This is a genomic window from Mycolicibacterium sp. P4_G11, from assembly GCF_056555145.1.
Genome location: NZ_JBFUJW010000002.1, coordinates 1 through 57671, shown reverse-complemented (window position 1 = coordinate 57671; position 57671 = coordinate 1). Strand labels below are relative to the sequence as shown.

Here is a 57671-nt window from a genome sequence, read left to right as displayed (position 1 = left end):
CCTGGGGTGCTCAGGCCGGGGGTCAGGCCCGGAGAGCTCAGTCCCGGGGTCAGGCTGGTCTGCGGCGACAGTCCGGTCAGGGGGCTGGTGGAGCCGCCGGCGCCGCCCATGAGGTTCGGCAGGTTGACGCCGAACTGGGACAGGCCCTGCGATAGCGCGGACATGACCTCGTTGGGGAGGTCGGTGACCAGCGCGGCCTGGACGAATTCGCGGTGCTGCGGAGTCGGGTTTGCCGGGGTCATCTGGGCGACCGCCACGAGTGCGATCGGACTTGCGACGGCCACGGCGGCGACTGCGCTCATGGCTGTCGAGAGCTTGCGTCGACGTCGGTTAGGCACGGAAGTCTCCTCGGGTCGTGTGGGGCACGGCTCGAGCTGGCTTGCCGAGTCGTCGGTACTGACGGATTCGATGTTAAAGCTGTGATTGGTGGGATTAGAGTGACGATGCGGAATCGTGAGCGAATTGCGACCGGCCCGCGCACTGGCTGGGCCGACAGGGTGTTTTCGGGCCGAACGGCCTCTGTCGGATACCCTGAACGCCGATGACCTCCGCTGATTCCCGGGGCGCTGTGACCCAGTCCTCCGGCCCATATGACCTCATCGTCGTCGGCTCCGGATTCTTCGGCCTGACGATTGCCGAGCGCGCGGCAACCCAACTCGACAAGCGGGTGCTGGTCGTCGAGCGCCGGCACCACCTCGGCGGCAACGCCTACTCCGAAGCCGAGCCGGAAACCGGCATCGAGGTGCACAAGTACGGTGCCCACCTGTTCCACAACTCCAATCAGCGGGTGTGGGACTACGTGCGGCAGTTCACCGACTTCACCGGCTACCAGCATCGCGTCTTTGCCATGTACGACGGCCAGGCCTACCAGTTCCCGATGGGACTGGGTCTGGTGTCGCAGTTCTTCGGGCGCTATTTCAGCCCGGAGCAGGCCCGCGCCCTGATTGCCGAGCAGTCCGCCGAGATCAACACCGACGATGCGCAGAACCTCGAAGAGAAGGCCATCTCGCTCATCGGCCGGCCGCTCTACGAGGCCTTCGTCAAGGGCTACACCGCCAAGCAGTGGCAGACCGATCCGAAGGACCTGCCCGCGTCGATCATCAGCCGCCTGCCGGTGCGCTACAACTTCGACAACCGCTACTTCAACGACACCTACGAGGGTCTGCCGGTCGACGGCTACACCGCCTGGCTGCAGAACATGGCCGCCGACGAGCGCATCGACGTGGTGCTGAACACCGACTGGTTCGACGTGCGGGACTCGCTGCGCGCCGAGAGCCCGGACGCCCCGGTGCTGTACACCGGTCCGCTCGACCGCTACTTCGACTACTCCGAGGGCCGGCTGGGCTGGCGCACCTTGGACTTCGAGATGGAAGTCCTGCCCATCGGTGACTTCCAGGGCACCCCGGTGATGAACTACAACGACCCCGACGTGCCGTTCACCCGGATCCACGAGTTCCGGCACTTCCACCCCGAGCGGGAGTACCCGACCGACAAGACCGTCATCATGCGGGAGTTCTCGCGCTTCGCGGGCGACGACGACGAGCCGTACTACCCGATCAACACCGATTCGGATCGCGCGATCCTGGCCGCCTACCGCGCCAGGGCCAAGGCCGAGACCGATGAGAACCGCGTGCTGTTCGGCGGCCGCCTCGGCACCTACCAGTACCTCGACATGCACATGGCCATCGCCAGTGCGCTGAACATGTACGACAACGTCCTGATGCCGCACCTGCGTGACGGCGCGGCCCTCGGCGACGCCGTTGCAGAAAGTAGCTGAAAAACCATGAGCGACATTCCGTCCGGCGCGCTGGCGTCGGGACAGTCCCGCGCCGTGAGCCTGCTGTCTCGGGTCATCCTGCCTCGGCCGGGTGAGCCCCTCGACGTTCGCAAGCTGTACATCGAGGAGTCGTCCACCAACGCCCGGCGCGCGCACGCCCCGACCCGCACCACACTGGAAATCGGTGGGGAGTCCGAGGTTTCGTTCGCCACCTACTTCAACGCGTTCCCGGCTAGCTACTGGCGCCGCTGGTCGATCCTGACCTCGGTGGTGCTGCGCGTCGAGCTGACCGGCAGCGCCCGTGTCGACGTCTACCGGTCGAAGGCGACCGGCGCGCGAATCACCGTGGGCGGCAGCGAAATTGCCAGCGGCGAGGACGGCCTCCCGGCAGTGGTCGAGTTCGAGATCGGCTTGGAGCCGTTCGAGGACGGCGGCTGGATCTGGTTCGACATCACCACCGACAGCGCGGTGACGGTGCACAACGCCGGGTGGTACGCACCGGTGGAAGCGCCCGGCCGGGCGAACATCACGATCGGCATCCCGACCTTCAACCGCCCGGCGGACGCCGTCAACGCGCTCGCGGCGCTGACCTCGGATCCGTTGGTGGACCAGGTGATCGGTGCGGTCATCGTGTCCGATCAGGGCGCCAACAAGGTCAAGGACCACCCCGACTTCGCGGCCGCGGCAGCCCCGCTGGCCGACCGGTTGTCCATCCACAACCAGCCGAACCTCGGTGGCTCCGGCGGCTACAGCCGGGTGATGTACGAGGCGCTGAAACACACTGACTGCGAACAGATCCTGTTCATGGACGACGACATCCGCGTCGAGCCCGACTCGATCCTGCGGGCGCTGGCGTTCAACCGGTTCGCCAAGACGCCGACCCTGGTCGGCGGCCAGATGCTCAACCTGCAGGAGCCCTCGCACCTGCACGTCATGGGTGAGATGGTCGATGCGGCGAACTTCATGTGGACGCACGCCGTCAATGCCGAGTACGACCACAACTTCGCGAAGTACCCTCTCGCCGACGAGGAGGAGTACCGCAGCAAGATCCTGCACCGCCGCATCGACGTCGACTACAACGGCTGGTGGATGTGCATGATCCCGCGCGCGGTGGCCGAGGAACTCGGTCAGCCGCTGCCGCTCTTCATCAAGTGGGACGACGCGGACTACGGGCTGCGCGCGGGCGAGCACGGCTACCCGACGGTGACGCTGCCCGGCGCGGCGATCTGGCACATGGCGTGGAGCGACAAGGACGACGCCATCGACTGGCAGGCGTACTTCCACCTGCGTAACCGCCTCGTGGTGGCGGCGCTGCACTGGGACGGCAATATCCGTGGCCTGGTGGCGAGCCACTTCAAGGCGACTGTCAAACACCTTCTGTGCCTTGAGTATTCGACGGTGGCGATCCAGAACCGGGCCATGGACGACTTCCTCGCCGGGCCGGACAACCTGTTCACCATCCTCGAGTCCGCGCTGCCCGAGGTGCGCGCCATGCGTGCCGAGTACCCGGACGCGGTGGTGCTGGAAAGCGCGACCACGCTGCCCGCGCCGTCGGACAAGAAGTGGCGCCGGAAGGTCAAGATTCCCACCAGCTTGCCCGCCATCGCGGTCCGGCTGACCCGCGGTGTGGTGAACCAGCTCAAGCCGCACGATCCGGAACACCATGTGCGGCCGCAGATCAACGTTGCGACGCAGGATGCGCGCTGGTTCTCGCTGTGCATGGTCGACGGTGTCACCGTCACCACCGCCGACGGCCGCGGCGTGGTCTACCGGCAGCGCGACCGCGAGAAGATGTTCGAGTTGCTGCGTGAGTCGCTCAAGCGTCAGGCGCTGTTGGCCCGCAAGTTCAACCGCATGCGTCGGGTGTACCGCAACGCACTGCCGGAGCTGACGAGCAAGGAGCGGTGGGAAGCCGTGCTGCTGGCCTCCCAAACCGAATCGGCCGGTGCCAGATGAGCCTCGAAGGTATCGAGGGTGATGATGCCGCCCCTGGTGCTCCGCACGGTGAGGACGCCATCCTGGTCGGCGTGCAGTCCGCGCTGACCGGACGTCCCGGGGTGCTCGCCGGCGCCCGCGTGCTGTCGTACTTCGGTGAGCACAGCCTCGGCTGGTTCGCCGTTTGTGGCCTGGGTGCGGTGCTGCAGCCGCAGCGCCGCCGGGCCTGGGTGACGGCCGGTGTCGGCACCTTCCTGGCCCATGCGGCCGCCGTGCTGATCAAGCGCGTGGTCAAGCGGGAGCGCCCGCAGCACCCGGCCATCGCCGTCAACGTCGGCACCCCGAGCCGGCTGAGCTTCCCGTCGGCGCATGCGACGTCGACCGCTGCGGCCGCGATCCTCATCGGCCGGGCCACGGGCCTGCCGCTGCCGTGGTTCCTGGTGCCGCCGATGGCGTTGTCGCGGCTGGTTCTGGGCGTGCACTATCCCACTGACGTGCTGACCGGTGTCGTGGTGGGAACCGCGGTCGCCGAATCAGTTGGCGCGATTTCCGAGCGAACTGCAAAGCGCGAACCAAAGGCTGGGGCATGACCGAAGTGACGCAGGAGCTGGGGCCGCCGAAGAACCTGGCCGCCGGCCTGGTCAAGGCGCTGCGGCCGCGCCAGTGGGTGAAGAACGTCCTGGTGTTGGTCGCACCGCTGGCGGCCCTTGGTGGCGGGGCGCACTACAGCTACGCCGATGTGCTCAAGCACGTCGGCGTGGCGTTCGTGGTGTTCTGCATGGCCGCGTCGTGCATCTACCTGATCAACGATGCCCGCGATGTGGAAGCGGACCGCCTGCACCCGACCAAGCAGTATCGGCCGATCGCGGCCGGCGTGGTTCCGGTGACCATGGCCTATGGACTGGCTGCGGCACTGGGTGTCGGCTCGCTGGCCATCTCGTGGTGGCTCACGCCCAGCCTGGCGATCGTCATGGCCGTTTATATCGCGTCCCAGCTGGCCTACTGCTTCGGCCTGAAACATCAAGCGGTGCTGGACATCTGCATCAACGCCTCCGGGTTCCCGCTCCGTGGCATCGCCGGTGGTGTCGCCGCCGGGATCCCGCTGTCCAAGTGGTTCCTGCTGGTGTTCGCGTTCGGCTCGCTGTTCATGTCGGCCGGAAAGCGTTACGCCGAACTGCAACTCGCTGAACGCACCGGGGCCAAGATCCGCAAGGCGCTGGAGTCGTACACCAGCAGCTACCTGCGGTTCGTCTGGACGTTGTCCGCGACCGCCGTGGTGCTCTGCTACGGCCTGTGGGCCTTCGAGGGCAACAAGGGCCCGTGGTTCGCGGTGTCGATGGTGCCGTTCACCATCGCGATCCTGCGCTACGCCGTCGACGTCGACAGCGGCGCGGCGGGTGAACCCGAGGAGATCGTGCTGAACGACCGGGTGTTGCAGCTGCTGGGCGTGGCCCTGGTCGCAACGCTCGTCGCCGCGATTCTGCCCGGACTGATCCGGTGAGTGACTCGCCCGCCCAGCAATTGCTGCGCGGGCCGGTCTTTCCGTATGGCCGGGCCGCGCGGATCAGCCTGTGGCTGAGCGTCGCGGTGTCTGCCGCCCTGTTCGGTTGGGGCGCCTGGCAGCGCCGGTGGATCGCGGACGACGGCCTGATCGTGCTGCGCACGGTGCGAAACCTGTTGGTCGGCAACGGCCCCGTCTTCAACGCCGGTGAGCGCGTCGAGTCCAACACCTCGACGCTGTGGACCTATCTGGTCACCCTCGGCGCCTGGATCGGCGGCTCGGTGCAGCTCGAGTACGTCGCTCTGGCCCTGGCCCTGACGTTGAGTGTGGCGGGCCTGGTCTTCGCGATGCTCGGCACCGGCCGGCTGTACGCCCCCGGGCTGCGGGGCCGTCGTGCACTGCTGGTCCCGGCCGGCGCCCTGGTCTACATGGCGGTGCCGCCGGCGCGTGACTTCGCCACGTCGGGCCTGGAAAACGGCCTGATCATGGCCTACCTCGGACTGCTCTGGTGGATGCTGGTGTGCTGGGGTCAGGGCCCGATTGCTCCTCGCGTCCGCGGTGCCGTGCGCGCGCCCGGTGCCGAAGACCGCGAAGCCGACGCCAACGTCACCAGCGCCCGGTTCGACGGCGCGCTGGCCTGCCTGGCCGGGCTGTCGGTCCTGGTACGCCCCGAGTTGGCGCTGATCGGCGGGGTGGCGCTGGTCATGCAGTTGGTCGCCGCCCGCGGCCGGCGCCGGCGGCTCATCATCGTGGTGGCCGGTGGTCTGCTGCCGATCGGCTACGAGATCTTCCGCATGGGCTATTACGGCCTGCTGGTGCCGATCACCGCCCTGGCCAAGGACGCCACCGGATCCAAGTGGCAGCAGGGTTTCGTCTACCTCAGCAACTTCAACGGGCCGTACTTGTTGTGGGTCCCGGCTGTGCTGACCGCGGCGCTCGCGATTGTGTTGTTCGTCACTCACAGCCGGCCGTGGTGGGGCCAGGCGGCGCCGCGCGGCTACAGCACCTTGGCCCGTCGGGTCCAAAGTCCCACTGCGGTAGTGATTTTCATGGTGGGCAGTGGTCTGGTGCAGGGGCTGTACTGGATCCGCCAGGGCGGCGACTTCATGCATGGCCGGGTGCTGTTGGTACCGCTGTTCTGCCTGGTCACGCCTGTTGCGGTGATTCCGATCGTGCTTCCTGACGGCAAGAACATCGCCCGCGAGGTCGGCTACGCGCTGGCCGGTACGACGACGGCCCTGTGGCTGGCGGTCGTCGGCTGGTCGCTGTGGGCGGCCAACTCACCTGGCCTCGGATCCGACGCCACGCGGGTGACCTACTCCGGCATCGTCGACGAGCGGCGCTTCTACTCGCAGGCCACCGGCCACGCGCACCCGCTGACGGCCGCGGACTATCTGGACTACCCGCGGATGCGGGCGGTGCTCGCGGCCATCGACAACACCCCGGTCGGCGCGCTGCTGCTGCCGTCGGGCAATTACGACCAGTGGGACGTGGTGCCGGCGATGCCGCCCCCGGTGCCGGACCCGACGTTTCCGGCGCCGCCCAACTGGTTCGAAAAAGGGCCGCACACAGTCTTTTTCACCAACCTGGGCATGATGGGTATGAACCTGCCGCTCGAGGTCCGGGTGATCGACCAGATCGGGCTGGCCAATCCGCTGGCCGCCCACACGGCGCGGCTGGACGATGCGCGCATCGGTCACGACAAGGAGCTGTTCCCGGACTGGGCGGTGGCCGAGGGCCCGTTCCTGCGTAAGCCGCCGTGGATTCCGACGTATCTCGACCAGGACTGGGTGGCGCAGGCGGCGGTCGCCCTGACGTGCCCGGAGACCGAGACGATGCTGAGTTCGGTACGGGCTCCGATGGGCGTACACCGGTTCATGTCAAATCTGGTACACGCGTTCACATTTACGCGTTACCGGATTGATCGCGTGCCGTTATACGAGCTGTATCGCTGCAAGCTCGATGTGCCTCCGAGGCTGTCGACCCCTTACACTGGCTTACCGGCTACCGGGCCGTAGTTTCGGCGCATGAGCGCTGGCACGGTCTGAAGCGTAGGTAACGCCGGGGAACCATGCGGCGATAACCACTCGGGCGAGTGCGCCCGGCCTGATCGTCACCTCAACGGCAGAGGCGGTGGTGAGGGTTGTCCGTACGCCGTCATTGGAAATATTAGGGAGCGGTATGAGTTTCGTTGGGAAGATGCGGTCCATGGCCAAGGCCATGCCGCGCCGGATGGCGGTTGCGGCGGTTGCCGCGGCAGCGCTGCCCGGTCTCGTCGGTGTTGTCGGTGAAACGGCGACTGCAGGGGCTTTCTCGCGTCCCGGTCTGCCGGTTGAGTACCTGCAGGTTCCGTCGGCGGCCATGGGTCGCGACATCAAGATCCAGTTCCAGAGCGGTGGCGCCAACTCGCCCGCCGTCTACATGCTTGACGGTCTGCGTGCGCAGGACGACTACAACGGCTGGGACATCAACACCGCCGCGTTCGAGTGGTACAACGGCTCGGGCCTGTCGATGGTCATGCCGGTCGGCGGCCAGTCCAGCTTCTACAGCGACTGGTACAAGCCGGCTTGCGGCAAGGCTGGTTGCTCCACCTACAAGTGGGAGACCTTCCTGACCCAGGAGCTGCCCGCTTACCTGCAGGCCAACAAGTCGGTCAAGCCGACCGGTGGCGCTGCGATCGGTCTGTCGATGGCCGGTTCGGCCGCGATGACCCTCGCGATCTACCACCCGCAGCAGTTCATCTACGCGGGCTCGATGTCGGGCTTCCTGAACCTGTCCGAGGGCTGGTGGCCGTTCCTGGTCAACATCTCGATGGGTGACGCCGGTGGCTACAAGGCCGACGACATGTGGGGCTCGACGGGCTCCCCGGACAACGCCTGGAAGCGCAACGACCCGTTCGTGAACATCGCGACGCTGGTTGCCAACAACACCCGCCTGTGGGTCTACTGCGGCGATGGCAACCCGAGCGACCTCGGCGGCAACAACGTGCCGGCCAAGTTCCTCGAGGGCCTGACCATCCGCACCAACCGGACCTTCCAGGAGACCTACCTGGCTGCCGGTGGCACCAACGGTGTGTTCAACTTCCCCAACAGCGGTACCCACGACTGGGGCTACTGGGGCCAGCAGCTGCAGGCCATGAAGCCTGACCTGCAGCGTGTGCTGGGTGCTTCGGGCCAGGCGTAAGCCCTGACCTGAGGTAAATCCTCCGGCAACAACTCGCACTGGCGGCGGCGACCTTCACAGGTCGTCGCCGCCAGTCGTTTGTGTCGAGGTAGACGCACATCACCCCAGCCGCTGGCAACGTTCCCTCCCATTGTTCGGTCACCATCTGTCGAGGTGATGTGGTTCACTACAACGCGGGTTCAGACGCTCGGACGACACACGACAGGTGAGGTTGGTTATGGGGCTGCAGGCAATGCGGGGGATGTTCCGGACGATGGCCGCCACCGCGGCTGCTGTGGTGCTCGCCGGCGGCATGCTGACGGGCGCCGGGACCGCCCACGCTGCGGGTGTGGAGACGTTGATGGTGCCCTCTGCCGCGATGGGCCGGGATATCCCGGTGTCGTTCCAGGCCGGCGGTCCGCACGCGGTCTTCCTGCTCGATGCCTTCAATGCCGGCCCGGATGTCAGCAACTGGGTCACCGCCGGCAATGCCATGGGCACGCTGGCCGGTAAGGGCATCTCCGTGGTTGCCCCGGCCGGTGGCGCGTTCAGCTTCTACACCAACTGGGAGCAGGACGGTTCCAAGCAGTGGGAGACCTTCCTGAGCCAGGAGCTCCCGGACTATCTGGCCGCCACCAAGGGTCTGGCCCCGAACGGTCACGGTGTGGTCGGTGCGGCCCAGGGCGGCACCGCCGCGTTGTCGCTGGCCGAGTTCCACCCCGACCGGTTCCGCTTCGCCGGCTCGCTCTCGGGCTTCCTGACCCCGTCGTCGACGACGTTCAACGGCGCGATCACCGCCGGGATGCGGGAGTTCGGTGGCGTGGACACCTACGGCATGTGGGGCGCCCCGCAGCTGGGCCGCTGGAAGTGGCACGACCCCGATGTGCACGTCAGCCTGCTGAACCAGAACAACACCCGGATCTGGGTGTTCAGCCCGTCGACGGTGACCTGCAGTGACCCGGCGGCCATGATCGGCTACTGCGACCAGGCGCAGGGCAGCAACCGGGCGTTCTACGCGCATTACCGCAGCGTCGGCGGCCACAACGGGCACTTCGATTTCCCGGACGGCCCGCAGCACGATTGGGGTAGCTGGAGCGGTCAGCTCGGCGCCATGTCGGGCGAATTGGTGAGCGTCATCCGCTAGCTCTCACCGGAGTGATCTTGCCGACGGAACCCGTCGGCGTGACCTCGACGTGACGAGCGCTGAGTACATTCGGATCGCAACCGGATCGACTCTGCAAGCAGGAGAACCTCACACCACATGGCCACCAACAATCGGCGTCGCCGCCACCGCATCCTTGCCATCGCCGCGGCGGGCGCTGTAGCACTGCTGGTCATCGTGGTCGCCTTCGCGATCGTGGTGTGGCTGCGTCAGCCGGGCGAGATTCCCGGGCCGACGCCGCCCTCGGCGCAGCCGCCGACCTCAGGGCCCACCACGAAGCCGTCCAAGCCGCGGCCGGCCTACCAGTCGGCCGACTGCCCCGATGTGCAGCTGATCTCGATCCCGGGTACCTGGGAGTCGTCGCGGGTGCTCGATCCGCTGAACCCGACGCCGTCGTTCCCGATCGCGCTGCTGCTGAACGTGAGCAATCCGCTCGGCCAGGATTTCGGTGCCGACCGGCTGGCCCAGTACACGGTGCCCTACACCGCGCAGTTCCATAACCCGCTTGCCGCGGACAACCAGATGTCGTACAACGACAGCCGCGAAGAGGGCAAGAAGAAGGCCGTAGAAGCGATCACCGACATCAACAACCGGTGCCCGCTGACCAGCTTCGTGATCATCGGCTTCTCGCAGGGCGCGGTCATCGCCGGCGACATCGCCAGTGACATCGGCAACGGGCGCGGTCCCATCGACCAGGACCTGGTGCTCGGTGTGACGCTGATCGCCGACGGCCGGCGCCAGCCCAACGTGGGCAAGGACGTCGGCCCGAACCCGCCGGGGCAGGGCGCCGAGATCACGCTGCACGAACTGCCGCTCGGGATGCTCGGCCTGAACATGACGGGACCGCGCGTCGGTGGCTTCGGTGAGCTCAACGACCGGGTCAACGAGATCTGCGGAAAGGGCGACCTGATCTGCGCCGCGCCGACCGAGGCGTTCAACGTCGTCAACCTGCCCAGCACGCTCGCCACCCTGTCCGGCAGCGCCGCGGGACCGGTGCACGCGCTGTACAACACCCCGCAGTTCTGGACCCTCGACGGTCAGACCTCGACCCAGTGGACGCTGGACTGGGCCAAGCAGTTGGTGGACAACGCGCCGCATCCCAAACACGGCTGACATCACAGGTTGGCTACTGGCGAGTACAAAATCGGTGGGGTGATTTGGCCTGCGAATACGCGTCACCTAACATTAAGAGATAGCTAAGAGCACGGCCTTATCATTGACCGGTGCATCTTGGGGTGGCATATCGCTACTGCCCGGTACCATTTGCCGGGATTTGGCGTGACTGGCCGCACACGAAGTAGCCAGCGCGGCAGGCTGTGACAGGAGATTTTGATGGCGTTCCACAACCCGTTCATCAAGAACGGGAAGATCAGCTTCCCGGACAACGCGAGCATCGTCGGACACGTCGAGCGCTGGGCGAAGGTCCGTGGTGGCCGACTGGCGTTCCGGTTCCTGGACTACTCCACCGAGCGCGACGGCGTCGCCCGCGATCTGAACTGGGCCCAGTTCAGCGCCCGCAACAAGGCGGTGGCCGCACGCCTGCAGCAGGTCACCGAGGTCGGCGACCGCGTCGCGATCCTGTGCCCGCAGAACCTGGACTACCTCGTCGCGATGTACGGCGCCATGTACGCCGGCCGCATCGCCGTGCCGCTGTTCGACCCGTCCGAGCCGGGCCACGTCGGCCGCCTGCATGCCGTCCTGGACGACTGCAAGCCGTCGGCCATCCTGACCACCACCGCCGCTGCCGAAGGCGTGCGCAAGTTCTTCCGTAGCCGCCCGGCCAACGAGCGCCCGCGCGTCATCGCGGTCGACGCGGTGCCCGAAGAGGTCGCCGCCACCTGGATCCCGTTCGAGGACATCGACGAGAACACCGTCGCCTACCTGCAGTACACCTCGGGCTCGACCCGCATCCCGACCGGCGTGCAGATCACCCACATGAACCTGGCCACCAACGTGGTCCAGGTCGTCGACGCGCTGGAGGGCGAAGAGGGCGACCGTGGCCTGTCCTGGCTGCCGTTCTTCCACGACATGGGTCTGATCACCGCGCTGATCGCGCCGATGATCGGCCACAGCTTCACCTTCATGACGCCCGCGGCCTTCGTGCGCCGGCCGGAGCGCTGGATTCGCGAGATGGCCCGCAAGGACACCGACACCGGCGGCGTCATCTCGGTGGCCCCGAACTTCGCCTTCGATCACGCCGCGGCCCGCGGTGTGCCGAAGGAAGGCCCCGGCTCCATCGATTTGTCCAACGTCAAGGCCGTGCTGAACGGCAGCGAGCCGATCTCGGCCGCGACCGTGCGCCGGTTCAACGAGGCCTTCGGCCCGTTCGGCTTCCCGTCCAAGGCCATCAAGCCGTCGTACGGTCTGGCCGAGGCCACGCTGATGGTGTCGACGACCCCGTCCGCCGCGGAGCCGACCATCGTGTCGGTGGACCGCGACTGCCTCAACACCGGCACCTTCGTGGTGGTCCCGGACGACTCGCCGAAGGCGGTCGCCCAGGCCGGTGCCGGCAAGATCGGCGTGGACGAGTGGGCCGTCATCGTGGACGCCGAGACTGCCACCGAGCTGCCCGACGGCCAGATCGGTGAGATCTGGATCAGCGGCGCCAACATGGGCACCGGCTACTGGGGCAAGCCCGAAGAGACCATCGAGACCTTCCAGAACACCCTCAAGTCGCGCACCAGCCCGTCGCACGCCGAGGGCGCGGAAGACAGCGCCACCTGGGTGCGCACCGGCGACTACGGCGCCTACCACGACGGCGAGCTGTACATCACCGGCCGCGTCAAGGACCTGGTCATCGTCGACGGCCGTAACCACTACCCGCAGGACCTCGAGTACTCGGCGCAGGAGGCCAGCAAGGCACTGCGCGTCGGCTACGTGGCGGCGTTCTCGGTGCCGGCCAACCAGCTGCCCGACGAGGTCTTCGCCGACGCGCACTCCGGCCTCAAGCGCGACAAGGATGACACCTCCGAACAGCTGGTCATCGTCGGCGAGCGTGCCGCCGGTGCCCACAAGTTGGAGATCCAGCCGATCATCGACGACATCCGCGCGGCCATCGCGGTGCGCCACGGCGTCACCGTGCGCGACGTGGTGCTGACCGCGGCCGGCGCCATCCCGCGTACCTCCAGCGGCAAGATCGGCCGCCGCGCCACCCGTTCGGCCTACCTGGACGGCACGCTGCGCAGCGGCAAGGTGGCCAACGCGTTCCCCGACGATCTGAACTGAACTCCTCTATCCCGGGCCCGAACCATCCCGTCCGGCGGCGAAAGTGAACAGTGAAAATGACTGACACCGAAGACAATTCGAACGAACTCGACACTTCGCCGCAGGAGGGTGACAGCGCGCCTGTGTCGCGCGCCAACGGCATGTCCGTGCCGGAGGTGCGTGACTGGCTGCGCAACGCGGTCGCGAAGGCCACCGGTCAGTCGCCGGACTCGATCGACGAGAGCACACCGCTGGTGGAACTCGGCCTCTCCTCGCGCGACGGGGTGGCCATGGCCAGTGATCTCGAGGACCTCACCGGGGTCACGTTGAATGCCACGGTGTTGTTCCGGCACCCGACCATCGAGACGCTGGCGCAGGTGATCGTCGAGGGCGAGCCGGAGGTGGACACCGCCGCCGCGAACGCCGAGGACTGGTCCCGCGACGCCGACGACGACGCGATGAACATCGCGGTCGTCGGTCTGGCCACCCGCTTCCCGGGTGACATGAACACCCCCGACGAGATGTGGCAGGCGCTGCTGGAAGGCCGCGACGCCATCACCGATCTGCCCGAGGGCCGCTGGGAAGAGTTCCTGGCCGAGCCGCGGATCGCCGAACGCGTGGCCCAGGCCCGCACCCGCGGTGGGTACCTGTCGGACATCAAGGGCTTCGACGCCGAGTTCTTCGCGCTGGCCAAGATGGAAGCCGACAACATCGATCCGCAGCAGCGGATGGCGCTCGAATTGACCTGGGAAGCACTGGAATTCGCCCGCATCCCGGCGTCGGCGCTGCGCGGTGAGGCGGTCGGCGTCTTCGTCGGCAGCTCGACCAACGACTACAGCTTCCTGTCGGTCTCCGACCCGTCGATCACGCACCCGTACGCCATCACCGGCACCGCGAGCTCCATCATCGCCAACCGGGTTTCGTACTTCTTCGACTTCCGCGGGCCGTCGATGACCATCGACACCGCGTGTTCCTCGTCGCTCGTCGCGATGCACGAGGGCGTGAAGGCGCTGCGCTCCGGCGAGGCCGACGTCGTCGTGGCCGGTGGCGTCAACGCCCTGGTGACCCCGATGGTGACGGTCGGCTTCGACATGGTCGGCGGCGTCCTGGCGCCGGACGGCCGCATCAAGTCGTTCAGCTCGGATGCCGACGGCTACGCCCGTTCCGAGGGCGGCGGCATGGTCGTGCTCAAGCGCGTCGCCGACGCCCGCCGCGACGGTGACGAGATTCTCGCCATCATCGCCGGTTCGGCCATCAACCACGATGGCCGCTCCAACGGCATGCTGGCCCCCAACCCTGACGCTCAGGAAGCGGTGCTGCGCAAGGCCTACAAGGACGCCGGCATCGATCCCAAGACCGTCGACTACATCGAGGCGCACGGCACCGGCACCATCCTGGGTGACCCGATCGAGGCCGATGCGCTCGGCCGCGTCGTGGGCCGTGGCCGCGCCGCCGACAAGCCGGCGCTGCTGGGTGCCGTGAAATCCAATGTGGGACACCTGGAGTCGGCCGCGGGTGCGGCGAGCGTCGCGAAGATGACGCTGGCGCTGTACCACGACAAGCTGCCCGCTTCGATCAACTACGCGGGCCCCAACCCCTACATCGACTTCGACAAGGAGCACCTCAAGGTCAACGCCGAGCTGTCGGACTGGCCGCGCTACAGCGGTCACGCCGTCGCCGGGGTGTCCGGTTTCGGTTTCGGTGGCGCCAACGCCCACCTGGTCATGCGCCAGGTGCTGCCCAGCGACCTCGTCGAGCCGGAGCCCAAAGAGGTTGTGGTTGAAGAGAAGCCGTCGGATGACGCCAATGCCGTGTACGTCGGCGGCGTCAAGATGGACGAGTACGGCGAGTTCATCGACGATGAAGACGACAAGCGTGGCGACGCGGATTTCTACGGCTACGAGACCGACGACGAGCCCGAGCTCCCCGGTCTGACCGAGCGGGCGCTGGAGCTCATCGAGCTGGCGCGCGCCGAACTCGAGGCGGCCGAGCCTGTCAAGCGCATTGTGCCGCTGGCGGTTTCGGGCTTCCTGACCTCGCGCAAGAAGTCCGCCGCTGCTGAGCTGGCGGACTGGATCGACAGCGAGGCGGGCCGGTCCTATTCGCTGGAGTCCATCGGTCGCTCGCTGTCGCGGCGGAACCACGGCCGTTCGCGCGCAGTGATTCTGGCGCACGACCACGACGAAGCGGTCAAGGGTCTGCGCGCCCTGTCCGAGGGCAAGCAGAACCCGCTGGTGCTGGCCGCCGATGGCCCCGTCACCAACGGCCCGGTGTGGGTGCTGGCCGGATTCGGTGCGCAGCACCGCAAGATGGGCAAGAGCCTGTACCTGAACGATCCGATCTTCGCGGAGTGGATCAACAAGGTCGACGCCCAGATCCAGGATGAGCGCGGTTACTCGGTGGTCGAGCTGATCCTCGATGACGCCATCGACTACACCAACGAGACCTGCGAATACCCCATCGAGGTCGTCCAGACGGTGATCTTCGCCCTGCAGATCGCGCTCGGTGAGCTGCTGAAGGCGCACGGTGCGAAACCTGGTGCGGTGGTTGGCCAGTCGCTCGGTGAAGCGGCCGCGGCGTACTTCTCCGGTGGCCTCTCGCTGGCCGACGCCACCCGTACCATCTGCTCGCGCGCCCACCTCATGGGTGAGGGCGAGGCCATGCTGTTCGGCGAGTACATCCGCCTGATGGCTCTGGTCGAGTACTCGGCCGAGGAGATCAAGACGGTCTTCGCCGACTTCCCGGGCCTCGAGGTGTGCGTCTACGCCGCCCCGACCCAGACCGTCATCGGCGGCCCGCCGGAGCAGGTCGACGCGATCATCGCCCGCGCCGAAGCCGAGGGCAAGTTCGCCCGCAAGATGCAGACCAAGGGCGCCAGCCACACGCAGCAGATGGACCCGCTGCTCGGCGAACTGTTGGCGGAAATCCAGGGCATCGAGCCGCAGCCACTGGCCACCGGCTACTACTCGACGGTCCACGAGGGCAGCTTCCTGCGCGCCGGCAGCGACCCGATCCACGATGTCGAGTACTGGAAGAAGGGGCTGCGCCACAGCGTCTACTTCACCCACGGCATCCGCAACGCCGTCGACAACGGGCACACCACGTTCCTGGAGCTGGCCCCGAATCCGGTGGCGCTCATGCAGGTTGGGCTCACCACCATGTCGGCCGGTCTGCACGACGGTCAGCTGATCCCGACCCTCGCCCGCAAGCAGGACGAGGTCGACTCCATGACCAACGCCATGGCTCAGCTGTTCGTGCACGGCCATGACCTGGACTTCCGGACGCTGTTCTCGCCCGCCGAGGATCCGGCGACCGACTACGCGCCGATCCCGCCGACGCGCTTCAAGCGCAAGCCGCACTGGCTGGACGCACACTTCACCGCCGACAGCTCGGCCATCGCGCCGGGTAGCCATGTCGCGACGCCGGACGGCCGCCACGTGTGGGAGTACGGCCCGCGCGGCGAGGTCGACGCTGCCGCACTGTCTGATCTGGTGAAAGCCGCTGCCGCACAGGTGCTTCCGGACGCCCGAGTGGCCGCCTTCGAGCAGCGCGCCATTCCGGGTGAGGGTGCCCGCCTGGTCACCACGCTGACCCGCCACCCCGGTGGCGGCACGGTGCAGGTGCACGCCCGCATGGGCGAGTCCTTCACCCTCGTCTACGACGCGGTCGTCAGCCGCGGCGGTGACGGCGCGGCCCTGCCGGTCGCGCTCGGCGGTACGGCGCTGCCCGCGGCCGTCGGTGCTGCGGCGGCCGAAACTGCCGTTGCCGCACCGGAACCCGTCGAAGATGACGCCGCCATCCTGCAGGACGATCTGACTGCGGGCGCGGGCCTGGCCGCCGGCTTCAAGAAGTGGTCGCCGGATTCCGGCGAGACCATCGCGGACCGGTTGGGTGCCATCGTCGGTGGCGCCATGGGCTACGAGCCCGAGGACCTGCCGTGGGAGGTGCCGCTGATCGAGCTGGGTCTGGACTCGCTGATGGCGGTCCGGATCAAGAACCGCGTCGAGTACGACTTCGACCTGCCGCCGATCCAGTTGACCGCGGTCCGCGACGCCAACCTGTACGCGGTGCAGAAGCTGATCGAGTACGCGATCGAGCACCGCGACGAGGTCGACCAGCTCGCCGAGGCGCAGAAGGGGCAGAGCTCCGAGGAGATCGCCGCCGCACAGGCCGAAATGCTGGGTGGCGCAACGACCGTCGCCGAGCTGGAGGCCAAGCTGGCCGAGGCAGGCCATCCCTTGGCTGCCAAGGACGAGGCGAAGCCGGCAGTCGAGATCGCCACGGATGCCGCTGCCGCGCTGGAGATTCCGGCGCCGCCCACGAACCCGGCCGGCCCGGCCGTCCCGCCGCCGCCGACCAACCCGTCGGGACCCGCCGGCGCGAGCCAGGCGACCGCGGCTGCGGCTGCGGCCAAGGTGCTCACGCAGGAGGCGGTCACCGAGGCGCTGGGCGCAGACGTGCCACCGCGCGACGCGGCTGAGCGGGTCACCTTCGCGACGTGGGCGATCGTCACCGGCAAGTCGCCCGGCGGCATCTTCAACGAGCTGCCCGCCGTCGACGATGCGATCGCCACCAAGCTGTCCGAGCGGCTCTCCGAGCGCGCCGAGGGCATCGTGACGGTCGAGCAGGTGCGCTCGGCCAAGACGATCGAGCAGCTGTCCACGATCGTGCGTGATCAGCTGGAGGACGGCGTGGTCGACGGGTTCGTCCGGACGCTGCGGCCGGCGAAGGAAGGTGGCCCTGCGGTGCCACTGTTCGTCTTCCACCCTGCCGGTGGATCGACGGTGGTCTACGAGCCGCTGTTAAAGCGCCTGCCGGAGGACATCCCGGTCTACGGCATCGAGCGCGTCGAGGGTTCCATCGAGGAGCGCGCTGCCGAGTACGTGCCCAAGCTGCTGGCGATGCACAAGGGCCCGTTCGTCCTGGCCGGCTGGTCGCTGGGTGGGGCGCTGGCCTACGCGTGCGCGATCGGCCTCAAGCAGGCAGGCGCCGACGTCCGGTACGTCGGGCTGATCGACTGTGTCCGGCCCGGTGTGCCGATCGATAAGACCCAGGCCGGCATGCGGGCACGCTGGGATCGGTACGCCCGCTTCGCCGAGCGCACCTTCAACGTCGAGGTTCCGGAGATTCCGTACGAGGAACTGGAGAAGCTCGACGACGAGGGCCAGGTGAAGTTCGTGCTGGACATCGTCGCGCAGAGCGGAGTGCAGATTCCTGGCGGAATCATCGAGCACCAGCGCACGTCGTATCTCGACAACCGCGCGCTGGACACCATCGACATCCAGCCGTACGACGGCCATGTCGTGCTCTACATGGCGGACCGCTACCACGACGACGCGATCGTGTTCGAACCCGCATACGCCACCCGCCAGCCTGACGGCGGCTGGGGCGAGTTCGCCTCCGATTTGGAGGTAGTGAATATCGGCGGCGAGCACATCCAGGCGATCGACGAGCCGTACATTGCCAAGGTGGGGGCGCACATGAGCCAAGCCATCAACGAGATCCAGGCCGGGAAGTAGTAGGAGAACCGTGACCGAAGTTACCGAAACGCGCAGCCCTTCCACGACGGCTGAGAAGCTCGCCGAGCTTCGCGAAAAGCTGGAGCGGGCAGCCGATCCCGGCGACGAGAAGGCCAAGGCGCGCCGCGACAAGAAGGGCATCCCTTCGGCTCGCGCCCGCATCCACGCGCTCGTCGACCCGGGCAGCTTCTTCGAGATCGGCGCGCTGGCCAAGACGCCCGGTGACCCGAACGCGTTGTACGGCGACGGTGTGGTGACCGGCCATGCCACCATCGACGGCCGCCCGGTCGCGGTCTTCAGTCACGACCAGACGGTGTTCCAGGGCTCGGTCGGCGAGATGTTCGGCCGCAAGGTCGCCAAGCTCATGGAGTGGGTGGCCATGGTCGGCTGCCCGATCATCGGTATCAACGACTCCGCCGGCGCCCGCATCCAGGACGCTGTGACGTCGCTGGCGTGGTACGCCGAGCTGGGCCGCCGGCACGAGATGCTCCGCGGCACCGTGCCGGAGATCTCGATCATCTTGGGCAAGTGCGCCGGTGGTGCGGTGTACTCGCCGATCCAGACCGACCTGCTGGTGGCGGTGCGCGACCAGGGCTACATGTTCATCACCGGGCCGGACGTCATCAAGGACGTCACCGGCGAGGACGTGTCCTTCGACGAGCTCGGTGGCGCGGACGTCCAGGCGCAGCGCGGCAACATCCACAAGGTGGTCGAGGACGAAGCTGCCGCCTTCCAGTACGTCCGTGACTACCTGAGCTTCCTGCCGGCCAACACCTGGGACTCTCCGCCGATCGTCAACCCGGGTCTGGAGCCCGAGCTCACCCCGAGCGACTTCGAGCTGGACAAGATCGTGCCGGACGCCGACAACGCCGGCTACGACATGCACGACATCCTGCTGCGCATGTTCGACGACGGCGACATCTTCGAGATCGCCGACCAGCGCGCTCCGGAGATGATCACCGCGTTCGCGCGGGTCGACGGCCGGCCGGTCGGCGTCATCGCCAACCAGCCGCTGTTCATGGCGGGTGCGATCGGTAACGAGGCCTCCGACAAGGCGGCCGGGTTCATCCGGTTCTGCGACTCCTTCAACCTGCCTTTGGTTTTCGTCGTCGACACCCCGGGCGCGCTGCCCGGTGTCGCCGAGGAGACCGGCGGCATCATCAAGCGCGGTGGCCGCTTCTTCAACGCCATCGTCGAGGCCGACGTGCCGAAGGTGACGTTCGTGATCCGCAAGGCCTACGGCGGCGGTTACGCGGTCATGGGTTCCAAGCAGCTGACGGCCGACCTGAACTTCGCCTGGCCCACTGCCCGTATCGCGGTGATCGGCGCGCAGGGCGCGGCGCAGCTGCTGGTGAAGCGCTTCCCCGATCCGACGGCGCCTGAGGTGCTGAAGATCAAGGCAGACTTCATCGAGGGTTACAACGCCAACTTGGCGATCCCGTGGACGGCGGCAGAGCGCGGTTACATCGACGCGGTCATCCAGCCGCACGAATCCCGGCTGCTGCTGCGCAAGTCGCTGAAGTTGTTGCGCGACAAGCAGAAGCACGACCGCATTGCCCGCAAGCACGGCCTGACCCCACTGTAATTTCGTCGGACACCCTGTGACCGAGCCGGCGGGCAGCCCCCAGAATTCTGCGGTGCTGCTCGTCGCCGGGGTGGCGGCGACGGTAGCCGGTGGCGCGGCCGCGGTGTACCGCGGCGCGGAGCGGCTGCCGGTCGTCGGAGATCTGTTGCGGCGCACGCAATCCGACCTGGTGGCGCGCGGTGAGCGGTCCTTGGGGCCCATCAAGGCGCTGATCGCCGACGTCGCCGCCCAGGTCGTCGAGCTCGTCCTCGATGAGCTTGACCTCAACGAATTGGTGCGTCAGCGTGTCGATCTGGTCGGGCTGGCAGGTGAAGTGATCGACGGCATCGACCTGCAGTCCGTCATCCGGGAGTCCACCGACACGATGACGAACGAGGTCATGTCGGACGTCCGTACTCAGGGGGAGCGGGCGGACGACGCGATCTCGGGATTCGTCGACCGGTTGCTGGGCCGGGACCGCCCATGAGTGACCGCACCGCGGGGATCGTCAGCCGAGGTGTGGCTGCCGTCATCGACCTGATGGTGGTCGGCGCGCTGCTCGGCCTGATCTACGGCGGACTACGCCTGTGCGAGTTCATGTTTCGCCCCGTCATGTTCCACGTGCCGACGCTGTCCTTCGTCTATTCGACGGCGGCGACGTGCGTCGTTTCGGTGCTGTATCTCACCGGGTGCTGGGTGGTGTCGGGTAGTACGGTGGGCGCGGTGGTGATGGGTCTGCGGGTCACCGGTCTGCGCCGGGAACGGCTGGCTCCGCTTCGGGCCTTGCTGCGCGCCGTGGCCTGTGTGCTGTTCCCGGTGGGACTGCTGTGGGTGGTGGTGGACCGGCGCCGAAGGTCGTTGCAGGACATAATTTTTCGTACCAAGGTGGTTTACGCATGGCAGTGACGGAATCGAGTCCCGAAGACAGTGTGCTGCCGCCGGTTTCGCCGCGGGTGCGCCGGGCCTTCTGGTGGCTGGAGCGCTTCGCGCCGGCGATCGGTGCGCGCTGGGCGACCGAATTGTGGTGCACGGTGCCGGATGTCGACCTGAGCACCAAGATGCCGCCCGGTCTGCCGGACAGCACGCCGCTGGAAGCGTCGTGGGACGGGCACCGCATCGCCGGACAATCGTGGGGCTCGGGTCCGCTGGTCTACCTGGTGCACGGGTGGGGTGGGTGCCGTGCGCACATGGCGGTGTTCGTCAAACCCCTTGTCACGGCGGGGTATCGGGTCATCGCATTCGACCTCCCCAGCCACCACGAGTCGGAGCCGGGGGCGCTGGCTCCGGGGCGTACCACCATCGTCGAGTGCGCGGAAGCGGTGCGGGCCGTCATCGCGAAGCACGGTCCGGCGCACGCCGTCATCGGTCATTCGCTGGGGGCGAAGGCGGCGGCGTTGGCAGCCGCGCGGGGCGCCGCGGCCGATCGGTTGGTATTCCTGGCGCCGATGGGCGATTTCACTTGGTATCTGGATGTTTTCGCCGAACGGCACAACTTCGGTCGGCGGATCCGGGACCGCCTGCACCGGCGGCTGGACCGCAGGATCGGAATGCCATTGCTGGACACCGACATCACCGCGTCGGCCGAGCATGCCGGGGACCGGCCGCTGCTGCTCATCCACGACCCCGACGATCCGGACAGCCCCTACTCCTCCAGCATGGACATCGCGCAGGTCTGGCCCGACGCGCGGCTCGAGACCACGAAGGGTCTGGGCCGGCTGGCGCACTACCGGATTCTGCGGCACCGCCCGGCGATCGTCTCCGGCGTCGACTTCATCGGAGCGCCGTAGCGGTTACAGCGAGCGCGCGATGATCGACTTCATGACCTCGTTGGCGCCGGCGTAGATGCGCTGCACGCGGGCATCCTCGTACATGCGGGCGATCAGGTATTCGCGCATGTAGCCGTAACCGCCGTGCAGCTGCACGCAACGGTCGATGACCTCGCACTGCTTGTCGGTCAGCCAGTACTTGATCATCGCGGCGTCGACGGGGTCGAGCTCACCGCGTAGATGGTCCTCGACGCAACGGTCCAGGAAAACCTGGCAGGTCCGCGAGATGGTCTGGCATTCGGCGAGTTCGAAGGCGGTGTTCTGGAACTCGAAAAGGCTGTGGCCGAAGGCTTGTCGGGCCTTGGTGTACGCGACCGTCTCCTCGACCGCACGCTCCATGGCGCCACTGGCCTGCGCGCCGATGATGAGGCGCTCCTGGGCGAGTTGGGTCATCAGCTGCGCGAACCCTTGGCCCTCGGTGCTGCCCAACAGGTTGGTGACGGGGACCCGCACGTCGGTGAAGGACAGTTCGGAGGTGTCGGCCCCGTGCTGGCCGACCTTGTCCAGGACACGGCCGACGGTGAAGCCGGGGCAGTCGCGCAGGTCGACGATGAGCAGGGACACGCCTTTGGCGCCGGCTTTGGGGTCGGTCTTGACCGCGAGGACGATCATGTCGGCGGACGAGCCGTTGGTGATGAAGGTCTTGGATCCGTTGACGACGTAGTGGTCGCCGTCGCGCAGCGCGGTGGTCGCGATGGCCTTGAGATCGGACCCGGCACCGGGCTCGGTCATGCCGATGGCGCCGAGAATGTCGCCGGTGGCCATGCCGGGCAACCAGGTTCGCTTCTGTTCCTCGTTGCCGTATTCGAGGATGTAGTGCGCGACGATGCCGCTGTGCACCGAGATGCCGAGCGCGAAGTCACCGGAGCGGCCCTGGGCTTCGAACACCGCGAGGTCGTGGGCGAAGTTGCCGCCCCCGCCGCCGTACTCCTCGGGGACCGAGCACAGCAGGAGGCCGAGCCGGCCCGCGGTGCGCCAGACGTCGCGGTCGACGCGGCGGTCGGTGTCCCAGCGGTCGGCGTGGGCGACGACCTCCCGTTCGAAGAAGTCGCGGGCCAGGTCGGAGACCGCCTGCACCTCGTCGTCGTACCAGGATGGCCGCCGGTTGTTGCTCATGGCCTCGATTATGCCGAGGCGGGGACCCGCTGGACCCTGTGGGATCTGCCGAATGGGAGCCTTCGCCACAGTGCCCCGGACCCGACGTGCATTGTTACCGCGCTGATAAGAAATCCGGGTCGGACGGCCTCGGCAATGTGACGGGCAGCGCACACGCATTGCCACTCGTTTGCACTGATCAGCGGATCGCTGCAGGTAGGACCCGCAGTGCCGAAACCCCGTTAATTTCAGGACATGACAGCCCTGTTAACGCGGTCGCACAGGCTCCGGAACGGCCCCGTGCGTTCTTTTGACTGTTGTCTGACCAGTCCTAGCCTCATCTTCCGACGGCTCGAAAGGAGGGCTTTGTGGCCGAGTCGGCTGGAAGTCAAGCCACCGCCAAATCATCGCCTCCGGCGATGGCCGGCGACGCGCTGCTGCGATTGTCCAAGTACTTTCACCGTGGGGAAATCTCCGGTGACCAACGCTCCATTCACAAGGTCGGCGGACGGTCTGCGGATGATTTCTATCGCGACCGTTGGGCGCACGACAAGGTGGTGCGCTCCACCCACGGCGTCAACTGCACCGGCTCGTGCTCGTGGAAGATCTACGTCAAAGACGGCGTGATCACCTGGGAGTCACAACAAACCGACTATCCGTCGATCGGTGCCGACAAGCCCGAATACGAGCCGCGCGGTTGCCCCCGCGGCGCGTCGTTCTCCTGGTACACGTATTCGCCTGCGCGCGTGCGGTATCCGTACGTCCGTGGCCTGTTGCTCGACTACTACCGCGAAGCCAAGGAGCGGCTGCAGGACCCGGTGCTGGCGTGGGCGGACGTCGTCGAGGATCCCGTGAAGGCCAAGGCCTACAAGTCTGCCCGCGGTCGCGGTGGTTTCGTGCGCGCCGAATGGTGGGAGGCCGCCGAGATCGCCGCGGCAGCGCATGTCTACACCGTCAAGACCTACGGCCCGGACCGCGTCGCCGGCTTCTCGCCGATTCCCGCCATGTCGATGGTGAGCCATGCCGTTGGGGCACGGTTCATTTCGCTCATGGGTGGGTCGATGCTGTCGTTCTACGACTGGTACGCCGACCTGCCGGTGGCATCACCTCAGGTCTTCGGTGACCAGACCGACGTACCCGAGTCCGCCGACTGGTTCGACGCCGGCTACCTCATCATGTGGGGTTCCAACGTCCCCGTGACGCGCACGCCCGACGCCCACTACATGACCGAGGCGCGGTACCGCGGCCAGAAAGTCGTTGTGGTGTCGCCGGATTACGCGGACAACACCAAGTTCGCCGACGAATGGCTGCCGGCCAACCCGGGCACCGACGCCGCCCTGGCCATGTCGATGGGCCACGTCATCCTCAAGGAGTTCTTCCTGGAGAAGAACACCCCGTACTTCACCGACTACGTGAAGAAGTACACCGACCTGCCGTTCCTGGTTTCGCTGACCGAGCGCGACGGCCGGTTGGTACCCGGAAAGTTCCTCACCGCAGCGGATCTCGGTGGCGAGTACGCGGACACCGAAGCCGCGGTGTCCAAGCCGGTCCTGCTCGACGCCGACGGCACCCCGGTGGTGCCCAATGGGTCCCTGGGTCATCGCTTCACCGCCTCCGGTGAAGGGAAATGGAACCTGGACCTGCAGGGGGTGGACCCCCTCCTCACGCTGCACGGTGGCGCCAACGATGCCGCTACCGTTGCACTACCGCGATTCGACACCGATCAACCCGGTGTCCTGGAGCGCGGTGTGCCGACCAGAATCGTTGCGGGACATCGTGTCACCACGGTCTTCGACCTCATGCTGGCGCAGTACGGTGTGGCCCGTGACGGCCTGCCGGGCACCTGGCCGACCGGCTACGACGATGCCACCGAGCCGTACACGCCGGCGTGGCAGGAGGCCATCACCGGCGTGCCGGCGCAGGCAGCGGAGCGCATCGCCCGCGAATTCGCCGACAACGCAGAGCGTTCCAAGGGGCGCTCGATGATCCTGATGGGTGCTGGTACCAACCACTGGTTCCACTCCGACCAGATCTACCGGACGTTCCTGTCCCTGGTGATTCTGACCGGCTGCCAGGGCGTCAACGGTGGCGGTTGGGCCCATTACGTCGGCCAGGAGAAGTGCCGGCCGGTAACAGGCTGGGGCACATTGGCATTCGGGCTGGACTGGCAGCGGTCGCCGCGCCAGATGCAGGGCACCGTGTTCTGGTACCTGGCCACCGACCAGTGGCGCTACGACCGGTTCACCACCGAGCCGATGACGTCGCCGCTCGCGACGGGAACGCTGGCGCGCCGGACCGCGGCCGACAACATCGCCCTCGCCAGCCGATTGGGCTGGATGCCGAGTTACCCGACGTTCAACCGCAATCCGCTGGATCTGGCCGACGAGGCCGAGCGGCTCGGCAAGGATGCGGCGCAGCATGTCTTGGACGGCCTGAAGTCCGGGCATCTGCAATTCGCCTGCGAGGACCCCGACGCCCCGGAGAACTTCCCGCGTTGCCTGACGGTGTGGCGGTCCAATCTGCTGGGCTCGTCGGCGAAGGGCAACGAGTACTTCCTCAAGCACCTGCTGGGTGCGGACAACAACGTCGCGGCCAGCGACGAGGACGGGGTGCACCCTCAGGAGGTGCGCTGGCGCGACGAGGCCCCGGCGGGCAAGCTGGATCTGTTGCTGTCCTTGGACTTCCGCAACACCAGCACGACGCTGTACTCGGACATCGTGCTGCCGGCTGCGACGTGGTACGAGAAGCACGACCTCTCGAGCACCGACATGCACCCGTTCGTGCACGCGTTCTCCCCGGCGATCTCGCCGCCGTGGGAGACCAAGACCGACTTCGACGCCTTCCACCGGATCGCCCGCGGCTTCTCCTGGCTCGCCGAGAAGCACCTCGGCAAGCGCAAAGACATCGTCGCGATGCCGCTGCAGCACGACAGCTCCGATGCCACTGCCCAGCCCGGCGGAAAGGTGCTGGACTGGAAAGCCGGTGAATGCGAACCGATTCCGGGCAAGACCATGCCGCGCCTGGTGACGGTCGAACGTGACTACCCGGCACTGGCCGACAAGATGGCCGCCCTCGGCCCGCTGGTGGAGACCCTCGGCCTGACGGTCAAGGGCGTCACCACCCATCCCGACGAGGAGGTCGAGTACCTGCGCGGCATGAACGGGGTATCCGATCGTGGCGTGGCCGCGGGCCGGCCGTCGCTGGCCAAGGACACCCATGCGGCCGAAGCCATCCTGGCGCTGTCGGGTACGACCAACGGACGCCTGGCGGTGGAGGGCTTCGAGGCCCTGCAGCGCCGCACCGGAACCGAACTCGTGGACCTGGCAGCGGAGAACGAAGGAAAGCGAATCACCTTCGCGGACACGCAGTCCCGGCCCATGCCGGTCAACACTTCGCCGGAGTGGTCGGGGTCGGAGACCGGCGGCCGCCGGTACTCGCCGTTCACGATCAACACCGAACGGCTCAAGCCGTGGCACACCCTCACCGGACGTCAGCACTTCTATCTCGACCACGACTGGATGGACGAGATGGGCGAGCAGCTGCCGACGTTCCGTCCGCCGCTGGACATGACGGCACTGTTCGACGAACCCGTCGTCGGTGCGACAGCGGGTGACGCGACCAGTCGTTCCATCACGGTGCGCTACCTGACCCCGCACTCCAAGTGGTCGATCCACTCGGCGTACCAGGACAACCTGTACATGCTGACGCTTTCCCGTGGTGGGCAGGCGATCTGGATGTCGGATGTGGACGCCGCCAAGATCGGGGTCAAGGACAACGACTGGATCGAGTGCACCAACCGCAACGGTGTGGTGAATGCCCGCGCGATCGTCAGCCACCGGATGCCCGAGGGGCTGGTCTTCATGTACCACGCCCAGGACAAGGCGGTGGACGTGCCGCGTACCGAGAAGACCGGCAAGCGCGGCGGTATCCACAACGCTCTGACCCGCATCATGATCAAGCCCACCCACTTGATCGGCGGCTACGCCCAGCAGTCCTTTGCGCTGAACTACCACGGCCCCACGGGAAATCAGCGCGACGAGGTGACGACGATCCGTCGCCGTTCGCAAGAAGTGGAGTACTGACATGAGAGTCATGGCACAACTTGCGATGGTGATGAACCTCGACAAGTGCATCGGCTGTCACACCTGCAGTGTCACTTGCAAGCAGGCGTGGACCAACCGCAGCGGTGTCGAGTACGTCTGGTTCAACAACGTGGAAACCCGTCCCGGACAGGGGTATCCACGTCAGTACCAGGATCAGGAACGCTGGAAGGGGGGCTGGACGCTCAACAAGCGCGGCAAGCTCACGCTGAAGTCGGGTTCGCGGTTCAAGCGGCTGCTGAACATCTTCGCCAACCCGGACCTGCCCACGGTCAGCGACTACTACGACCCGTGGACCTACGACTACGAGAACCTGCTGTCGTCCCCGCTGATGGACACCACGCCCGTGGCGCGGCCGAAGTCGCTGATCACCGGGGAGGACACCAAGGTCACCTGGGGCGCCAACTGGGACGACGACCTCGGTGGTGGACCCGAGCAGGTGGGCCGGGACCCGTTGCTGGCCAAGGTCGAAGAGGTCAGCCAGAAGGTCAAGCTCGAATTCGAGCAGACCTTCATGTTCTACCTGCCACGGATTTGTGAGCACTGCCTCAACCCGGCATGTGCCGCGGCATGCCCGTCCGGCGCCATCTACAAGCGCGCCGAGGACGGCATCGTGCTGGTCGATCAGGACAAGTGCCGCGGCTGGCGCCAGTGCGTCACCGGCTGCCCCTACAAGAAGATCTACTTCAATCACAAGACCGGCAAGGCCGAGAAGTGCACCTTCTGCTATCCCCGTGTCGAGGTGGGCATCCCCACCGTGTGTTCCGAGACCTGCGTTGGCCGGCTGCGGTACATCGGCGTCATGCTCTACGACGCCGACAAGGTGCTGGAAGCTGCCTCGGTCACCAACGACCAGGACCTGTACCCGTCGCAGCTCGGCGTGTTCCTCAACCCGCATGACCCGCGGGTGATCGCCGAGGCCGAGCGCGCCGGCATCTCGCCGGAATGGATTGAGGCCGCGCAGAATTCGCCGGTCTACAAGCTGATCGTCGACTACCAGGTAGCGCTGCCGCTGCACCCGGAGTACCGCACCATGCCGATGGTCTGGTACGTCCCGCCACTGTCTCCGGTGGTCGACATCCTCAAGGAGACCGGCCACGACGGCGAGAACAAGAACAACCTGTTCGGTGCCATCGACACCCTGCGCATCCCCATCGAGTACCTGGCCGAGCTGTTCACCGCGGGTGAGGTCGGGCCGGTCCGGGCGTCGCTGCAGCGGTTGGCGGCGATGCGCGCCTACATGCGGTCGGCCAACCTCGGCGAGGAGTTCGACGAGACCATCCCCGAGTCGGTGCGCCTCACCGGCGAGGAGATCGAGTCGATGTACCGACTGCTGGCCATCGCCAAATACCAGGACCGCTACGTCATTCCGAGCGGTGCGGGCTCCGACGCCCACCGGCTGGACGCGATCGCGACCGGCTGCAGCCTCGACGGTGACGGTGGTCCGGGTATGACGGCCTTCGACACGATGGCCGACAAGTTCCACCTGGTCGACACCAACAGCGCTGTGCCCAAGGATGATCCGAAGCGGGTCAACCTGCTGAACTGGGACGGCCGCAGCCCCGACGGGCTGGTGCCGACCCGATGAAGCTCCTGTCCATCGGGCGCCGGACGGCGACCGGTCCCGACCTCTCCGACCACCAGCAGCGCCTGGTGTGGCGCGTGACGGCGCTGTTGCTGGACTACCCGACCGCTGAAACCTGTGCGCTCACCGACGAATTGGGGGCGGCAGCAGAGACCTTGCCCGAGCCGATCCGTACGCAGGTGGCCGACTTCCTCCGGTACTTCTGCGAGACCGACGCAACCGAACGTGCCTGCCGGTACGTCGAGACGTTCGACATGCGCCGGCGGGCCAGCCTGCACCTGACGTACTACGCATACGGTGACACCCGGAAGCGGGGGATGGCGCTGCTGCGGTTCAAGCACGCCTACCGGCAGGCGGACATCACCATCGGCGACGAAGAGCTGCCCGACTACCTGCCGCTGGTGCTCGAATTTGCCGCCACAGTCGACCAGGCGCGTGGTGAGCGACTGCTGGCCGAGCACGTACCGGTGCTCGAGCTGCTGCGACTTTCCCTGCAGGAGAGCAATTCTCCGTATTCCGGGTTGCTGGCGGCGGTCCTCGCTACCTTGCCGCCGATCAATACCGCCGACCGCCGGCGGATCACCGAACTCGCCGCCGACGGCCCGCCCGACGAAGACGTCGGCCTGGACCCGTTCGGTATGGATCCGATGATGATGGATCCGGCCATGACCGGAGGCCGACGATGACGAACCTCTTGTGGATGACGCTGCCGTACATCGCCTTCACGTCGTTCGTGCTGGGCCACATCTGGCGGTACCGGACCGACCAATTCGGTTGGACCACAAGGTCGTCGCAGATCTACGAAAGCCGGTTGCTTCGGCTGGGCAGCCCGCTGTTCCACTTCGGGATCCTCGGTGTGCTGGGCGGACACGTTGTCGGCCTGCTGATTCCGGAGTCGTGGACCTCGGCGATCGGGATTTCCGAACACACCTACCACCTGATGGCGATCGGCATGGGCGCCCCGGCGGGGTTCGCGGTGATCGCGGGGGCCGCCATCCTGCTGTACCGCCGGGTCACTGTGCCCGCGGTGCGTGGTGCCACCACCATCAGTGACAAGCTCATGTATCTGCTGCTGGTCGGCGCCCTGGTGACCGGCATGGTCAACACCCTGGGCAACGTGGTGTCGGCCTACAACTACCGGGAGACGGTGTCCCCTTGGCTGCGTAGCCTTTTCACGCTGCACCCGACGCCCGAACTGATGGCGACGGCGCCCTTGTCCTTCCAGGTGCACGTCATCATCGTCCTGACGCTCGTCGCCATCTGGCCCTACACGCGGCTGGTGCACATGTTCAGCGCCCCGATCGGCTACTTGGTGCGGCCGTATGTGGTGTACCGGAGCCGGGATCCGCAGCGCGGCAGCAACAGTCGGTACGCGAAGGCCTGGGTGACGCCGCAGGCGCCGCCACCCCGTAACCGCTGGGTGTGAGCTGTATCTCTTCACAGCCCAGCTGCGTGATAGGTGAGTGAATCTTCACGATCGGGACATCACCGAGCGCCTGTGGGAAACATGTAATTTCTAGATTTGCAGCATGTTTCGATCGCGAACCATCACCGACTGGGATCCGGAAGACATCGTTGCCTGGGCAGCCGGCAACAAGAACGTCGCACGGCGGAACCTGCTGTGGTCGGTGATCGCAGAGCATGTCGGCCTGTCGATCTGGACCATGTGGTCGGTCATGGTGTTGTTCATGCCGCAGTCGGTGTACGGCTTCACGGCCGGTGACAAGTTCCTGCTGGCGGCCACCGCGACGCTCGTCGGCGGTTGCCTGCGTATCCCGTACACGATGGCGACCGCGACATTCGGCGGCCGCAACTGGACCGTCTTCTCCGCGCTCGTACTCCTGATTCCGACGCTGGGCAGCATGTGGCTGCTGGCGCACCCCGGACTGCCGTTGTGGCCGTACCTGTTGTGCGCGGCCCTCGCCGGCCTCGGTGGCGGCAACTTCGCGTCGTCGATGACCAACATCAACGCGTTCTACCCGCAGCGGCTCAAGGGCTGGGCGCTCGGAATCAACGCTGGCGGAGGCAATCTCGGCGTGCCGGCCATCCAGGTCGTGGGCCTGCTGGTGATCGCGGTCGCGGGTAACCGCGCGCCCTACTGGGTGTGCGCGATCTACCTGGTGCTGCTGGCCGTCGCGGCGGTCGGCGCGGCGCTGTTCATGAATAACCTCGCGCAGCACCGAATCGATGCCACCGCAATGCGTTCCATTCTCACCGTGGCAGACACCTGGGCCGTCGCGTTCCTGTACATCGGCACCTTCGGTTCCTTCATCGGCTTCTCGTTCGCCTTCAGTCAGATCCTGCAGATCAACTTCGTCGCCGGTGGTCAGAGTGCGGCGCAGGCGGCACTGCATGCGGCCCAGATCGCCTTCGTGGGACCACTTCTCGGCTCGGTCGCGCGGGTCTACGGCGGCAAGCTCGCCGACCGTATCGGCGGCGCCCGGGTCACCATGGCGGCCTTCATCGGCATGATTCTCTTTGGTGCGCTGCTGATTTCGGCGTCTACCTACCACGACCGCACCGGCGGCGCTGTCGACGCGGCTACCCTGACGTGCTTCATCATCGGCTTCGTCGCGCTGTTCGTGCTGTCGGGCGTCGGCAACGGCTCGGTGTACAAGATGATCCCGTCCATCTTCGAGGCCCGTAGCCGTTCGGTGGTGGGCAGCGAGACCGACCGCCAGAACTGGTCTCGCGGGATGTCCGGTGCCCTCATCGGTTTCGCGGGCGCCATCGGCGCGCTCGGGGGAGTGGGCATCAACCTGGCGCTGCGGCAGTCCTACCTGTCCAGTGGCTCGGCCACCGCCGCGTTCTGGGTCTTCGTCACCTTCTACGTCGCCGCGCTGACCCTGACGTGGATGCGCTACATCCGCACCCCGCTTGCGACGGTCCCTGCCGTCCGGCACGCGGAGGCCGTCAGCGTCGCGTAACTGATGGGCCTAGCGTTGGTGCTGTGAACAAACGTGGGGGCGTCACAGCGATCTGCGCGGCGGCTGTACTGGCCGGCTGTGGTGTCGGGACCATCGAGGGAACTCCGGTCACCGCAGAGTTCGTGCCACCGCCCGCACACCTCGATGTCAGTCCGGCCTGCGCGCACGCGCCGGTGACGGTAGACCAGTTCGCCGGACAATGGATGACGGGCAGCAGCGGCGCTATCTACTTCGGGATGGACGGCTCTGCCGCCGTCCAGGAGCGGGCCGTGGGCAATCGGGGATCCTGGAGCTACCAGCCGCTCGGGCCCAACGGTCCATGTGTGCTGCGGATGCGTTGGACAGTGGGCTTCGTGGCGGGCCAGCCGGACAAACCTATTCAGCCGCCATCGGAATGGGTGCTGCAACCCGTGTCGGTGACGCCGACTGAATTCCACCTCAAGTCGGTCGACAAGCCCGGTGAGCCTGATACCAACTGGTGGCGTTGGAAGTAGGCCACTCGACGGTCTCGAGTCGGACCTGTTGGCTAGCTGCTGTGCGGGTCAGCGGAGTTCAGCACGGCCACCGCGTGCTCGTACTCGCCGCGCACTTCCGAATACCGTAGAAACTTGACGTTCTCGACCTGAATTTCGTTGGCGTCCGGCTGGTTTTCGAGAATGTCGATCACTTCACTGACGAACTGTTCCAGCGGCATGGCCCACTGGCTGTTGCGCTGCCCGGGTACCAAATCAGTCCGTACCGCGGGCGGCTCGAGTTCCTTGAATTCCACGGTGGAGCCGGCGAACTGCAATCGCAGCGTCTCGGTCAACAGATGGATGGCAGCCTTGGAGGCGTTGTAGCTCGGGGTCACCTTGAGCGGGGTGAAACCCAGACCTGATGACACAGTGATGATGGTGGCAGCGGGTTGAGCCTGCAGATGTTCGATGAAAGCGGCGATGAGCCGGATCGTGCCGAGCACGTTGGTGGTGATGGTGGATTCTGCTGCGGCCAGGAAGCCCTGCGGGGTGTGCCAGTCTTCGATCTTCATCACACCGGCCATGGTGATGACCACGTTCAGGTCGGGGTGTTCGGCAAGTACCTGCGCGGCGACGGCCTGGATACTGTCGGCGTCCGCGGTATCGATCCGGACCGCTTCGATGCCGGGATGTTCGGTGGCGATCCGGTCGAGCAGCTGTTCGCGACGACCGCCGACGATGACCTTGTTTCCCTTGTCCTGCAGTGCGATTGCCAGTGCGAGGCCGATGCCGCTGGTGGCGCCAGGGATGAAAATGGTGTTGCCGGAAATCTTCACAATGTCTCCTCGGTTGTTGCGCATCTGTCTGTAGTGCGGTCGGTTAGCGGGGGTATCTAGGGGAACGTGATGGCGGGTTTGGCTGTGGCGGATCGAAGTGATGCGGGATCAGTTGGTACCCGGCGAAGTGGGCCTGAGGAGATCGGCCAGGCCCACTCGGTGCAGCATCTCGGCCTTCAATCGGTCGAGGACGGCGAACCCGACATCGGCCCCATCCCCACTGGGATCGATGTGCACCCGGAACGGTCGGGTCCCGAACGGCGCCGCGACCACGTCCACGACGGCGGTGGCTACAGCAGCGGGATCGGCATCGGCTGGAATGATGGAGTTGAATGCCTCCGCTACGCGGGGGCCGAAACCCTGGTAGGGGCCTGCCTCGTATGCGTCGACCACCGCCTGATCGGCGGGCGCGCCGGCATGCGCGAAGTGGTTGGTTCCAGTGGTGAACGCGCCGGGGACGATGATCGAGGTCTCGATACCCCACCGGCTGAGTTCACGGGCGTACCCGACGGCCAGGGCGTCCATGCCGTTCTTGGCGGCGAAATATGGAGCCAGGTACGGCGGGGTGCCACCCCCGCAACTGCTGCTGGATACCCACAGCAGCAGGCCCGTGCGCCGCGACCGCATGTGGGGCAGCACCGCACGGTTGACTCGTTGGGTACCAACTACATTGACGTCATAGAGCTCGCTGAGCTGCTCTGCGGTGAATGCCTCGGCCGGCCCGTAGACCATGTGACCGGCATTGTGAATCAGTACGTCGATGTGCCCGCTGGTGGCCAGCACGGCACGCACCGCGGCGTCGACAGACTCCTGTGCCTGCACGTCCATCTCGACGGCTCGCAGATCGATGCCCTCGCGGGCTGACAGTTCGGCGTACTCGCGCGCGCGGGCTGCGTTGCGCCCGGATACATCCCGCATGGACGCGTACACGGTGTACCCGGCGCGTGCCAGGTGCTCCGCAATCAGCCGGCCGAAGCCACTGGAGGCGCCGGTGATCAGAACAGTGTCGGTGGTCATGACTTCGAGCCTGCTCACCGACCACACATTTGTCACATGCATACTTATTATGATCAGTATGCTCACGACGCATATCGATCGAGTTGATCTGAACTTGCTCACTCCACTGGTCGCCCTGCTGGAGGAACGGCATGTATCGCGAGCGGCAGCCCGAGTCGGGCTGAGCCAGCCGGCCATGAGTCGCGCGTTGCAGCGTTTGCGCAGACTGCTCGATGATCCGCTATTGGTCCGCGACCCCGACGGATTCCGGCTTTCGGCGCGCGCCGAGGATGTTCACCGCCAGCTCACCACGCTGGTCCCGCTACTCGAAACTCTGCTGGCGCCAGAAGAGTTCGATCCACGCGCGTCAACGCAGCAGATCAATGTGGCCGGCAGTGATTACGCTGTCCACACCTACGGCGCCGGTATCGTCGATCGGATTCGGTCTCAATCACCCGACACTGCGGTGCGCTTTCACAGCTGGCGTCACGACGGGATCGACGAACAGATTCGCCGCGGCTCGGTGGACTTGGGACTATATGGCGGGCACGCGCCCGATGACCTCAACGCCACCCGACTCGTCACCGAGCACTTCAAGTGTGTTGTCTCCGAAGGTCATCCACTGGCCACCCGAGACATTGTCACCCTCGACGATTACCTTCATTTCGGGCACGTGGTGGTGGATGTGGCGGACGGGAAGCAGCCCGATATCGACTACCGCCTCGCGGCATTGGGCATGCCCCGGCGGGCAGCGGTCACCGTGCCGTATCACACGGCGGCGGCCCCGCTGCTTCCTGGAACCGATTTGGTCGCAACACTTCCCGGTCGATTCATTGACACTTGGGTAGCTACCTCTGAACTGCGTGTGCTGCCCGCGCCGACCGAGATCGCGACGATGCCCTATCGGATGATCTGGCATCCTGCGTTCGACGCCGATCGCCGGCACCAGTGGTTGCGAGAATGTGTGCGCGCGGCGGTCATCGACCACGACTGCGCGGTGTCCGGCTGATGCTATTCGCCACTGGCGGCGGCCAGTTTGGTCCGGCCTGAAATGCCAAGTGCAGAAACACGTTCGGATTCGGAAACTCCGCCCCAGGTGCCGTACGCCTCAGGGGACAGCAGGGCGAAGGCGGCGCACGGGGCCTTCACCGGGCATTGCTGGCAGACCTGTTTGGCCTGTTGTTCGCGTTGCCTGCGAGCCCGACCGCGCTCGTTGTCTGGATGGAAGAAGATGCTCGAATCCATTGTGCGACAACGCGCTGAATGCTGCCACTCCCATTCTTCGGCCACCGGTCGGATGGACGACGCGGGTAGCGGCAATGCCGTTCGCTTACCGCTCATGGTATGACTCTCACCTCCTGGTTGTTGATTACAGGGTGACCTGCTGGCCCTTGCCGACAGCGGTCACTCCGCCGTCGGATACGGCGAAGCCGCGCGCCAGGTCATGCTCTTTGTCGACCCCGACCTGCGCGCCGGGAGGAATCACGACGTTCTTGTCGATAATGGCGTTGCGTACCAATGCATTCGCGCCGACGATGGTGCTGTCCATGATCACTGATCGCTCCACTGTGGCGTGTTCCTCCACTCGGACGCCGGGTGACAGGACCGATTCCCGCACCAGCGCGCCGGAGATGATCACCCCGTTGGAGATCACGCTGTTGACGGCGCGGCCGACTCGTTCACCGTCTTCGTGGACGAACTTCGCCGGCGGGTGCGGTGGTATGTGCGTGAGGATCGGCCAGTCGCTGTTGTACAAGTCGAAAGCGGGTACTACGGCGCACAGGTCCATGTGGGCGTCGTAGTAGGAGTCCAAGGTTCCGACGTCGCGCCAGTAGCCGTTATTTCCGGCACGAGCACCCGGCACCTGGTTGCTCTGAAAGTCATAAACCTGAGCGAGGCCCTGTTCGACCATCATCGGCATGATGTCGCCGCCCATGTCGTGCTTGCTGAACTCGTCGGCTGCGTCGGCGTGCAGCGCGTCGATGAGTGCTTCGGTCGAGAACACGTAGTTGCCCATCGAGACGAACGATTCGTCGGGGGAGTCGGGCAGGCCGGGCGGATCAGACGGCTTCTCCAGGAACGCTTCCACCTGTCGACCGTCAGCTGCTGTCTTGATGACACCGAAGGCGCCGGCTTCGTGTCGTGGCACACGGATGCCAGCGACAGTGGCGCCTGCACCGCTGTCGAGGTGCTGGGCGATGATCTGCCGGGGGTCCATGCGGTAGACGTGATCGGCGCCGAAAACGATAACCAGATCGGGCTTTTCGTCGTGAATCAGGTTCAGCGACTGGTGGATCGCGTTCGCGGAGCCGGAATACCATTGCGGGCCGAGGCGCTGTTGGGCGGGCACCGGGGTGACGTAGTTGCCGAGGAGGCTGCTCATCCGCCAGGTGGTGGTGATGTGGCGATCGAGGCTGTGGCTCTTGTACTGCGTGAGTACGGCAATCCGCAGGACTCCGGCGTTGACCAGGTTCGACAAGGCGAAGTCGATCAATCGATACAGTCCGGCGAATGGCACCGCCGGCTTGGCCCGGTCGAGTGTCAGTGGGGACAGACGCTTGCCCTCACCACCGGCCAGGACGATGCCGAGGACTCTCGGGTCGGCCATGCAGGGTTCTCCTTCGGGCAGCACGCGACGACACGTGATGGGATCACCGACGGCTGACGGTGAATTCAGAAATCTGCGAAAGTTGTTGAAACGTAGTGGGATATCACGCGCGCTCCACGATCAAGCCGGGTGCGGACAGTTCGGCGAGCTGATGATCGTCCAGGCCGGTATCGGTGATCAAGAGGTGGATGTCTGTCAACTGCCCGTATTGGGCTCCGGTGACGGTCCCGAACTTGCTGTGGTCGGCAAGCAGGATCCGTCGGTGGGCGCAGGCGAGCATCCGTCGTTTCACCGCGGCTTCGGATGGTGCGGGTGTGGTGAGTCCGCGGTGTGCGCTGATTCCGTTGGCTCCCAAGAATGCGACGTCGACGTTGATCTCGGCAAGCGCGCGGGCAGCCCAATCATCGACTTCGGCAAAGGTTTTCGGGCGTACCCGCCCACCCAAGGTGTACACCGTCAGCTGCGGCCGGCTGAGTAGGGTCAGCGCCTGTGTCAGTGAATTCGTGTACACCGTGAGCTCGCGGTCACCGGGAAACATGTCGACGAGCTGCGCGGTGGTGGACCCGGCGTCGATCAGAACAGATCCGCGTTCCGGAAGATGTGCCAGCGCAGCTTTGGCGATGCGGGTCTTCTCGGCGAGGAACTCGGTCCGTGTCTCGACGGCCGGTTCGTAGGAGAGGTAGTCGACCGGCACGGCTCCGCCGTGCACCCGTCGCAACAGGCCCTGGCGCTCCAAGAGGATGAGGTCCTTGCGGATGGTTTCACCCGTGACACCCAGTTCGGCGGCGGTGCCGGCGGCATCGATGCGGCCGTCCCGGCGCAGTACCTCGAGCAGGTGTTGTTTGCGCTGGTCGGCGTAGAGGGCGCCCGTCGAATCACGCTGAGCGGACCCTGTGGATGCCATCACACCTCCCATGTTCTGTGACCCGTACCACTTGGATTTGATTGCTAATCATTGTGTTTGATTGGGAATCTGTCAAGGGTGGTCGGGCGACCTGAGAGCTGGCTGGGCATCGGGCGATGTGCCCTAAACGCAGAGTGGCCAGCTACGACACAACTTTTCGCAGAACGCGTGTCATAGCTGGCCACTCGGCGGAACGGGTTAGGGCTTGATCCGCATCTTTCCTGGCGAATACAGCCCGCTGTGGACGGCGGTGCCCAGGTCCAGCTCGGCCGTCGTCGCATCCACGACGGTCGTGAACGCCCGCAGCGAGCCCCAGTCCCGGCCCCAGTCGTCGGACAGGTACGTCGACAGCACGTGCGCCTTCAGCAGCACGTCGGTGATGCCCAGCAGGCCGCCGTTGATGCCGTCCTGCCAGGTATCGGTGTCCTGCTTCTTGGCGGTGTAGTCCGGGGTGATGCGGAACTTCGGCACCTCGGTCACGCCGTTGCGCACCAGCATCGGCTGCTGGCACGGGAACGCCAGGCCGACGGCCCAGTCCATCAACACCGGCTGCGTCTTGCCGATGAACTGCTCGAGGGTCTTGAGCTCGGGTACCCGCGGCGGGGTGACCGCGATCCAGTCACCCTCGTTGAGCGAAAGGTTCACTGCCACAACGCGAACGAAGGTGGCATCGGCCGGAATCTGGCGACGGTCGAACCGCAGGTTGCGCCACGACGGCGTCGGACCGATGTCGTAGGGCACGACGCGCCCGCCCGCGACGGGCTGACCGTCCGGGCCGGTGCGGCCGTACTCCAGCTCGACGGTCTGGCCTTCGGTGCGGCCCTTGAGCGAGCTGTTGCCGGTGATGGTGCCGGCCGCGGTGACGACCACCAGCGGCTGTGCGGCATCGGCGGCGGGCAGCCCGTACCAGGCCGACGTCAGCTTGGCCTGCGAGTGCGGACCGGTGGTGTAGGTGCCGGCGACCGGCACCCGCGCGGGGTCAAGGCCGTAGGGCAGCGGCACCGTGGAGCCGTTGATGCCCGGCGTCTTGAGCTTCACCGCGGCGTCCCAGTCCGAGTCGGTACCTGGCATCGGGAAGTCGAGCCGAATCGCTTCGGCGACAATGTGATCCGGTACACCGTTGGGCGTGAAACCTGCTGCGCCCACGCCGCCCAGCGCGCCCAGCGGCCCGTAGTCGCCGGCCTGCGGGGTCAGGAATCCGGCGTTCGAATCGGGCTCGACGAGCACGTTGTCGGCCAACCCGCAGCCGCCCTTGAGCGCCCGCAGGTTGCTGGCCAGGTTCGAGTACGTCGGGTATTCGCGCACCGCGCCGATGGCCATCGACGCCACACAGACCACGACCATGAACGCGGCGGCCAGCGGGATGGGTGCCGCGGTGACCAGCCGGGTGAGCCGGCCTTCGGGGCGGTCGCTGTTGAAGTGCAGCCAGAACGCCCACAGCGCGGTGATCACGAACAGCGCCAAAAAGATTGTGCTGAGCTTGATTCCGCCGACCGCCACCATGTCGTTGTTGAACGGCACGCCGTAGCTCGACACGTACCACCAGCCGTTGGTGGTGGCCGAAACCAGCGCCAGCAGGAACAGCACCGCTGAGGTGACGGCCATGCGGTTACGTGCCGACTTCAGCACCGACCGGGACACCAGCACGGTGGCCACCGCGGCCATCGCCGCGCCAACGGCCGCGAACAGCCCGAAGTGGTGCACCCACTTGGTCGGGGTGAACATCAGGCAGAACATGGTGGCGAAGATGATGCCCATCAGGCGCCACACGGGGCCGCGGGCGATGCCGGGCACCCGTTTGCGCCGCAGAATCATGAACATCGACGTGAACAGGCTCAGCGCCGTCAGCAAGAAGCCGAAGCGGCGGGTCATCGAGCCGTCGACCGTCGGCAGGAACAGGTAGTAGTACCGCAGATTCTCGGTGTACCAGGCCTGGCTCGGGCCGATCGCGGTACGAATCCTGGTGGCTTCCAACACTCCTGCCGCAGTCTGGTTGACGAACACCACGGTCAGGATCACGAAGCCGGCGGCCAGCAGCGGCATCACCAGCGGCCAGGTGCCGACCTCGCGGCGCCGGCGGACCAGGATGCGCAGGATCGGGCGGCCACCGGCCAGCAGGGCCGCGACGGCGATCAGGCCGGTCGGCTGAATGCCCAGGGTGAACGCCGCGCTGATGATGGCCAGGGCGGCCGGGGTCAGCCGGCTGGTGCCGATGGCGCGTTCGATCAGGACGTAGGTGATCAGGGCGCCGGTGGCGATCTGGCCCTCGGGGCGCAGGCCGTTGTCGAACGGCATCCAGGCGGCCATCAGGACCAGGCCCGCTGCCCACATGGCGGCCTTACTGCCCGCCACCGCCGGCCCGAGCCGGGGCAGCACTTCACGCGACAGCAGCAGCCAGCAGATCAGCGCACAGAGCAAGTCCGGCAAGCGGATCCAGATGCTGGCATCGCTGACGTGAGTCATCAGGGCCAGCACGTTGTAGTACCAGCCGAACGGATCCTCGGGGCTACCGAACCAGCGGAAGTAGTTGATCATGTACTGCGCGTGCGGTGCGACGCGCGCCATGCCCAGGATGTAGCCGTCGTCAGATGACCCGGCGCCCAACACATGCCAGAGCAGGAACCCGCCGACCACGACACTGTCGACCAGGCTGAAGGTCCGCCAGCGGCTGGGGATGAGGCGCTGCATGCGGCGCCCGTCCATCCGGTCCAGGCGCCAAAGGGCCAGCAGCGCAACGATGGTCGCCGCGATGCCGCCGAACATGGCGGTGTACTTGATGATCGTCGGACGGTTGATGAACCGGGTGTCGATCGTCGCGGACACCGAAAGGCCCTGCGGTGCGGCGCCCTTCAGGTCGGTGAAGATGCCGACGACGGTGGGCCGCAGGTTCGGGTCGGCGAACCCGGTACGCAGTTCCTTGCCGTCGGTCCCGGTCAGGCCCACGAACGTCGCGAACGTCCCGTTCTTGTCGGAGATGATCTCGATGCGCGAACAACCTGGATTACCAATGGCTTTCAGGCGCGGCACGCTGGCGATCACCACGTTGCGGTCGGTGATGTCGACGCGGCTGCTGGACACGTTGACCAGCAGGCCGTTCAGCGCGGCCTGCTTGCCGTCCTTGGGTACCGTGCCGAACACCAGCCCGCCCGAGGGCGGCAGCGTCCGCAGCACGTCGCACGGAATCGTCGCCTTCATCGTCACGGGCGTCTGCGAGATCAGCGGCGCGGTCACATTGCCGAACTGGCCCTGCTGCGGCCAATTCAACTGCGCGGTCGTCTGTACCACCGGCAGCAGTGGCGTCAGCGCCGACAGCACGAAGCCGATCAGGCCCGCGATGATCGCCACCCAACGGGTGACCTTCACTTGCTGTGCGTTCATTCCCGTCCCGGTCATGGCAGGGCCCGGATCGGGCCGCGGCGGCTCCAGCCGTTGACGGTCATGGTGCCTTGGTCAATCGCTGCGGGCGGTGCCATCGACGGCGGCACCACCGGGTCGTACCGCTCGATCGAGCCCCAGTCCCGGTACCAGTCGTTGCGCAGGTAGGTCGGGATGGTGGACGTCCGCAGCAGCGCCTGGATGAACAGGAAGGGGCCACCCTTCTGCGCGGACTGCCACATGTTCGACGACACCACGACCTGCTTGGTGTTGGGCAGGATGCGGTACTGCGGCAGCTCCGCGACGCCGAGATGCTCGGAGAACGGGCGCTGGCACGGGAAATTCGCGGCGGTGGCGATGTCCATCAGGATCGGCGTCTGCGACCCCAGGAACTGCTGCGCGGATTGCAGCGTCGGCACCCGCGGCGGGGTGAAGCCGAACCACTGGTCCTCGGACAGGTTCGGATCGTCGGCGACGATGCGGGCCACGTTGGCCTCCGGCGGTGCCCACGCCAGTGGGAAACGCAGGTTGCGCCAGGCGTATTGGGCGAAGGTATCGATGGGCTGCACCTCGCCGAGGGCCTGGTAGCTGCCGTCCGGCCGGTGCACACCCCACTGCAGCTTGAGCGACTGGCCGTAGTGGAATTCGTGCTCTTCGTCGTAGTACCAGATGGCGCCGGCGGCTGCGACGGTGACGAGCGGCCGGTCCGCGGAGCGCGGCGGGAGTTCGTACCAGGCCGACGTCGCCTTGGCGGCGACACCGTTCTCCTTGAAGCTGCCCATCACCGGGGTGCGGGCCGGGTCCAGACCGAACGGGAGGAAGACGTTGGAGCCGTTGACGCCCGTCGGGCCGTAGCCGCCGCCGGTACCGGCCGCGAACGCGACGCCGACGTTGGGCTTGTTGGGCGAGCCGTCGGAGTTGACGGTGCCGGGGTTGGCGACCACCGGGTGCGGCGGGGCCAGCGAGTCGCTGACGCCGTTGGGGGTGAAGCCGACGGGGTTCTCGCCGCCCAGCGGCCCGTACTTGCCCCAGGTCTGGCCGGGGACGGGCTGCAGGGTGCCGGCGTTGATATCAGCCTCGACCAGCACGTCGTCGGCCATGGCGCAGCTCTTGTCGGACAGCCCGGACGTCACTGCGTTCAGATTCGCGCGGGCCGTCGTGTACTGCGGGTAGCGCTGCACGAAGCCCTTGGCCATCGAGCCGACCTCGAGCAGGACCATGATCACCGCGACGATGAGCAGCGGCGTCGACGCCAGCGCCCGGTTGCGGCGGGTCTCGGCGACCTCGGTGTGGCCGGCGTAGTCGATGCGGAAGTGCAGCCAGCCGGCGAGTAGCGCGGTGATGATCGCCAGCACCAGGAACATCGAGGTGACGGGGTGGCCGGCCAGCACGGGCTGCCGGTCGAACCACGGCACGCCGTAGTTGCCGACGTAGAACCAGCCGTTGATGCCGGACGTCGCCCAGGCCAGCACGAACAGCAGGGCCGTCACATACAGCGCCAGGTTCCGTCGGCTGTGCAGCCCGACGGTCGCGAACGCGAAGGCGATGATCGCGCCGAACGCACCCGACAGCCCGGCGAACGCACCGAACTGCACCGCCCACTTGGTCGGGGTGAAATGCAGGAGCAGCAGGCCGAGGATGGTGCTGCCGAGCAGGCGCCACACCGGGCCGCTGGCCAGGCCGGGCACCCGGCCCTTCCGCAGCAGCAGGGTCAGCGTGCCGAACAGGCACAGCAGCAGGATCAGCACCGAGAAGCGGCGGGTCATGGAGCTGTCGACGCTGTCTTCGACGGTGAGGAAGTAGTAGCGCAGGAATTCCTGGTACCAGGAGATGGTCGGGCCGACGGTGTACTTGATGCGCGCCGACTCGGCGACCGTGGCCAGTGTCTGGTTGCGGAAGATCACCGTCAGGATCAGCGACGCCGACGCGGCCAACGTCGCGATCGGGGCCAGCAGGCCGGTTCCGGCCCGGCGGCTGCGGATCGTGCGGACCAGGGCGCGGGCGCCGATGAGCAGCGGTGCGAGCGCGATCAGCCCCTGTGGTGCGGTGGTCGCGGTGAAGGCCGCCACGATGATCGCGACGGCCGCGGGGGCCAGGCGCCGGGTGGCGATGGAGTATTCGAGGAGGACCCAGGTCGCGATCACACCGAAGGCGATCAGCGGTTCGGGCCGCAGGCCGTTGTTGAACGGGTACCAGGCGGCCAGGAAGACAGCGGCCGCGGTCCAGATGGCGATGGCGTTCGAGGACACCCCGCGAGCGCCGGGGCCGAGCCGCGGCAGCACCCAGCGGGACAGCAATGTCCAGGTGGCCATGCCGGCCAGCAGTGCGGGCAGTCGCATCCACACGCCGGCGGTGCTGACGGTGGCCAGGTGCGCGAGCACCGACTGGTACCAGTCGAACGGCGCCTCGGAGGTGCCGAAATAGCGGAAGTAGTTGGCGACGTAGCCGGCCTGGCTGGAGACCCGGGCGATGGTGAGGTTGTAGCCGTCGTCGGAGGAGATCGCGCCGATCAGGTGCCACCCGGCCAGGCCGGTGAACACCGCGATGTCGGCGAGCCAGTGCCAGCGGCTGACCTTCCAGAACCGCTGCCACGCGTCGTGCACGCGGCGGCCGTCCAGCCGGTCCAGCAGAGCCAGGGCGAGGATCGAGACCAGCGTCAGCAGCACACCGAGTGCCATCGCGGCCGACTTCACGAACGTCGGCACGACGATGAACCGGGTATCGATGTCGACGCGTGCCGACAGGCCGGGCTGTGCGGGGACCTTGAGACCGGTGAAGATGCCGGCCACCTGGGGCTTCTTCTCCACGCTGCCGGTGCCCGCGGCTCCGGGCAGGCCGATGAAGTCGGCGCCGACACCGCTGTTGGTGGCCCAGAGGTGCAGGTTGCTGCATTTCCCGATGTCGGCGCGCTTGGCGACGGCAGCGACGGTATCGCGGAAGGCGACGACGACGTCGGTGGCGTTGGCCCGGACGAACAGCCCGTTGCGGCTGGCGTCGATACCGTCGGGCGGGATCGTCGAGAACACCAGACCACCGGCAGCCGGCAGCGTGGCGATGGCCGAGCACGGGATGGAGACATCCAGCGCCAGCGGCGCACCCGACACCAGCGGGGCGGTGAGGTCAGAGACATTTCCGCTGGCACCCGGGGCCTGAGGCCACAGGATGGTCGCGGTGGTCTGTTTGACGGGCAGCAGTGGGGTCAGCGCGCAAAGCAGCAGACCCGCTAGGCCCGCGATGATCGCGACGAGACGGGCAGTCCTGGCAGGCACGAGGCTCAAGACTAGGCGACAGTTATATGTGGCCTGGCGCACTGACTGGGAATGTCGAGGTAGTAGCCGGAAAGTGATCTTCCGGCTGACCTGATCAGATCAGGCCCGTCGCGTAGAACGTCCAGCTGAAAACGCCGGTCGCCATGCTTGCCGTCGACGACCTTGTGGACCGATGAGCGGAACTCGGCTCGCCGCCGCCGTCCAGTCAGGCTCGCGAACGATTTGGTCAGCGGGCGGCCCAGAACAGCACCCCTGCGGCGGCCAGTTCCACCAGGCAGTAGAACCAGTTGGGGTAGAACGATGTCGAGTCGTCGATCACCGCCGACACCATGCGGCCCAACGCCATGCCGGCCAGGGCCGCGGCCACGGTGAACAGGACGCCGGTGCGGACAGCCCCCGGGGTGGCCGCGGCGTACCCGAGGATGCCGGCGATCGCCAGGCCGAAACCGCCGTACACGGCGCGCACTTCGGCGCGCGCCGCGGCACCGCCGAGCGTGAACCCGAACGGCCGCAGGATCGCGGCGGGGGCAGCCAGCGCGTACGCACCCATGCCCAGGAAGAACACGCCTACGACGGCGATGATGGCGATCTGCACGGTAGCCTCCTGTCGAGATTGAGCATGGAGTCCAGCATGTCGTCCGGTACACCTGCCCCGCTTCCACAAACCTGCTGCCCGACGGTGTGGCTGTGGCCGGGGCAGGCCCTGTACGCCGGACCTGGCCTGGGCCTGCAACCCCATTCGGGATCGGTGTTCTGCTTGGCCGTCGGGGTCGATGAACCACTGTCGGTGCAGACGGATCAGGCGACGACGGTGGCCCGCACGGTCTTGATCCCGCCGCGGATACGTCACCAGCTGACGGTCCAGGGTCGGCTGGTGTCCTGCTACCTGGATCCGGCCTCGGCGCGCACCGCGTCATGCCGGGAGTTGTTCACCGACACCGACGGTATCGATGTGCGGCACCGCGCCGAACGCGCGCTGCTGAACGTGCCGGCCGACGATGTAGCCGCCTTGCGTTGGCTGGATACCGCCGCACCTAGCCAGGTGCAGCGGATGGATCCGCGGATTGAACTGGTGGCCAAGCAGATTCGCGACGACCCCACGCACGTCGAGTCGGCCGGCGACCTGGCCGCCGCGGTCGGTTTGTCCGAATCCCGGTTCTTGCACCTGTTTCGCCAGGAGACTGGATCGAGCCTGCGCCGCTACCGGTTGTGGAGTCGGCTGACCCGCGCCGGCGCCGAGATCGCTGCCGGCCAGAGCCTGACCGTGGCGGCGGTCGAGGCCGGGTTCACCAGCCCGTCGCACCTGTCCGATCGGTTCAAGTCGACCTTCGGACTGTCGGCGACGGCGTTGCTCGCGACAGGTCTGACCATCCGGACACCTTGAGCGCCAATGTGATTGGCCGCCGATCAGGAATGGCGTAGCGGCGCCGGGCTCCACAGCCCGCTGCGGGTGGCGGTCCCGAGGTCGATCTGGGCGGGCTGGGCGTCCGGGTAGTACTGGGTGAACTGCTGCAGCGAGCCCCAGTCGCGGAACCAGTCGTCCTTCAGATACGTCGGCACCGGCGTGGCCTTGAACATCAGCTCGGTGATGCCCAGCGGGCCGCCGCCGAGGTAGTCCATGACCGGCGAGTTGGCCTCCGCGCCGAAGCGGTCCGGCAGGATGCGCCACTTGGGCACCTCGGTGACGCCGTTGTCGTGGCCGAACGGGCGCTGGCACGGGAACGCCAGACCGACGAGCCAGTCCAGCATCACCGGGTCCTTGGAGCCGACGACGTCCTGCAGGCTGCGCAGCTTCGGGATGCGCGGCGGCGTCAGGGCGATCCAGTGCTGAGGCGCGAGATCGTCGTCGGTGGCGACGATGCGGATCAGGGTGGCATCGGGCGGGATGGCGGCCATCGGGGCGCGCAGGTTGCGCCAGGCCGGTGCCGCGCCGACGTCGGCGAAGCCGACGGCCCCGGCGATCTTGCCGGCCGCGGCCTGGCTATCGGTGGCGTACTCGACCCGAACCTCGCCCTGGCTGAAGCGGCCCGCGGCGGCGACGACCAGCAGCGGTCCGGTCTGATCGCGCGGCGGCAGTTTGTACCAGCCCGAGCGCATGCGTGCCGGGATCTGGACGCCGCCGCGCCAGCTGCCCAGCACTGGGGTGGTGGCCGGGTTCAAGTTGTACGGCAGTTTGGCACGCGAGCCGTTGACACCCATTCCGGCGGTGGTGCCGCCCTCGGTGCCCGGCTCCGCGCCGCTGGTGGGGCCGCCGTCGTTGTCGGCGAAGTTGGTGCCGCCCGGCTGTTCCATCACGGGGTCTGCGGAGACGTCCGAGGGAATTCCGTTGGGGGTGAAGCCTTCTGCACCGCCGGCGCCCAGCGCGTCGGCGAGCGTCGTCGACTGCGGAACGAGCATCCCGGCGTTGGGGTCCTGCTCGACCATGACGTCGTCGGCCAGGCCGCAGGTCTTACCGGTCAGTGCCTGCAGGTTGGAGCGGCCCACGGACCAGGCCGGCCACTGCTGCGTCATGCCGAGGGTGAGGGACAGTACTTCGAAGAACACCACGATCCACGACGCAATTGCCAAGGGCGCCTGGGGAACCCAGCGACTCACCGGCCGGTCGGGGGTGTGGTCGTAGAAGTGCAGCCACGCCGCCCACAGCAGAGTCAGGAACGACAGGCCGAACAGGAAGGTGGTGAAGCCGAAGTGCCACTCGGGGAATTGATTCGACCACGGCACCCCGAAGTTGGAGACGTACCACCAGCCGTTCACGGTGGCGAACGACAGTGCCAGGACGAACAGCACCGTCGCGGCGAACATCGCCCGGTTGCGGCGCGACCGCATGGCGGCGGTGCCGACCGCGATGGCGGCCAGCGCACCCAATGATCCGGCCAGCCCGGCGAACACGCCGAAGTGGTGCGTCCATTTGGTGGGCGTGAACATCATGGCCAGGAACGAGATGATGGTGATGCCGACGATGCGGCGGGCCGGACCGGCGGCGGTGCCCGGAATTCGCCCCTTGCGCAACGACATTGCGAGCGAGACGGCCAGCGCGAGCAGCAGGGTCAGCACCGCGAACCGGCGGGCCACCGAGCCGTCGGGGCTGGTGGTGAACAGTCGCTCGTAGCGGATGTGCTCGTCGAACCAGCTCAGCGCGGGGCCGACGGTGGTCTTGAAGGAGCTGGCGTCGATCTCGGCGGCCAGGGTCTGATCGCGGAAGATCAGGATCGCCGTCACCGTGCCGGCGGCCAGGATCGGCGCCAGCAGCGCCAGGTAGCCGAACCGCGAAGTATGCCGCGCCACAATCGTTTTCAGCGGGCCGACGGCGACCAGCAGCGCGCCGATCGCGGCGATGCCGGTCGGGCCGGAGAACAGCGTCAGCGCGCCGATGATGATGGCGATGGCCACCGGTAGCAGCCGGCTGGTGGCGACGCCGCGCTCGACGGAGCACCAGGTCAGCAGGATGCCGAGCGCGATGATCGGCTCCGGTCGGATGCCGTTGTTCAGCGGCAGCCAGAACGCCAGGAACATCCCGGCGGCGGTCCAGGCGGCGGCGCGGCTGTTCTTGACGGCGTGGCCGAGGCGGGGGAGCACCTCGCGGCTGATCACCCACCAGCACGCCAGCGCCATCAGGAGAGTGGGGAGGCGCATCCAGATGCTCGACGTGGACACGTGCGCCCACAGCGCCAGCAGGTCGTAGTACCAGCCGAAGGGCGCCTCCGGGGTGCCGAACCAGCGGTAGTAGTTGGCCATGTAGCCGGCGTGCTCGGAGACGCGGGCCATGGTCAGGATGTAGCCGTCGTCGGACGTGTTGGCGCCGACGAAGTGCCACCACACCAGGGTCGCTGCCACGACGCCGTCGAGCGGCTTCACCGACCACCAGCGCGGTGGCAGGAACCGTTTGTGCGGGACGCCGTCAGCGCGGTCCAGTACGTGCAGGGCGCCCAGTGCGACGACGGTGAGCGCCACGCCGAAGATCATCGCGAGCATCTTCAGCAGCGTCGGGGAGGTGCTGTAGCGCGAGTCGATGGTGGCCGAGAACGTCAGCCCGGCCGGGGCCGCGCCGGACAGGTCGGTGTACACGCCGACGATCTGTGGGCGGAAGTCGTAGCCGCTGAGCTCGCCGCGCAGTGGTTTGCCGGGGTTCTTGTCCTTCGGGCCCTGCACCAGACCGACCAGCTCGCCGGTGACCTTGTCGTCGTGCGCGGTGAACTTCAGTTCCTTACAGGCCGGGCTGAGCACCTGCGTCAACGGCGCGCTGACCACCGGGGTGTTGCGCACGATGACCAGCAGGTCGCCGCCGACGCGCTCGATCAGCAGGCCGCGGTCGACGGCCTTGGGCGCCTGTTTGGGCACCGTGGACAGCAGCGTGGTGGCGGGGCCGGTGAGGCCGGCGGCCGCCGAGCACGGGATCGTGATGGTGAGGTCGGTGGCGACATAGCCGATCAGCGGCGCGTCGACGCTCTTCAGCACGCCTGCCTGCGGCCAGTTCAGCTGTGCCGTGGTCTGGGTGACCGGCAGCAGCGGCGTCGCCATCGCCAGGAACGCGCCGAGCAGTCCGGCGACGATCGCGATCCACCGAGCCGTACGGTGATTGCGCTCTACCTCAGGTTCCCCGGCCACGGGCCTAGATGTTAGTGGCCGCTACGGATGGCCAGCACAAACGGGCCGATATCGGTGACCTGCCAGTGCTTGCTGTGGAACAGCCGCTCGTCGAGTGCCACCTGGTAGCGGCGCACGTTGGGCTGGTTGGGGTAGACGTCCTCGGCCAGCCGCAGCGTGTAGGTGCCGGTGCCGCCGTGGCGCATCAGGAACACCGTCGGCGCCTGCCAGGGCATCGTGTCGAGGGCCTTGACGAACTCGTCGGGGCTGGTCATGGTCGCCCAGCTCTCGATCGCGCCGGAGCGTTCCTTGAACTGCGCCAACGGGTTGGCGTAGTGCGACGTCAGGCCCTGGAACCCGTAATAGGGGTAGTAGGACAGGAAGCTGTAGTCGGCGGTCATCACGACGGTCTCGTTGCGGGGCCGGCCCGTCGCCGCGGTGATCTTCCGGTCGATCTCCTGATAGAAGCGCTCGGAGCCGGGGGGACGACGGTCGGCGCGCTGGCCGGAGCCGTCGGTGTCGGTATAGGCGACGGCGATGTCGGGCCGCAGGATGTCGGGGATCGCCTGGCTGAACGACACCGCGCCGATCGCGCCGATGGTGGCAGCCACCGCGATGACGCGGTTGGTGGTCGGCTGCGCGTAGTGGTGCGCCAGCCCGCGGGCGGCTTCCAGGAAGCCGAAGGTGCCGGCCGCGACCAGCAGCACCAGCAGGGTGGGTTGCAACCGGAACGACAGCAGCGTGGTGCGCGCGAGGGTGGCCAGCATCGACAGCAGCGACCACGCGTACACCGACCCGACGGCCATCGCCAACGCCGCGGCGCGGGTCGAGCTGCGGGCCTTGACCACCAGCCACAGCGTGCCGATGAGGCACATGACGCCCAGCAGGGTGGCGTCGAGCATCGGGAAGGTCAGCTGCGCGCCGGACATCGGCAGGTAGTGCTGCGCGGTGCCCTTGTCGGCGGGGTGGCCCTTGAGCACCGCCAGGTAGTACGGCGCCCAGTGAATGGCCGCGATGGCGCCGGAGATGACGGCGATGACGGCCACCCGGATCAGCGGCTGCAGTTGGCGCCGGGTTGCGGCCAGCAGCAGCGCCATCAGCGCGAGGGTGAAGGCCACGTAGCCGAACAGCAGGGTGTAGAACAGCGCGGCGATGCCGAGGAAAATCCCGGTGCCGAGAACTGCCGCGTAGCCCCGGCGTGCGCCATTGCTCGCCTCCGGCGAGGTGGCTTTCAGTCCCGACCAGGCCAGCACGAACACCGGCGGCAGCAGCACCACGATGACCGCCGAGTACGGCTCGGTCGACGAGTAGGCCAGCGTCACCGCGGCGGTCGCCGTGGTGACGGCCAGGGCGTACTCGAAGCGAATCATGGCCGCCCACAACACGAATGCGGCCACGATCGCCGCGGTGATCGACACGACCGCCCACGGCTTGAACATCTCCCATGCGGGGGTTCCGGTCAGCGCGGCCACCCGGCCGCCCAGCCAGAACCAGCCCGACGGGTAGTACGGCGGCAGGCCCAGATACGTCATGTCGTGCGGCACAGCGGTATCCGCCAGGCGGGTCAGATACTCGGTGCGGAACTGCTGGTCCACCGAGACGCCGAACAGGTACAGCTTGGTGGCGCCCAACGGCATGCCGAGGGTGACGACCGAGAACGCGGCCAGCAGCGACGTGGCCGCCAGTTTGGCGCTCTTGTGCCAGCCGCGGCGCCAGGCCCACCCCGTCAGCAGCAGGCCGATCAGCACGGCGCACTGGCCCGCGGTGGTCAGGGCGTGCAGCTGGTTCGACGAGTTGAACGCCGGCCACTGGACGCGGGCAATCGCTTGCAGCGCAATGACCGTGATGAGCACCGCCAGTGCCATGGCGGCCAGCATCTGGCCGCTCACCCTGGCTCCCGCGGCCAGTGCGCTGCGCATCAGAGCGGGAGTTTGCGGAAGATCGACCGCGGGATGTGCCGGATGACGGCCATCAGGTAGCGCACCGGGTTGGGCGCCCAGATGAGCTCCTTGCCCTTGGCGGCGGCAGCGACGGCCTGGTTGGCGACGTCTTCCTTGTCGACCGTGAACGGTGCTTCCTTGGCGCCGGTGGCCTTCCAGTGGTCCAGCGTGGTGGTGGTGCGGACCTGGCCGGGGCGGATGACCAGGACGCGAACCCCGAACTCCCGCAACGCTTCTCCGAGACCCAGGTAGAAGCCGTCGAGGCCGGCTTTGGTCGAGCCGTAGACGAAGTTGGAGCGCCGGACCCGTTCACCGGCGACCGACGACATCGCGATGATCTGCCCGAAGCCCTGCGCCTTCATCAAGTCGGCGACCAGCACGCCGACGGAAACCGCTGCGGTGTAGTTGATCTGGGCGGTCAGCACGGCCTTGGACTGGTTCTGCCACAGCTCCTCGGCATCGCCGAGGATGCCGAACGCGACGATCGCGACGTCGACATCGCCCTGCGCCCAGGCGGATTCGATGATCGCCGGATGGGACTTGGTGTCCAGCGCGTCGAAGTCGAGGTACACGACCTCCTTGGCGCCGGCCGCCTCGATCTGTGCGATGGCGGCGTCGCGCTTCGGGGCGTTCGGCAGGTCGGCGAGGATCACCCGCGCCTTGGCGTTCTTGAGGTAGCGCTCGACGATGGCCAGGCCGATCTCCGAGGTACCGCCGAACAGCAGGATGGTCTGCGGGTTGCCGGTTGCGTCAATCATGGGTCTCCTAGAGAAGTTCGAGGCGGCGGGCCATGTCGGAGGCGAACACGCCGTTGGGGTCAGCCTTGCGGCGGGTGGCGATCCACTCGTCGATCCGCGGGTACATCCGGTGGAAGCTCTCGGCGCTGACGCGGGAGTCCTTGGCCGTGTACACGCGGCCGCCGAATTCCATTGCGCGCTTGTCGAGTTCGTTGAGGAACTCGTTGACACCCGGCCGGTTCGGGAAGTCCAGGGCGACGTTCCAACCCTGCATCGGGAAGCTCAGCGGCGCCTTGTTGCCCGGGCCGAACAGCTTGAAGACGTTCAGCGCCGAGTACTGCTTCTGGGTGTGCATCCAGCGGATGATGCCCTTGAACTCTTCGAGCGCGTCGGGCGGAACCAGGAACTGGTGCTGCGCGAAACCCGCTGGGCCATAGGCATATTGCCAACCCGAGGTGATGTCGAGCATGTGGTAGAACTGCGTCAGGTTGACGATCTTGCCCTGGTAGTTACCGCTCATCCGGTAGAACGCCTCGCCGATCGCCGACAGCGAGAGCTTGTTCATGAAGCTGACCGGGAACAGGTTCGGGATCGACGGCAACTGCGGCGCGGTGAACTTCAGCGGGTCTTTCGCCAGCTTGGCGGGCAGCTGATCCACCTTGGCCAGGCTGCCCCGGCTCACCGCGGCGCGGCCGAGCTTGGGCTCCGGGCTGATCAGGTCGAACCAGGCGCTGGAGTACGTGTAGTTGTCCTCGCTGCCGTCCTGGTGCACCGCGACGGTTTCTTCCAGATCCGCGGTGGCGATGCCGTCGGCGATGAAGTACGCGCTCTCCGTGCGGGTCATCTTGATGCGCGCTCGGATCACGATGCCCGTCAGCCCGTTTCCGGCGACGGTCGCCCAGAACAGTTCGCTGTCCGGTCCGTCGGGGGTCAGGGTGTGCACTTCGCCGTCGGCCATCAACAGATCCAGCGACAGTACGTGGTTGCCGAAGCTGCCCGCGCTGTGGTGGTTCTTGCCGTGGATGTCCGAGGCGATCGCGCCGCCGACGGTGACCTGCCGGGTGCCCGGCAGCACCGGGACCCACAGCCCGAACGGCAGCGCGGCCTTCATCAGCTGATCGAGGCTGACGCCGGCGTCGACGTCGGCGATGGCCGTCTCGGAGCTGATCGAATGGATCCGGTTCAGCGCCGTCATATCGACGACGATGCCGCCGCCGTTGCAGGCCTGGTCGCCGTAGGACCGGCCGAGACCGCGGCCGAGGATGCCGCGGCGCAGGTGGGCGGGGCTGGAAGAGTTTGCGTCCGCAACCCGCTTGACCGCCTCGGCGATCACTGAGACATCGGGTGTGGACAGCACGTTTGCCACGGACGGTGCCGTGCGGCCGAACCCGGTGAGGGCGCGGCGCGTCAAGGGCAGCGTGGCGTCAGGCTGGGTAGACATAACGGTCAAAGGGTACCGGGCAACGTCACTTCAACCGGAAAATCACGGCTCGCTGCACCACGAAGTTGATCACCGTCGCCGTGCCCTGGGCGATGACAAAGGCCACAGGCCGTCGCCAGGACTCGCCCTCGAATTGCAGATAGAACAGCTGATTGATGCCGACCTGCAGGCCGAAGGTGACTGCGTACAAGGTCACAACCGCGATGAATCGCGCCCGGCTGGGTTCGGCCTGGAAGGTCCAGCGCCTGTTGATCAGGTAGGCCGTCGTCGTGCCGGCGACGAAGCTGAGTGTCTTCGCGATGAGCGTGGCCCGTGCGTCCGGCATGCCGTTCGCCACGAAGACGGCGCTGAGCAGCGCATACAGGCCGTAATCGACCACCGCGGACAAGCCGCCGGTGACGACGAACCGCCACGCCTGCGTCACCAGACCCAAGGACGCCTCGACGGCTTTCTCGGCACTGTGTTCGGCGGGGATGTCGACTGGCTCGGCCACCCGGGCAGCTTACGTGCACCATGGACTCGTGACCGATTTGCTCCAGGCATGGCACACACTGCTGGCGCGGCATTCTGTGTCGCCGCGCGTCGACGACGTCGGGGCGTCGCTGCTGGGTCGTTGGGCCGAGCCACACCGCAGTTACCACGACCTGAGTCACCTGCGCGGCATCCTGTCCGGAGTGGACGCCCTGGAGGGCTTCGCGGATGATCCTGACGCCGTGCGCCTGGCTGCCTGGTACCACGACGCGGTGTACGCCGGGCAGTCTGACGACGAGGAGAACAGCGCTCTGCTCGCCGAGTCGGACCTGGCCGATCTGGGCGTGGACCCGGCGTTCGTGGCGGAAGTGGGGCGGCTGGTGCGGGTGACCATCACGCACGACCCGGCGGCCGACGACCACAACGGCCAGGTGCTGTCCGACGCCGACCTGGCGGTGCTGGCGGTGCCGCCCGCGGACTATCAGCACAACACCGCGCGGGTGCGGGCCGAGTACCGCCACGTCAGCGACGCGGACTTTGGAATGTGGCGGGGCCGGATGATCGCGGCCATGCTGGCCGGGCCGTCGCTGTACCGCACGGTCGAGGGGCAGCGGCTGTGGGAGGACGCCGCCCGGGCCAATCTCGAGGCGGAGTTGGCGTCGCTCACCGGCTGACGGCTGCCAGCACGGCATGCAGTGCGTCGAGCGCGGCGTTGAACTCGTGGTCGGCCGGCGTGCCGAAGCTCACCACCACGCCGTCCTGGTGCGGGGTGTCCGGCGCGGCTTCGGGGTGCCGCAGCAGCGCCAGCCCGGACAGCGCGATTCCGGCGTCGGCTGCGCGGCGCATGACCTCGTGTTCGGTCCGGTCCGGCAGCCGGATCAAGGCGTGCAGTCCGGCAGACAGCCCACTGATTTCGACATCCAGCCCGGACAGCTTGGCCGCCAGCGCATCTCGCCGCCGGCGGTAGCTGTTGCGCATCCGGCGAATGTGCTTGTCGTACTGGCCGGATTCGATGAAGTCGGCCATGGTCAGTTGGTCGATGGCGTTGACGTAGAACTGCTGCCCGCCCGCCGCGGCCAGCACCGGGTCGATCAGGTTGTCGGGCAACACCATCCAGCCCAACCGCAGCACGGGCGACAGGCTCTTGCTGGCCGAGCCGAGATAGGCCACTCGGTCGGGATCGAGTCCTTGCATGGAGCCGATCGGTTGTCGGTCGTAGCGGAACTCGCCGTCGTAGTCGTCTTCCAGGACATAGCTTTTCGTGCGGACTGCCCAGTCGATGGCATAGGTGCGCCGCGCGGGATGCAGGGGTACGCCGTGCGGGAAGTGGTGCGCCGGGGTGAGTAGAACCGCTGCCGCGCCGGTGGTTTCGAGATCATCGATGACGGCGCCGTGGTCATCGATCCGGATCGGCACCGTGCCGGCTCCGTTCTCGTCTATGGCGTCCCGGAACAGGAACAGCCCGTAGTCCTCGACGGCAATGGTGCCCGGCGCGAACACTTTCGACAGCAGCTCGACGGCATGGCGAGTCCCGGCGCAGATGACGATCGATTCGGCCGTGGTGCGGACGCCGCGGGCCCGGGCCAGGTAGGTGGCCAATGCGGCGCGCAGTTCCGGTCGCCCGCGGGCGTCGCCGGTGCGGAGCGCTTCGGTCGGGGCGTTGGTCAGGGCCCGGCGCGCCGACGCCAGCCAGGCCTGCCGAGGAAAAGCCGCGACGTTTCCGGAACCCGGCATGAGGTTGTGCGTGGGGGTGCCCGGTTGGGCGCGCTGGGTGACCGGCGCAGATTCGGTGTGCGAGCCGACAACCCACGTGCCCGCGCCCTGACGCGAGCCAAGCCAGCCCTCGGCGACCAATTCGGCGTAGGCCTCGGCGACGGTGTTGCGGGCCAATCCGAGGTCGGTGGCCAGCGATCGGGATGGCGGCAGCATGGTGCCGGCCGTCAATCGACCTGACCGGACCGCGTCTCTCAGTGCCCTGATCAGCTGGTCACGGGTGCCGCGTCGGCCCGGGTGCACGGTGTGGCCGAGGTCCAGATGCAGGTCCAGCCCAGCGCTGTTCGCCTCAGAATTGGCCCATGAAACCACGTACAAATTGAACCATGTTCGCGGGTTTTTCATGGCTAACGTGGATGCCATGACCGAGACACTGAACGCACCGACCACCACCGCCCACACCAAGCGCATCGATATCTACGACGCCGCTCCCGAGCTCTACGCCGGGATGATGGCCTTCAGCAATGCCGCGTCCAAGGAGCTCGATTCGACCATCGGCGAGCTGATCAAGATTCGCGCCTCGCAGCTCAACCACTGCGCCTTCTGCCTCGACATGCATGTCCACGACGCGCGCCGCTTCGGCGAGACCGAGCAGCGTCTGGCCCTGGTTGCCGCGTGGGAGGAGGCCGGCGATCTGTTCACCGACCGTGAGCGGGCAGCGCTGGCCATCACCGAGGCCATCACCGATCTGAGCCACGGTCCGGTTCCGGACGACGTGTACGCCCAAGCCGCCGCGGTGTTCACCGAGCGCGAGCTCGCGCACGTCGTCGGCATGGCCACCGTCATCAACTCGTGGAACCGGCTGAACGCCGCTACTCGGAAGGCTGTCGCGCGCCGTCGCTGAACGTGCGGATCGCCGCGGCGAATTCCTCGGGGGCGTCGGACTCGACATAGGTTCCGGCGCCCTCGACGATCACCGTGGTGTGGTTGGGGAACGTCGCTTCCAGCCGCTCACGCTCCTGGGGACGGAAGGCAATGTCGGCGTCGCCCCAGACGATCAGCGTCGGCAGATGGGCGACGTCCGGCAGCGCGGCCTCCACCTCGGCGAAGAAATCCCGACTCGCAAGGACCCGGCCTGGGAGTACCGCAGACGCCTGACGCCGTTCGGCGGTGCCCAGCGCCCGGCGGTAGTGATCCATCTCGGTTTCGGTCGGCTTGCGCCTCTGGTGGCCGGTCGGGATGAAGGCGTTGACGAGCAGATTGAATTGCCGGACCAGGAAACGCATCGGGAGTCCGCCGACGATGCGACCGAACCACTCGAAGTGGAATGTCCCGTTGACTGGCCAGGCCCAGGTATTGGCGAGCACCAGCCGATGGAAGACGCCCGGCCGCCGCTGCGCCACCGCAAGGCCGATCATGCCGCCCCAGTCCTGCCCGACCAACGTGACGTCCCTGAGGTCCAGCTCGTCGACAAACGCGGTGACGACGTCGGCGTGCTCCTCGGGTAGGTAGCGGTAAGCGGGTCTCGGTGTGGACAACCCGAAGCCGGGGTAGTCGAGGGCTATACACCGGAAGTCCTTGCGCAGCAAGCTGATTACCTCGCGAAACAGGAATGACCACGTCGGATTGCCGTGCAGCATCAACAGTGTGGGGCCGGACCCTTCGTCCACGTAGTGCACGGTGTGGCCGTCGATCTCGATGAAGTGGCTCTCGAACGGGAACAGATCGTCGTCGACCCAGGCGGGCCGGGTGGTCTGAGCGGTGTTGGTCATGGCAACCCCTCGTCGAATCAGCCTCCGGTATGCTTGAACATCTCATAGTCACTTGAGAAATTCAAGTAGAAGGGCGGAGCGATGCGCAGCTACGACCAGTACTGTGGGCTCGCCCGCTCCCTCGAAATCGTGGGCGACCGATGGAACCTGCTCATCGTGCGGGAACTCCTCATCGCACCCGCCCGCTATCGCGATCTGATCGAGCGCCTCCCCGGCATCGCGACAAACCTGCTCGCCGACCGGCTCCGCGATCTCGAGGCCGCGGGGGTGGTCGAGCGCCGGCTGGCCGGCGAGGGCAGCGTGGTCGAATACACCCTGACGCCATGGGGTGCGGAGTTGCGCCAGCCGATCGAAGGCCTGCTCCGCTGGTCGACACCGTTGATGATCAGCGGTCCCGCGGGCAGTGACTCGTTCCGGCCGGAGTGGCTCACCCTCGCTGTCCCGGCCCTGCTCGACGGCCGGGTCAAGGTCCGCTCTGCGGTGACGATCGGCCTCGTGCTCGGCGATGAGACCCTGCAGCTGCGCGCGACCCGTTCCGGCTTCGAGATCGGTCCGCCCGACGGCCGCAAGCTTGATGCCTCGATCAGCGCGGGCCCCGCCTGCATCCTCGGTCTCGCCGCGGGTGCTCTTGCCCTCAGCGATGCCCGTGCACTCGGACTCGTCGAAGTCGACGGCGATGAGGCCGTCGTCCGATCAGTCTTCGGTGCCTGACGCGGATGGTGGTGGGATGTCGCTGTCGGTGGGTGGGCGTTGTCCGGTGGATTCCTGTTGTTCTGCGGCCTGGCGCGCTGCTTCGCGGGCGGCGTGGCGTCGGTCGGCGGCTTCTTGGCCGGCCGCTATCGCTTGGAGGTCGGCGTCGTTGAGGGCGCGTTCGTAAGCGATGCGCTGGGCCTGGTTGTGGGCGCGGGTCCGGCGTCGGATGGGCATCATGATGCCGCGGCCCGGTGCTGGTGGGGTGTCGAGATCGGTGACGTTCGACGGTGGCCCGTCCGGTAGTGGGGTGTCGACCTGCTTGTGGGGGAACAGGATTCGACTTTCGGGCACGCTGGTGTAGGTGTGGCCGGTGGGTGCGGTCCACACGATGGTGCCGTCGGGCTGTTGACGGTCCCGCCATCCGTCAGGCCCGCTGTAGAAGGTTTTGAGTAGGTGGTGTTTTCGGCATTTCGGGCTGAGGTTGCCCGGATGGGTGGGCCCGGCGGGCCAGGGAATCGTG

42 protein-coding genes and 1 pseudogene (1 of these 43 running past the window's edge) are annotated in these 57671 nt (G+C 67.0%); 25 read left to right on the top strand and 18 right to left on the bottom strand.

From position 1 onward, the window contains the following. Positions 1-338: the 5' portion of a hypothetical protein gene (locus AC1U2B_RS04090; protein WP_260972110.1), read on the bottom strand. 661 nt of this gene lie to the left of the window's left edge; the window shows 338 of its 999 coding nt (coding positions 1-338); its start codon is at positions 336-338; its stop codon lies off the left edge, out of view. A 203-nt stretch (positions 339-541) separates the two neighbouring features. Between AC1U2B_RS04090 and glf the strand changes: the two genes are divergently transcribed. The 14 genes from glf (at position 542) to AC1U2B_RS04020 (ending at position 21611) form a co-directional block, all read left to right on the top strand. Continuing rightward, positions 542-1777, top strand: a complete 1236-nt coding sequence (gene glf, locus AC1U2B_RS04085) for a UDP-galactopyranose mutase (protein ID WP_043985801.1) — start codon at positions 542-544, stop codon at positions 1775-1777. Positions 1778-1783: 6 nt separating this feature from the next. Beyond that, positions 1784-3733, top strand: a complete 1950-nt coding sequence (locus AC1U2B_RS04080; protein ID WP_480215788.1) for a glycosyltransferase — start codon at positions 1784-1786, stop codon at positions 3731-3733. After that, positions 3730-4302, top strand: a complete 573-nt coding sequence (locus tag AC1U2B_RS04075) for a phosphatase PAP2 family protein (protein ID WP_480215787.1) — start codon at positions 3730-3732, stop codon at positions 4300-4302. The genes AC1U2B_RS04080 and AC1U2B_RS04075 overlap by 4 nt, the downstream gene beginning before the upstream one ends. Next, complete coding sequence (locus AC1U2B_RS04070) at positions 4299-5213, top strand: decaprenyl-phosphate phosphoribosyltransferase (protein ID WP_043985798.1); 915 nt, start codon at positions 4299-4301, stop codon at positions 5211-5213. The genes AC1U2B_RS04075 and AC1U2B_RS04070 overlap by 4 nt, the downstream gene beginning before the upstream one ends. Next, positions 5210-7231 carry a terminal beta-(1->2)-arabinofuranosyltransferase gene (gene aftB, locus AC1U2B_RS04065; protein WP_313957348.1) on the top strand — a complete coding sequence of 674 codons (2022 nt, stop codon included), beginning with the start codon at positions 5210-5212 and terminating at the stop codon, positions 7229-7231. Before AC1U2B_RS04070 ends, aftB begins: the two co-directional genes overlap by 4 nt. A 163-nt stretch (positions 7232-7394) precedes the next feature. Beyond that, positions 7395-8396 carry an esterase family protein gene (locus tag AC1U2B_RS04060; RefSeq protein ID WP_043985797.1) on the top strand — a complete coding sequence of 334 codons (1002 nt, stop codon included), beginning with the start codon at positions 7395-7397 and terminating at the stop codon, positions 8394-8396. A 232-nt stretch (positions 8397-8628) separates the two neighbouring features. After that, positions 8629-9519, top strand: a complete 891-nt coding sequence (locus AC1U2B_RS04055; RefSeq protein WP_043402941.1) for an alpha/beta hydrolase-fold protein — start codon at positions 8629-8631, stop codon at positions 9517-9519. Between the two features lie 117 nt (positions 9520-9636). Beyond that, positions 9637-10650, top strand: a complete 1014-nt coding sequence (culp6, locus tag AC1U2B_RS04050) for a carboxylesterase Culp6 (protein WP_418004350.1) — start codon at positions 9637-9639, stop codon at positions 10648-10650. Positions 10651-10869: 219 nt separating this feature from the next. Continuing rightward, complete coding sequence (fadD32, locus tag AC1U2B_RS04045; RefSeq protein WP_480215786.1) at positions 10870-12762, top strand: long-chain-fatty-acid--AMP ligase FadD32; 1893 nt, start codon at positions 10870-10872, stop codon at positions 12760-12762. A gap of 56 nt (positions 12763-12818) precedes the next feature. Continuing rightward, a complete protein-coding gene (gene pks13 / locus AC1U2B_RS04040) occupies positions 12819-18260 on the top strand; it encodes a polyketide synthase Pks13 (RefSeq protein WP_480215785.1) in 5442 nt (1813 codons plus the stop codon). A 10-nt stretch (positions 18261-18270) separates the two neighbouring features. Continuing rightward, positions 18271-19845 carry an acyl-CoA carboxylase subunit beta gene (locus AC1U2B_RS04035; protein ID WP_260935351.1) on the top strand — a complete coding sequence of 525 codons (1575 nt, stop codon included), beginning with the start codon at positions 18271-18273 and terminating at the stop codon, positions 19843-19845. A gap of 16 nt (positions 19846-19861) precedes the next feature. After that, entirely contained in the window at positions 19862-20311 is a 450-nt protein-coding gene (locus AC1U2B_RS04030; protein ID WP_480215784.1) for a hypothetical protein, read from the top strand. Further along, positions 20308-20730 carry an RDD family protein gene (locus AC1U2B_RS04025; RefSeq protein WP_480215783.1) on the top strand — a complete coding sequence of 141 codons (423 nt, stop codon included), beginning with the start codon at positions 20308-20310 and terminating at the stop codon, positions 20728-20730. The genes AC1U2B_RS04030 and AC1U2B_RS04025 overlap by 4 nt, the downstream gene beginning before the upstream one ends. After that, positions 20721-21611: an alpha/beta fold hydrolase gene (locus AC1U2B_RS04020; protein WP_480215782.1), complete on the top strand. Its 891-nt coding sequence runs from the start codon at positions 20721-20723 to the stop codon at positions 21609-21611. The genes AC1U2B_RS04025 and AC1U2B_RS04020 overlap by 10 nt, the downstream gene beginning before the upstream one ends. 3 nt (positions 21612-21614) lie before the next feature. On the opposite strand, the gene AC1U2B_RS04015 is transcribed toward AC1U2B_RS04020, so the two are convergent. Continuing rightward, positions 21615-22766, bottom strand: coding sequence for an acyl-CoA dehydrogenase family protein (locus tag AC1U2B_RS04015; protein ID WP_480215781.1), 1152 nt, complete (start codon positions 22764-22766; stop codon positions 21615-21617). Between the two features lie 398 nt (positions 22767-23164). Here AC1U2B_RS04015 and AC1U2B_RS04010 point away from each other — a divergent pair, with 398 nt between their 5' ends. From AC1U2B_RS04010 to AC1U2B_RS03985, 6 genes are all read left to right on the top strand, one after another. Continuing rightward, complete coding sequence (locus tag AC1U2B_RS04010) at positions 23165-26827, top strand: nitrate reductase subunit alpha (RefSeq protein ID WP_480216053.1); 3663 nt, start codon at positions 23165-23167, stop codon at positions 26825-26827. A 10-nt stretch (positions 26828-26837) separates the two neighbouring features. Beyond that, entirely contained in the window at positions 26838-28433 is a 1596-nt protein-coding gene (gene narH / locus AC1U2B_RS04005; RefSeq protein WP_260935360.1) for a nitrate reductase subunit beta, read from the top strand. Then, a complete protein-coding gene (gene narJ, locus AC1U2B_RS04000) occupies positions 28430-29116 on the top strand; it encodes a nitrate reductase molybdenum cofactor assembly chaperone (RefSeq protein WP_480215780.1) in 687 nt (228 codons plus the stop codon). Before narH ends, narJ begins: the two co-directional genes overlap by 4 nt. Then, on the top strand, positions 29113-29856 hold the full coding sequence (gene narI, locus AC1U2B_RS03995; RefSeq protein WP_480215779.1) for a respiratory nitrate reductase subunit gamma: 744 nt from the start codon (positions 29113-29115) through the stop codon (positions 29854-29856). Before narJ ends, narI begins: the two co-directional genes overlap by 4 nt. 103 nt (positions 29857-29959) lie before the next feature. Beyond that, a complete protein-coding gene (locus AC1U2B_RS03990; RefSeq protein WP_480215778.1) occupies positions 29960-31357 on the top strand; it encodes a nitrate/nitrite transporter in 1398 nt (465 codons plus the stop codon). A 23-nt stretch (positions 31358-31380) separates the two neighbouring features. Next, a complete protein-coding gene (locus tag AC1U2B_RS03985) occupies positions 31381-31851 on the top strand; it encodes a hypothetical protein (protein ID WP_480215777.1) in 471 nt (156 codons plus the stop codon). A gap of 32 nt (positions 31852-31883) precedes the next feature. On the opposite strand, the gene AC1U2B_RS03980 is transcribed toward AC1U2B_RS03985, so the two are convergent. Both AC1U2B_RS03980 and AC1U2B_RS03975 read right to left on the bottom strand, forming a co-directional pair. After that, complete coding sequence (locus AC1U2B_RS03980; protein WP_480215776.1) at positions 31884-32648, bottom strand: SDR family oxidoreductase; 765 nt, start codon at positions 32646-32648, stop codon at positions 31884-31886. Between the two features lie 108 nt (positions 32649-32756). Further along, positions 32757-33665, bottom strand: a complete 909-nt coding sequence (locus AC1U2B_RS03975) for an SDR family oxidoreductase (protein ID WP_480215775.1) — start codon at positions 33663-33665, stop codon at positions 32757-32759. Between AC1U2B_RS03975 and AC1U2B_RS03970 the strand changes: the two genes are divergently transcribed. After that, on the top strand, positions 33664-34653 hold the full coding sequence (locus AC1U2B_RS03970) for a LysR family transcriptional regulator (RefSeq protein ID WP_480215774.1): 990 nt from the start codon (positions 33664-33666) through the stop codon (positions 34651-34653). The two genes, AC1U2B_RS03975 and AC1U2B_RS03970, sit on opposite strands and share 2 nt — an antisense overlap. Before the next feature lie 2 nt (positions 34654-34655). Here the strand turns inward: AC1U2B_RS03970 and AC1U2B_RS03965 are convergent, their stop codons facing one another. The 6 genes from AC1U2B_RS03965 to AC1U2B_RS03940 all read right to left on the bottom strand — a co-directional run bounded on the left by AC1U2B_RS03965 (position 34656) and on the right by AC1U2B_RS03940 (position 44395). Further along, positions 34656-34985 carry a WhiB family transcriptional regulator gene (locus tag AC1U2B_RS03965; RefSeq protein ID WP_480215773.1) on the bottom strand — a complete coding sequence of 110 codons (330 nt, stop codon included), beginning with the start codon at positions 34983-34985 and terminating at the stop codon, positions 34656-34658. A gap of 28 nt (positions 34986-35013) precedes the next feature. Then, the gene (glgC, locus tag AC1U2B_RS03960; RefSeq protein WP_480215772.1) at positions 35014-36252 is read right to left on the bottom strand and encodes a glucose-1-phosphate adenylyltransferase; all 1239 of its coding nucleotides are present in this window, start codon (positions 36250-36252) and stop codon (positions 35014-35016) included. A gap of 103 nt (positions 36253-36355) precedes the next feature. Next, complete coding sequence (locus tag AC1U2B_RS03955; RefSeq protein WP_480215771.1) at positions 36356-37156, bottom strand: DeoR/GlpR family DNA-binding transcription regulator; 801 nt, start codon at positions 37154-37156, stop codon at positions 36356-36358. Positions 37157-37354: 198 nt separating this feature from the next. Then, the gene (locus tag AC1U2B_RS03950; protein WP_480215770.1) at positions 37355-40534 is read right to left on the bottom strand and encodes an arabinosyltransferase domain-containing protein; all 3180 of its coding nucleotides are present in this window, start codon (positions 40532-40534) and stop codon (positions 37355-37357) included. Positions 40535-40545: 11 nt separating this feature from the next. Further along, positions 40546-43800, bottom strand: a complete 3255-nt coding sequence (locus tag AC1U2B_RS03945) for an arabinosyltransferase domain-containing protein (protein ID WP_480215769.1) — start codon at positions 43798-43800, stop codon at positions 40546-40548. 226 nt (positions 43801-44026) lie between these two features. Continuing rightward, a complete protein-coding gene (locus AC1U2B_RS03940) occupies positions 44027-44395 on the bottom strand; it encodes a DUF4345 family protein (protein WP_480215768.1) in 369 nt (122 codons plus the stop codon). 36 nt (positions 44396-44431) lie between these two features. On the opposite strand from AC1U2B_RS03940, the gene AC1U2B_RS03935 reads away from it, so the two are divergent. Then, positions 44432-45184, top strand: a complete 753-nt coding sequence (locus AC1U2B_RS03935; RefSeq protein ID WP_480215767.1) for a helix-turn-helix domain-containing protein — start codon at positions 44432-44434, stop codon at positions 45182-45184. Positions 45185-45207: 23 nt separating this feature from the next. Here the strand turns inward: AC1U2B_RS03935 and AC1U2B_RS03930 are convergent, their stop codons facing one another. From AC1U2B_RS03930 to AC1U2B_RS03910, 5 genes are read right to left on the bottom strand one after another with little or no spacing between them, the layout of a single operon-like run. Then, entirely contained in the window at positions 45208-48405 is a 3198-nt protein-coding gene (locus AC1U2B_RS03930) for an arabinosyltransferase domain-containing protein (RefSeq protein WP_480215766.1), read from the bottom strand. Between the two features lie 11 nt (positions 48406-48416). Beyond that, the gene (locus tag AC1U2B_RS03925; protein ID WP_480215765.1) at positions 48417-50303 is read right to left on the bottom strand and encodes a galactan 5-O-arabinofuranosyltransferase; all 1887 of its coding nucleotides are present in this window, start codon (positions 50301-50303) and stop codon (positions 48417-48419) included. Further along, positions 50303-51082 carry a decaprenylphospho-beta-D-erythro-pentofuranosid-2-ulose 2-reductase gene (gene dprE2 / locus AC1U2B_RS03920; RefSeq protein ID WP_480215764.1) on the bottom strand — a complete coding sequence of 260 codons (780 nt, stop codon included), beginning with the start codon at positions 51080-51082 and terminating at the stop codon, positions 50303-50305. The genes AC1U2B_RS03925 and dprE2 overlap by 1 nt, the downstream gene beginning before the upstream one ends. A 7-nt stretch (positions 51083-51089) precedes the next feature. Then, positions 51090-52502, bottom strand: a complete 1413-nt coding sequence (dprE1, locus tag AC1U2B_RS03915) for a decaprenylphosphoryl-beta-D-ribose oxidase (RefSeq protein WP_043402590.1) — start codon at positions 52500-52502, stop codon at positions 51090-51092. A gap of 25 nt (positions 52503-52527) precedes the next feature. Beyond that, on the bottom strand, positions 52528-52995 hold the full coding sequence (locus tag AC1U2B_RS03910; RefSeq protein ID WP_480215763.1) for a GtrA family protein: 468 nt from the start codon (positions 52993-52995) through the stop codon (positions 52528-52530). A gap of 28 nt (positions 52996-53023) precedes the next feature. Between AC1U2B_RS03910 and AC1U2B_RS03905 the strand changes: the two genes are divergently transcribed. Beyond that, positions 53024-53647: an HD domain-containing protein gene (locus AC1U2B_RS03905; RefSeq protein ID WP_480215762.1), complete on the top strand. Its 624-nt coding sequence runs from the start codon at positions 53024-53026 to the stop codon at positions 53645-53647. Here the strand turns inward: AC1U2B_RS03905 and pdxR are convergent. After that, on the bottom strand, positions 53637-55058 hold the full coding sequence (pdxR, locus tag AC1U2B_RS03900) for a MocR-like pyridoxine biosynthesis transcription factor PdxR (RefSeq protein ID WP_480215761.1): 1422 nt from the start codon (positions 55056-55058) through the stop codon (positions 53637-53639). The two genes, AC1U2B_RS03905 and pdxR, sit on opposite strands and share 11 nt — an antisense overlap. 49 nt (positions 55059-55107) lie before the next feature. On the opposite strand from pdxR, the gene AC1U2B_RS03895 reads away from it, so the two are divergent. Further along, entirely contained in the window at positions 55108-55590 is a 483-nt protein-coding gene (locus tag AC1U2B_RS03895) for a carboxymuconolactone decarboxylase family protein (RefSeq protein ID WP_480215760.1), read from the top strand. On the opposite strand, the gene AC1U2B_RS03890 is transcribed toward AC1U2B_RS03895, so the two are convergent. Continuing rightward, positions 55559-56458 carry an alpha/beta fold hydrolase gene (locus tag AC1U2B_RS03890; RefSeq protein WP_480215759.1) on the bottom strand — a complete coding sequence of 300 codons (900 nt, stop codon included), beginning with the start codon at positions 56456-56458 and terminating at the stop codon, positions 55559-55561. The two genes, AC1U2B_RS03895 and AC1U2B_RS03890, sit on opposite strands and share 32 nt — an antisense overlap. A gap of 81 nt (positions 56459-56539) precedes the next feature. On the opposite strand from AC1U2B_RS03890, the gene AC1U2B_RS03885 reads away from it, so the two are divergent. Next, a complete protein-coding gene (locus AC1U2B_RS03885) occupies positions 56540-57169 on the top strand; it encodes a winged helix-turn-helix transcriptional regulator (RefSeq protein ID WP_480215758.1) in 630 nt (209 codons plus the stop codon). Here the strand turns inward: AC1U2B_RS03885 and AC1U2B_RS03880 are convergent. Beyond that, positions 57152-57671, bottom strand: a pseudogene (locus AC1U2B_RS03880) (HNH endonuclease); the annotation flags it as partial. The gene AC1U2B_RS03885 and the pseudogene AC1U2B_RS03880 overlap by 18 nt on opposite strands.

Bases quoted from the DNA above. Each gene is read 5' to 3' on its own strand.
- glf (WP_043985801.1), top strand. From the start codon at position 542: ATGACCTCCGCTGATTCCCGGGGCGCTGTGACCCAGTCCTCCGGCCCA.
- AC1U2B_RS04080 (WP_480215788.1), top strand. From the start codon at position 1,784: ATGAGCGACATTCCGTCCGGCGCGCTGGCGTCGGGACAGTCCCGCGCC.
- AC1U2B_RS04075 (WP_480215787.1), top strand. From the start codon at position 3,730: ATGAGCCTCGAAGGTATCGAGGGTGATGATGCCGCCCCTGGTGCTCCG.
- AC1U2B_RS04070 (WP_043985798.1), top strand. From the start codon at position 4,299: ATGACCGAAGTGACGCAGGAGCTGGGGCCGCCGAAGAACCTGGCCGCC.
- AC1U2B_RS04060 (WP_043985797.1), top strand. From the start codon at position 7,395: ATGAGTTTCGTTGGGAAGATGCGGTCCATGGCCAAGGCCATGCCGCGC.
- AC1U2B_RS04055 (WP_043402941.1), top strand. From the start codon at position 8,629: ATGCGGGGGATGTTCCGGACGATGGCCGCCACCGCGGCTGCTGTGGTG.
- culp6 (WP_418004350.1), top strand. From the start codon at position 9,637: ATGGCCACCAACAATCGGCGTCGCCGCCACCGCATCCTTGCCATCGCC.
- fadD32 (WP_480215786.1), top strand. From the start codon at position 10,870: ATGGCGTTCCACAACCCGTTCATCAAGAACGGGAAGATCAGCTTCCCG.
- pks13 (WP_480215785.1), top strand. From the start codon at position 12,819: ATGACTGACACCGAAGACAATTCGAACGAACTCGACACTTCGCCGCAG.
- AC1U2B_RS04025 (WP_480215783.1), top strand. From the start codon at position 20,308: ATGAGTGACCGCACCGCGGGGATCGTCAGCCGAGGTGTGGCTGCCGTC.
- AC1U2B_RS04020 (WP_480215782.1), top strand. From the start codon at position 20,721: ATGGCAGTGACGGAATCGAGTCCCGAAGACAGTGTGCTGCCGCCGGTT.
- AC1U2B_RS04015 (WP_480215781.1), bottom strand. From the start codon at position 22,766: ATGAGCAACAACCGGCGGCCATCCTGGTACGACGACGAGGTGCAGGCG.
- AC1U2B_RS04010 (WP_480216053.1), top strand. From the start codon at position 23,165: ATGGCCGGCGACGCGCTGCTGCGATTGTCCAAGTACTTTCACCGTGGG.
- narH (WP_260935360.1), top strand. From the start codon at position 26,838: ATGGCACAACTTGCGATGGTGATGAACCTCGACAAGTGCATCGGCTGT.
- narJ (WP_480215780.1), top strand. From the start codon at position 28,430: ATGAAGCTCCTGTCCATCGGGCGCCGGACGGCGACCGGTCCCGACCTC.
- narI (WP_480215779.1), top strand. From the start codon at position 29,113: ATGACGAACCTCTTGTGGATGACGCTGCCGTACATCGCCTTCACGTCG.
- AC1U2B_RS03990 (WP_480215778.1), top strand. From the start codon at position 29,960: ATGTTTCGATCGCGAACCATCACCGACTGGGATCCGGAAGACATCGTT.
- AC1U2B_RS03970 (WP_480215774.1), top strand. From the start codon at position 33,664: ATGACTTCGAGCCTGCTCACCGACCACACATTTGTCACATGCATACTT.
- AC1U2B_RS03975 (WP_480215775.1), bottom strand. From the start codon at position 33,665: ATGACCACCGACACTGTTCTGATCACCGGCGCCTCCAGTGGCTTCGGC.
- AC1U2B_RS03965 (WP_480215773.1), bottom strand. From the start codon at position 34,985: ATGAGCGGTAAGCGAACGGCATTGCCGCTACCCGCGTCGTCCATCCGA.
- glgC (WP_480215772.1), bottom strand. From the start codon at position 36,252: ATGGCCGACCCGAGAGTCCTCGGCATCGTCCTGGCCGGTGGTGAGGGC.
- AC1U2B_RS03955 (WP_480215771.1), bottom strand. From the start codon at position 37,156: ATGGCATCCACAGGGTCCGCTCAGCGTGATTCGACGGGCGCCCTCTAC.
- AC1U2B_RS03950 (WP_480215770.1), bottom strand. From the start codon at position 40,534: ATGAACGCACAGCAAGTGAAGGTCACCCGTTGGGTGGCGATCATCGCG.
- AC1U2B_RS03935 (WP_480215767.1), top strand. From the start codon at position 44,432: ATGTCGTCCGGTACACCTGCCCCGCTTCCACAAACCTGCTGCCCGACG.
- AC1U2B_RS03925 (WP_480215765.1), bottom strand. From the start codon at position 50,303: ATGCGCAGCGCACTGGCCGCGGGAGCCAGGGTGAGCGGCCAGATGCTG.
- dprE2 (WP_480215764.1), bottom strand. From the start codon at position 51,082: ATGATTGACGCAACCGGCAACCCGCAGACCATCCTGCTGTTCGGCGGT.
- dprE1 (WP_043402590.1), bottom strand. From the start codon at position 52,502: ATGTCTACCCAGCCTGACGCCACGCTGCCCTTGACGCGCCGCGCCCTC.
- AC1U2B_RS03895 (WP_480215760.1), top strand. From the start codon at position 55,108: ATGACCGAGACACTGAACGCACCGACCACCACCGCCCACACCAAGCGC.
- AC1U2B_RS03890 (WP_480215759.1), bottom strand. From the start codon at position 56,458: ATGACCAACACCGCTCAGACCACCCGGCCCGCCTGGGTCGACGACGAT.
- AC1U2B_RS03885 (WP_480215758.1), top strand. From the start codon at position 56,540: ATGCGCAGCTACGACCAGTACTGTGGGCTCGCCCGCTCCCTCGAAATC.